Raw genomic sequence first — 47,309 nt, forward strand, 5'->3', positions numbered from 1 at the left:
GCGGTTCGAGCACCTTCGGCGCCCAGCGCTGCAGGGCCGGTTCGTCGGCCTCGGCCAGCAATTGCAGCCAGGTCTCGTGGGTGTGCAGCGGGGAGATCCGCAGGGCCGGGGCCACCAGGGCGTAGAGCTCGTCCGGGGACCCGTAGTCGTCCCACGCGGCAAGGTACGCACCGATGGCGGCGATGATCCGCGGGTCGTCGGCCGGGGCCCGGAAATCGATCCGCATCCGCTCGATGGGACGGGCCAGCGAGGCGAAGGGGTGTGCCCAGTGCGCATCGCCGAGGTTCAGGATCCGCGGTGCGGAGGTCTCGTCGGTGGGGGCGAAAACCCGGCGGCGGTCGAAGGAGCCGTGCTCCAGGCTCAGCGGGATCGGGCCGGCGATGAGCTGCGCGCAAGCTTCTTCGATGTCCTTGAGCGCTGCGAAGGCGTGGTCGGCGTCGCGGGCCGGGATGCCCAGCGGGTGTTCCGCGGGCAGCGAGGCATGCAGGGTGAGGGCGTTGTTGAACTCCTCGGGGATCCATGCGGGATCCAGGATCTGCAGGCCGGCGTCGAACAGGGCCTCCTCGCTGGGCACGAGCTCGCGCTGCAGCCCGCCGAGGGCGCCGAGCGCGCGGGCCCACAGCTCAGGGGTCGTGGCCAGCTCGTCGAGGGTTGCGCCGTAGTCGGGGGACAGCATCCAGCCGCGGTCCGGGTCGATCGCCAGCGGCATGACCAACCGGTCCGGGACCAGGGACGCGGCGGCGGCGGTCAACGGAGGCTCGAACAGCTGCCCGGGCGCCACGGCCTTGAAGAACAGCATCCCGGCGTCGGTGGGCACCCGCAGGTGCGTCGCGCGGATCGATGAAGATGCGTCTTGAAGTGCATCTATACGCTTGATGGAATATGCCTCGCAGGCCATGTCCACCCAAGAGAGCACCTCGGCGCGCCAACCGTCTTCCGTCCAAGTCTTAATCCACTGAGCCACGTGTTCCATGGTAGCCAGTGAATCGTCGGCTTTGCTGGGAGAGGGTCCCGGCGCACGTTGCGCGGGGCCTGCCTACCCCTTGGCGGAGCCGGCCATCAGCCCGCGCACGAAGTAGCGCTGCAGCGCGAAGAACACGGCCAGCGGCACGATCATGGCCACAAACGCCCCGGCGGTGAGCAGGTGCCAGTCCTGCCCGCGGCTTCCGGTGATCTCCGCCAGGAGCTTGGTGATCGGGGCGACCGCGCCGTCGGCGAAGATCAACGCGACCAAAAGGTCGTTCCACACCCAGAGGAACTGGAAGATCGAGAACGCGGCGATCGCCGGGGCCGTGAGCGGAAGCACGATCCGGAAGAAGATCTGCCCGTGGCTGGCCCCGTCGACCCGGGCCGCCTCGATGATCTCGTTGGGGATCTCGGCAATGAAGTTGTGCAGCAGGAAGATCGCCAGCGGCAGCGCGAAGATGGTGTGCGCGATCCACACCTGCGCGTAGCCGGCCTGCCCGAACGCGCCGATGACCGGGACCCCGAAGAGCTCCCCGGCGGCAAAGAGCCGCAGCAGCGGCACCAGCGCCATCTGGATGGGCACGATCTGCAGCGCGAAGACCAGCACGAAGAGCAGGTCCTTGCCCGGGAAGCGCATCCAGGCGAAGGCGTAGGCGGCCATGGTGGCCAGCACCAGCGGGATCACGGTGGCCGGCAGGGTGATCGCGATCGAGTTGATGAACGACCCGGCCATGGTCAGCTGCGAGTTTCCGGCCTGCAGCACGGCGGCGTAGTTGTCGGTGGTGAAACCCCAGTTCTGGAACAGGGTCCACCAGCCGGTGGTGCGCACCTGCTGCGCCGGGCGGAACGAGGAGACCAGCAGCCCGATGGTCGGGACGGTCCACAGCGCGGCAATGAGCAGGGCCGCAAGGGTGGCCCAGCGGTTGGTCAGCCGGGTCTTGGCCAGCGAGGCGGCCGGGCGGCCGCGCCGCACCCCGGGATCGGTTGCCGCGGGGGCCTCTTCGGTTCTGGCGAGCGTGGACATCAGCGCATCTCCCTTTGCATCTTGATCTGCCGGGCGTTGTAGATGACGATGGGCATCACCATGAGGAAGAGGATCACGGCGAACGCCGCGGAGCGCCCGGCCTCGAAGTTGCGGAACTGGGTGTACATCTCGTTGGCGATCACCGAGGTGTCGTTGGCGCCGGCGGTCATGGTGCGCACTATGTCGAAGACCTTCAGCGAGGCGATCGAGATGGTGGTCAGCACGACGACCAGCGAGGAGCGGATGCCCGGCAGCGTCACGTTGGCGAAGCGCTGCCAGCCGTTGGCCCCGTCAAGCTCGGCCGCCTCCAGCTGCTCGAGCGGCACCGCCTTGATCGCCGCGGAAAGGATCACCATCGCGAACCCGGTCTGCACCCAGATCAGCACGGCGATCAGCGCCACGGTGTTCCATGGGGATTCCTGCAGGAACTGCACCGGTTCCCCGCCGGCCCAGACGATCACCTGGTTCAGCAGGCCGATCTGCTCCGAGTCCGCGGGCCGCGCGGTGTAGACGAAGCGCCAGATGATCGAGGCGCCCACGAAGGAGATCGCCATCGGCATGAACACCAGGATCTTGAAGAACTTCTCCCCGCGGGACTTGTCGATGAACACCGCGTAGGCCAACCCGGCAATCGTGGACACCGCCGGGGCGATGAGCACCCACAAGATGGTGTTCAGCACCGTGCGGATGCCCGCGGGCTGGGTGAAGATCCAGATGAAGTTCTCCAGCCCCACGAATTCGGTGCCGCGGGAGTTCATGAAGGACTGCACGGTGGTCTGGATCGTGGGGATGACCAGTCCGGCCGCCAGCAGCAGCAGCGCGGGGGAGAGGAAGCCCACCAGCGCGAAGATGTACCCCGCCCCGTGCCGCGAGCGGTAGTCGAGCCAGAAGAGCAGCAAGCCCAGGAAGCCGGCGGCGACGATGGCCCAGGTGTAGGAATCCAGGATCGCGACCATCAGCAGCGGGAACAGGACGCAGGCGACGGCGCGGATGATCGTGAACCTGCGCCCGCGCCGCGGGGCCAGCTCGATGAGGAAGAGCAGCAGGAGCACCACGGCGCAGAACACCCCGATGATGATCGGGATCTGCGCCAGGGTGGGCAGCGTGCTGAGCCATTGCAGGAAGTTTGTCATGATGCGTCGGTGCCGGCCTTTCGAGGTGGCTGCCCGAGGTGCCCCGCGGTGGCGGGGTCACCTGCGCGCGATCCGGAGGCAATGCTGGAAGAGGCGTGCGGCCCGGGCATCGATGCCCGGGCCGGGAAACCGGGTGGGGTGGTGCGCCGGCGGGTCCGGGCAGTCGGGATGACCGCTCCGGACCCGACGGGCGCGGGTGCCGCGAGGCCCTAGGACGAGGGCCAGCCGGCCTCGATCGCCTTGAGCACCGTCTCGGAATCCGAGCCGTTGATCCAGTCGATCATGCCCTTCCAGAAGGTGCCGGCCCCGACGGAACCGGGCATCAGGTCGGAGGCGTCGAAGCGGAACGTCGTCGCCGGGTCCTGCAGGATCTTCACGGCCTCCTGCAGCAGCGGGTCGGACGCGTTGGCCGGGTCCAGGCCCTTGTTGGCCGAAAGCACCCCGCCGAGCTTCACGCGGGAGTTGGCCCACTCGGCGCTGGAGAGGTACTCCTGCACCTTCACCACCGACGGGTCGTCGCTGAAGGCTCCGACGATCTCGCCGCCGCCGGTGACCGAGTTGCCGGCCCCGTCCATCGACGGGGTCACGAAGCCCCACAGATCGGCGTCCGGGCCGACGGTGCCGCCGGCCTCGGTGACGAACCCGCTGAAGAACGACGCCTGGTGGTGCAGCGAGCAGTCGCCCTTGACCAGGACGTCGGCCACCGCACCGAACTCGGTGGCGTTGATGGAGGCCACGTCGCCGTAGCCGGCGTTGACGTACTTCGGGTTCTTCAGGATCTTTCCGACCTCATCGAGCGCGGACTTGATCTGCGGGTCGGTGAACTTCACCTCGTTGGCGACCCACTGGTCGTAGACGTCCTTCCCGGACTGGCGCAGCACCAGGTCCTCGACCCAGTCGGTGCCCGGCCAGCCGGTGGCGTCCCCGGAGCCGAAGCCGGCGCACCAGGGGGCCTTGCCCTTGTCTTTCTCGATCTGCGCGGTCAGGTCCAGCAGCCCCTGCCAGGTGGTGGGGACCTCGTAGCCCTTGTCCTTGAACTCGGAGGGCGAATACCAGATCCAGCCCTTGACGCTGGCCATCAGCGGGGCCCCGTACAGGGTGCCGTCCACGGTGCCGTACTTGGCCCAGTCCTCGGACCAGCCGGAGGCGACATTGGCCTTGACGCCCTCGGGCGCCGGCTTGAGGAACCCGCGGGTGGCCAGGTCCCCCAGCAGCCCCGGCTGCGGGAAGATCGCCAGGTCCGGGGCGTTGCCGCCCTGGGCACGCACGGCGATCTGGGTCTCGAATTCCTTGGAGGACTCGTACTTGATCTTGATGTTGTTTTCCTTGGACCAGTCGGCCCAGGACTGCTCCAGCAACTTGGCCTCGGCGTCGGCGATGGTGCCGTACAAGGTGACCTCCGACTTGCCCGTCGCCGCACCGGATTCGGTGCTGGCGGCGCTGGTTTCCGGGGCGCCCGGTCCCCCGCCGCAGGCGGTGAGCACCAAGGCTGCAACCCCCAGGCCCGCCAGCGAGGCATACGCCTTTCCCCGTCGTGATGTTTTCATCATTCCTCCTGCTCGGCCGGCTGGCCGCGGCCACCCGGTTCGTTATAGGAAGGGGAAGCGGTGAGCCGTCGGCCGCGAGCGCCGCAAGGGGGTGCCAGGCATCCAACGGGGGCGTGCCCCAGCGGGAACGAGGCCTCCCCGGTATGGACCACCGTGGTGTCCCCCATGAAGGCGAAGGGCCGCGGCCCACAGGGGACCGAAGCTCTTCTACTGCTCATCATGTAGAGCCGGCACCCGTTTTTCAAGGGTTTGGGGCAACATGACTGTTCGGGCAATGGCGAAGTGACTTGATCTTTTCGGGCCAGCGAAGCGCCGTGGGGCGGCCGGGCACCCCGCGCGGGCCGCGGGCGACACGGCCGGGACCCCCGGGGCGCTTCACGGGCGGGGGAACCGGTGGCTAGGCTGGAGTAAGCCGGGCCTGCCGGAACGGAAGCAATGCGGCGCATGCTCGCGCCGGAACCCTACGCGGCGCCGAAGCCGCAGCCAGAGAGATGGGAATCCAACACCATGCGTGAAGCCCTCGCCACCGGCGCCCCTTACCGTCGCCGTGACTTCAAGGCCGTGCTCTTTGACCTGGACGGGGTCCTGACCCCCACGGCCGAGGTTCATCGCGATGCCTGGGCGCAGCTTTTCAACGGCTTCTTCGCGGAGGCCGGCGTGACCCGCCCCTACACCGAGGACGACTACTTCGCGCTGGTCGACGGGCGCCCGCGTTACGAGGGGGTCGCCGCGGTGCTGGCGGATCGCGGGATCGAGCTTCCCTGGGGCCACGACACCGACGCGCCGGGCAGCACCAGCATCTGCGCGCTGGGGAACCGCAAGAACACGGTGTTCCGTGCAATCCTGCATTCGACGGGCATCGAGCCGTACCCCGGGTCGCTGGACTACCTGCGCCAGATCCAGGCCGCGGGGCTCGAGGTCGCCGTGGTTTCCTCCTCGCGCAACGCCGAGGAGGTGCTGGAGGCCGCGGGGCTGCGCGACGACTTTTCCGTGGTCATCGGGGGACTGCAGGCCGCCGCGCGCAACCTGGCCGGCAAGCCGGCCCCGGACACCTTCCTGGCCGCGGCCAGCGACCTGGGCTGGTCGCCCAACGAGTGCGTGGTCATCGAGGACGCGATCTCCGGGATCCAGGCGGCCGCGGCAGGCGGCTTCGGGATGGTGATCGGCGTGGGCAGGGACCAGCCGCACCGGGACCTGCGCGACGCCGGGGCCGACCTGGTGCTCGACGACCTGGACGAACTGGTCAACCAGCAGGCCCGCGACGACTGGGAGCTGGACGCCTGGTCCTACACCCGCGAGCATCCCCGTCCCATCGACCCGGGCGTGGAGCAGACTATCTTCTCGCTGGGCAACGGGTTTTTGGGTATGCGCGGGGATTCGCTGGGCATCGGGGAAAGCACCGAGGGGATGTTCATCAACGGGCTGCACGAGACCTGGAAGATCCGCCACGCCGAATCCGCGTTCGGGCTCGCCGAGGCCGGGCAGACCATGGTTGCGGCCCCCGATGCGCGCACCGTGCGGGTCTACATCAACGACGAGGCCCTGGAGATCGGGCGCACCGAGATCCTCAAGGACGAGCTGCGGCTGGACTTCAAGGACGGCACGCTGATCTCCGACACCCTCTGGCGCACCGCCCAGGGCCACCGGGTGATGGTGCGCACCCGGTCCATGGTCTCCTTCTCCGAGCGGCACCTGGCCCTGTTCCGCATCACCGTGCGGCTGCTCGACGCCCCCGCCCATGTCTTCGTGCAATCGGCGCTGATCGGCCAGTCCAATGCCCGGCCCGTCCCGACCCCGGCGGAGTCCGACGCCGGGGAGGTGCCCTTCGACCCGCGCAAGTCCGAGAGCAGCGGCGAGCCGTCGCTGCTCCCCGGCGGCACCCGGGACAAGGACGGGATCGCGGCGCTGAGCTACTACGTGCGCGGATCGAACATGTCGGTGGCCGCCGCGATCTCCCACGTGACCCGCATCGCCGGGGAGACCAGCGACTTCGTCGAGTCCTCCACCGTCACCCCCGAGCGCGTCGAGCACACGGTCTCCGCCTACCTGGAGAAGGACGAGGCGCTGCACATCGACAAGTTCGCCTCCTTCCACTCCTCGCGGCGGCACGACACCGCGGAGATGACCAGCCGCTGCGTGCGCGCGCTGAGCCACTTGGTCCCGCGCGGCGCGGACGAACTGTTCTGGGCCCAGCGCGAGTTCCTCACGGCGTTCTGGGAGAACTCCGACGTGGTGGTGCACGCGGCTGACCCGCTGCTGCAGCGCGCCGTCCGCTGGAACCTGTTCTCGCTGGCGCAGGCCTCGGCCCGCTCCGACGGGCTGGGGATCTCCGCCAAGGGGGTCTCGGGCACCGGCTACTCGGGGCACTACTTCTGGGACACCGAGATCTACGTGCTGCCGTTTTTGACCTATACCAACCCGCAATGGGCGCGCAATGCGCTGCGCGCGCGGGTCTCGATGATCCCCGCGGCCAGGCGCCGCGCGGCGACGCTGAACGAGCACGGCATCCTCTTTCCGTGGCGCACCATCAACGGCGAGGAGGCCAGCGCCTACTACCCGGCCGGCACCGCGCAGTACCACATCAATGCGGACGTGGTGTATTCGCTGGCCCGCTACGTGGGCGCCAGCGGGGACACCGGGCTGCTGCTGGGGGGCGGCGCGGAAATCGTGGTGGAGACCGCCCGGCTGTGGAACTCGCTGGGGTTCTGGCGCGAGACCAGCAAGGGGCGCAGCTTCCACATCCACGGGGTCACCGGCCCGGACGAGTACACCGCGGTGGTCAACGACAACACCTTCACCAACGTGATGGCGCGCTTCAACCTGAGCTACGCGGTCGAGCTGGTGGGCTACCTGGCGCGCGAATTCCCCGAGGACCACGCGCGCATCGTCGAGGAACTGGGCCTGGGGGACTCCGAGGTGCGGGACTGGCGCGATGCGGCCGCGGCGATGTTCATCCCGTTCTCCGAGACCGTGGGCATCCACCCGCAGGACGCCGGGTTCCTGAACCGCGAGGTCTGGGACATGCCGGGCACCGGCCCGGAGCACCGGCCGTTGCTGCTGCACTTCCACCCGCTGGTGATCTACCGTTTCCAGGTGCTCAAGCAGGCCGACACGGTGCTGGCGCTGTGGCTGCGTTCCTCGGACTTCTCCGCGGAGCAGAAACGCGCCGACTTCGACTACTACGATCCGCTGACCACGGGGGATTCCACGCTCTCGGCCACGGTGCAGGCGATCCTCGCCGCGGAGGTCGGCTACCGGGACCTGGCCTACGACTACTTCGAGCACGCACTGAACGTGGACCTGCTGAACCTGCACGGCAATGCGGCCGACGGGGTGCACGTGGCCTCCACCGGAGGGGTGTGGGCGGCGCTGGTCTATGGTTTTGCCGGGCTGCGCGACGACACCGGGGCCTGGCTCTTTGACCCGCGGCTGCCCGAGGACTGGGAGGGCCTGGAATTCAATTTGCGCCGCAACGACTCCTCGGTGCACTTCCACCTCACCGCTGACGCGTTGACCGCCTCGTTGCGGGCCGGGGACGACGAGGTGCACTTCTCGGTGCGCGGAGCCGCGCATGCGGTGTCCCCGCAGCATCCGGTGGTGTCCGTCCAGCTGCACGGTCAGGGCCCGGTGCTTCGGGGCGAGCCGTCCATCGAGGCGGTCTTTGCGCTGCAGCGCGACGACGGCTCCCCGCTGACCTCCAGCATCAAGAAGCTGACCCACGAGGAGGAGCTGGCCAACGAGCCGCCGATCACCATCATCGGGTAGCTTGCCGGCGCGGCCGCGGCACGAAAAACCGGGCGGGACCCCCGCGAGGGGGGTCCCGCCCGGTGCGGGTTGCCTCCCGCTAGCCGAGCTTGGAGTGCGTGGCCCCGCCGATGGCCTCGATCTCCGTCGGCTCGGTGCCGCGCACCTTGGCGATGGAACGCATCAGGTGGAAGACCACCAGCGTGGCTGCGGTGCCCAGGGCGATGCCGCCGAAGTCCATGGTGCCGATCGACAGGACGTTGTCCCCGAAGAGCGCGATGGCGATGATCAGCCCGGTGCCGGCGGTCATCAGGTTGATCGGGTTGGAGAAATCGACCTTGTTCTGCACCCAGAGCCGGGCGCCGACGATGGCGATCATCCCGTAGAGCACGATGCCCGCGCCGCCCGCAACCCCGGCCGGGATGGTGTTGATCAGCACGCCGAACTTCGGGAAGAACGCCAGCGCGATGGCCACGGTGCCCGCGATCCAGTAGGCGGCCGTCGAGTAGACGCGCGAGGAGGCCATGACCCCGATGTTCTCCGCGTAGGTGGTGGTGCCCGAGCCGCCGCCGAACCCGGCGATCATGGTGGCGGTGCCGTCGGCCATCAGCGCCCGGCCGTTCACGTCGTCCAGCTCGCGCCCGGTCATCAGCGCCACGGTCTTGACGTGTCCCACGTTCTCGGCGATCAGCACGAACACCACCGGCAGGAACAGCGTCAGGGTTTCGATGTGGAAGGTGGGTGCGGCGAAGTCGGGCAGCCCGAACCAGGCGGCCTGGCCGATGGCCGAGAAATCGACCTGGCCCTGCGCCCAGGCGGCGAGGTAGCCGACGATGATGCCCAGCAGGATCGACAGGCGCCCGAGCATCCCGCGGAAGAGCACCGTGGTGATGACGATGGCCAGCACCGTGGCGAAGGTGGTCAGCGGCACCTGCGTGATCTTGTCCGTGGTGGTGGTGGCCAGGTTCAGCCCGATCAGCGCGACGATGGTGCCCATGACCACCGGGGGCATCAGTGCGTGGATCCAGCCGGTTCCGGCCTTCTGCACGATGAGCCCCACGATGAACAGGCAGGCGCCGGCCATCACGATCCCGCCCAGGGCACCGCCCATCCCGTGCGTGGCCATGGCCCCGGTGACCGGCGCGATGAACGCGAAGGAGGACCCCAGGTAGGAGGGCACGCGACCCGCGGTGATGATCAGGAACAAAAGGGTGCCGACGCCGGTGAACAGCAGCGTGGTGGTGACCGGGAAGCCGGTGATGGTCGGCACCAGCACCGTGGCGCCGAACATCGCCATGACGTGCTGGACTCCCACGCCGACGGTCTGCGCCCAGGCGAGGCGCTCGTCGGGGGCCACCACCGTTCCGGGGGAGATGGACTTGCCGTCGCCGTGCAGGCGCCAGCCGATGCCGAATCGGTTGCTCATGGGGTGGGGCCTTCCGGGAAGGGGCGGGAGTCGGGCGTCGGGGGCGCGCGGTGCACAGCGCAAAACCCCCTCGTGCATTTTACCCGCCCGCCGCCCGGGGCCGGTGCCCCGGCACGTCCCGCCCCCGCGCGGCTACCGGGCAGCGACCGGTTCGCCGTGCCCGGCGGCGTCCGGGGCAAGGTGCCCGGACGCGCGCCGGGGTCCCGCTGCCGCCTCCGGGGCGTCGGCGGCGGTCTGCGCGAAGAACGCCAGCTCGTGGGCGCTGGAGGCCTCGAACGCACGCCACATCGCCGCCCGGGTGCGGGCATCGGCGCCCGCGTGCACAGCGGCCACCAGGTCGATGGCCGCCGCGGTGGCGGCGTCGAACTCCGGGGAGGAATAGGTGGCCAGCCAGTCGGCGTACGGGTGGCGGTCGTGGTTGGCCGCGGCCAACCGGGTGCCGGTGTCCTGGTAGATCCAGAAGCAGGGCAGCAACGCGGCGGTGAGCACCGCATAGTCGTCCCCGGCGGCCAGCAGGTGGTTCAGGTACGCGGTGGTGGTTGCCGAGGGCTCCGGGACCCGTTCGTCGAGCCGCCCGCGGTGCAGCTTCAGCTCCTCCTCGAGGCAGCCGCTGGCGGCCGCCGCCCAGAAGCGCTGCGAGGCGGTGTCCGGGGCCAGTTCCGCGGCCCGCGACATGGACCGCGCATAGGTGCGCAGGTACAGGGCGTCCTGGCCCAGGTAGTCCTCGAAGTGGGCCCGGGCCAGCGACCCGTCCTTCAGGGCGCGGATGAAGCCCAGCTCGTCGATGCCCGCGCGGATCGGGGCGATCCGTTCCCACCACTGCGCCAGCGGGTCCCCGGCCTGCGCCGGGCGCACCCCGTCCCAGAGCGCGGCGAAGTGGTTGACCGGGCCGTGCCCGGATCCGACGGACAGCTCGTCCGCGCGGGAGATGGCATCGGACAGCCAGTCCTTGGCACGGCGCAGCGCCGTGCCCCAGTTCCCGGTGCGCGCGTAATGCGTGGCCAGTGCGGCCGAGAGCGAGCAGCCGGTGCCGTGCGTGTTGCCGGTGGCGTGGCGCTCGGATTCGACCTCTAGCAGCACCCCGCCGGCGTCGATGAGCGCGTCGCGGCAGCGCTGGGTGGCCAGGTGCCCGCCCTTGGCCAGCACCAGCACGTCGTATTCCGCCGCGAGCATGCGTGCCTGGGACACCGCCGAGTCCCAGTCGGTGGCCTCGGGGCCGCGGGCCAGCACCGCGAGCTCGGGGATGTTGGGGGTGATCACGTCGGCATGGATGAAGAGCCGGCGCAGCGCCGCATCGGCGGCCGCATCCAGCAGCGAATCCCCGCTGGTGGCCACCATCACCGGGTCAAGCACGACGGCCGGCACGCGTCCGCCGGGGGCGCCGGGGGCGCCGGCGGCACCGCGGATTGTGGCCAGCCAGGTTCCCAGCTCGTCGATGACCTGGGCGTTGGCCAGCATCCCGATCTTGATCGCGTCGATGGAGATGTCCTCGGAGATCGCAAGCAGCTGCTCGGTGAGGAAGCCGGCCGGGGGCACGTGCACGGCGCGCACGCCGCGGGTGTTTTGGGCGGTCAGCGCGCTGACCGCCGCCATCCCGTAGCCGCCGGCGGCCGCGATGGACTTCAGGTCGGCCTGGATCCCGGCGCCCCCGGAGGGGTCGGAGCCGGCGATGGACAGGATGTTCTTGGTGGAATTCATGGTGTTCATGGCGTTTCCCCTTCCCAGAGGCTGATCAGGTCGGCGGTTGCGGCGCGCGGGTCATCCGCGGCGCAGATCGCCCGCACCACGGCCATCGAGGCGGCCCCGGCGGACCGAACGGCCGGGACGTCGGTGGCGTCGAGCCCGCCGATGGCGACCACGGGTGCATTGCTGCGGGCCACGGCGGCGGCCAGGCCCCCGTAGCCCAGCGGCTCCGGGTGGTCCTTCTTCGTCGGGGTCGCATGCACGGCGCCGACGCCCAGGTAGTCGATGGTGCCCGGGGCAAGCGCGTTGAGTTCGTTGGCCGCGTCGATCTCGCCGGCGGTGGAGGCGGATAGCCCGAGCACGGCGTGCGGCCCGATCAGCGTGCGGACCAGGTCCGCGGGGATGTCTGATTGGCCGATGTGCACACCCTGCACGTCGGCGCCGCGGGCCCGTGCGGCCAGGTACACGTCGATGCGGTCGTTGACCAGCAGGGTGGCCCGCCCGGAGGTGTGCTTGGCGCAGCTTTCCACGGTGTCGACGAATTCCCCGGCGGGCAGGTCCTTGCAGCGCAGCTGGATCGTGGTGATCCCGCCGGCCACCGCTGCGGCGGCGATGTCTTCGAGCGGGCGTCCGGCGGTGGAATTCGAGTCGAGGACCAGGTAGATTCCGGAGGCCATCAGGACAGCACCGCCGTGGCCGCGAGGTCGGCCGGGGCCAGCGCGTGCAGGGCGTCGAGGAAATGCACAGCGAAGCTTCCCGGCCCCGAGCTTGCCGCTGCGGCCCGTTCGGCGGCGGCGGAGTAGAACGCGTGGGCCGCGACGGTGGCCAACAGCGGGTCCCGGACCACGGGCAGGAAGGCCGCGCAGATCGCGCCCAGCGCGCACCCGCCGCCGGTCACCAGGGTGAGCATCTTGCTTCCGCCATGAACGTAGATGGTGCGCGCCCCGTCGGTCACCAGGTCCGCCTCCCCGGAGACGGCCACCACGGCGCCGCTGCGCAAGGCCAGGGAGCGGGCCGCGGCGGCGGCCGAATCGACCGTGTCGGTGGCCTCCACCCCGCGCCCGCCGGACCCGGCCTCGGCGAGCACCATGATCTCCGAGGCGTTGCCGCGGATCACCGTGGGGGAGACATCGCGCAGTCCCAGGGCGAAGTCGGTGCGCACGCGCAGCGACCCGACGGCCACCGGATCCAGCACCCAGCCGGTTTCCGCGGCGTTGGCGGCGGCCACCGCCTCGGCCATGGCGGCGCGCTGCTCGGAATGGGGGGTGCCCAGGTTCACCAGCACCGCGGAGGCCACCGACGCGAATCCGCCGGCCTCCCCGGGCACGTCGACCATCGCGGGGGAGGCCCCGGCGGCCAGCAGCACGTTGGCGGTGAAGTTGGTGACCACGGTGTTGGTCAACACCTGCACCAAGGGGGTGGAGGCGCGCAGCGCGCCCAGGGCATCGGCGAGCTCGCCGGGTGAAAAAACAATTGAAGGCGCCATGGATCCCATGAGCAACATCCCTCCGCTAGTACGAACTAGTTCAGGTTCTACGGGTCTTATCTCAGTCGGATCGCTGGCGCGCCGACACCCCGTGTCACTAGGCGCGAGCCTATCCCACCGCACGGGCGGGGCGTCAACTGCGCGTCGCGGCCTGTCGCGGCCCACGCGCACGCCGTATACGCTCTAGGCATGGGCATCACCGAGAATCCGCATCCATCCACCGCGCCGCGCGAGTCGCGCGCACTGAGCGAGCTCGAGCTGCCGCCGGTGGTGCCCGAGTCGCCTGAAAACATCGTGGAGATCGTCGCTTCGATGCACGACGTGGTCGCCACCCGGCTGGCCCACCCGCGGCGCTTCCGCGCCTCCCAGCTCAAGGCCCTGGAGCGGATGCTGGAGGCGCACGAGCAGGACTTCGTCGATGCGCTGGCCGATGACCTGGGCAAGAGCGGGGCCGAGGCGAGGATGACCGAGGTCGACATGGTGCGTGCCGAAATCGACCACGCGCAGCTGCACCTCTCCGAATGGATGGAGTCCAAGGCGGTCAAGATCCCGCTCGCGCTGCACCCGGCGGCAGCCAAGATCGAGCCGCAGCCGCTGGGCGTGGTGCTGGTCATCGGTGCCTGGAACTACCCGCTGCAATTGATCCTCGCCCCGCTGGTCGCCTCCATTGCCGCCGGCAACGTCACGGTGCTCAAGCCCTCGGAGCTGGCCCCGGCCACCAGCGCGCTGCTCGGGCGGCTCGTTCCGCAATTCATGGACCGGCGGGCGTGCGCCGTGGTCCAGGGCGGCGCGTCGACCTCCAAGGTCCTGCTGGAACAACACTTCGACCACATCTTCTACACCGGCGGGGAACGCGTGGGGAAGATCGTGGCCCGCGCGGCGGCCGAGCACCTGACCCCGGTGACCCTGGAGCTGGGCGGCAAGTCCCCGGCCGTGGTCATGGACGGGTCCTCGGCGGCGGTCGCCCGCCGGCTGGCGTTCGGGAAGTTCATGAATGCCGGGCAGACCTGCGTGGCGCCGGACTACGTGCTGGCGGTGGGGGACGCGGCGCGGAACCTGGAAAAGCAGCTGTCAAAGGCCATCACGGGGTTCTACGGGAAGAATCCGCTGGCCAGCCGCGACTACGGGCGGATCGTGAACACGGCGCACTTCCAGCGCCTGGTGGCCATGCTGGGCGACGGGGACGTGGTCGTCGGAGGCGGGTACGACGAGGACACGCTGCAGATCGAACCGACGGTGATCACCAACGTGCACCCGGACTCGGCCCTGCTGCGCGAGGAGATCTTCGGCCCGATCCTGCCGGTCATCGCGGTGGACAGCTTCGATGCCGCCGTTCGCTTCATCAACGCGCGTCCCACCCCGCTGGTCGCCTACCTGTTTTCCGAGAACCCGCGGCTGCAGTCGTCCTTCGGGGACCAGGTGCGCGCCGGGGCCATCGTGCACAACGCGCCGAGCCTGCACCTGGCCGTCCCCTCGCTTCCGTTCGGGGGCGTGGGAGCCTCCGGCATGGGTGCCTACCACGGGCGGCATGGGTTCGAGCGGCTCTCGCAGATGCGCGCGGTGATGGGCAAGACCACGGTGGTGGACACGCTCAAGGCCGTCTACCCGCCGTACACCTGGGCCAAGTCAAAGATCATCAAACGCCTGATGTAGACATGCCCGGGATCGCATACCTGTAGGTGGTCGGCTGTTTCGGGGCGGGTGCGGTGTGGCCGCGCCCGCCCCGCACCACCTGGCTCAGCCCAGGACGGTGTCCACGATGGTCCTGGCCTCGTCCTGCACCCGGGCCAGGTGCTCGGCGCCCAGGAACGACTCGGCGTAGATCTTGTACTTGTCCTCGGTGCCCGAGGGGCGCGCGGCGAACCAGGCGTTTTGGGTGGTGACCTTCAGCCCGCCGATCTTTGCCCCGTTGCCCGGCGCCTCGGTCAGCCGCGCGGTGATCTTTTCACCGGCCAGCGAATCGGCGGTGACGTCGCTGGCGGACAGGTTCGCCAGACGGGCCCTCTGGTCCCGGTCCGCGGCGGCGTCCAGGCGCGCATAGCTGGGGGCCCCGTGCTCGGCGGCCAGCGCCGCGTAGTGCTTGGACGGGGAGGAGCCGGTGACCGCGGTGATCTCGCTGGCCAGCAGCGCCAGCAGGATCCCGTCCTTGTCGGTGGTCCAGGTGCGCCCGTCGCGGCGCAGGAACGAGGCACCGGCCGATTCCTCGCCGCCGAAGGCACCGGTTCCGTTCAGCAGGCCCGGCACGAACCACTTGAAGCCCACCGGGACCTCCACCAGGGTGCGCCCAAGCTTCGCGGCCACCCTGTCGATCATCGAGGAGGACACCAGGGTCTTGCCGATCCCGGCGTCCGTGGACCAGCCGGTGCGGTGGGTGTAGAGGTATTCGATGGCCACGGCCAGGAAGTGGTTGGGGTTCATCAGCCCGGCATCCGGGGTGACGATGCCATGGCGGTCGGCGTCCGCGTCGTTGCCCGTGGAGATGTCATAGGCGTCGCGCGCGGCGACCAGCGAGGCCATCGCGTGGGCCGAGGAGCAATCCATGCGGATCTTCCCGTCGGTGTCCAGGGTCATGAACGCAAAGCGCGGGTCCACCCCGGGGTTCACCACGGTCAAATCCAGCCGGTGCCGCTCGGCGATCGCGCCCCAGTAGTCCACCGCGGCACCGCCCATCGGGTCCGCGCCGATGCGCAGCCCCGAGGCGCGGATCGCGTCGAGATCCAGCACCGAGGGCAGGTCGTCGACGTAGGAGGCGAGGAAGTCGAAGGCACCGATCTTGCCACCCAGGCGCGCGGCGCCCAGCGAGGTGCGCTTGACCCCGTCCAGCTTGGCCTCCAGCAGCTCGTTGGCGCGGTTCGCGATCCAGGACGTGGCATCGGTGTCGGCCGGTCCGCCGTGCGGCGGGTTGTACTTCAGCCCGCCGTCGGCCGGCGGGTTGTGCGAGGGGGTGATGATGATGCCGTCGGCGCGCGGCGCATCGGGGTTGGCGTTGTGCGCCAGGATGGCGTGGCTCAGGGCGGGGGTGGGGGTCCAGCCGGTGCGCGCGTCGGCGAGGATCGGCACGTCGTTGCCGGCCAGCACCTCCAGCACCGTGTCCTGTGCGGGATCCGAGAGCGCGTGGGTGTCCTTGCCGACAAACAGCGGGCCGGTGATGCCCGCGGCGCGCCGGTATTCGACGATTCCCTGGGTGATGGCGGCGATGTGGTCCTCGTTGAAGGAGCCGTTCATCGAGGTGCCGCGGTGTCCGGAGGTGCCGAAGGCCACGCGCTGTGCGGGGTCGGACGGATCCGGGTGGATGTCGAAGTACGCGTCGCGCACCGCTGAAAGGTCGATCAGGTCTTGGGGCAGTGCCGGGGTCCCGGCGCGAGGATGGGCCATGGCACCAGTTTCTCATTGATTGCCCGACGGCGCCCCGCCCACGTCGTTGGGCGTCGGGCATTCAGCGGCGCGGGAGCGCAATGACGTGTTCGGCCAGGGTCCGGGCCGGGCCGGTGAGCAGGGTGTCAGGCACCGAATGGTCTTCCCCGTCGATGCTCAGCGACCAGGTGAACGCATCGCGCACCGGTGACGGTGCCTTGGCCTGCTCCAGCGCCCGCAGCTCATCCAGGGCGTCGCGGGCGATGCTGATCCAGGAGGCTTCCTGTTCGTGCCCGGGGTCCTGCGCGTGGAGTTCCAGGATCCCGGTGCGGGGAATCCCGGCGACCCCGCCGGAGCGGGCCACGCGGATGACCAGCACATCGTCGCGGTTCTCAGCCATGGACGGCCTCCCGGACGACGGGTTCGACCCCGACGGCGTCCCAGGCTTCGGCCAGGGCCCGCTCGACGGAGGAGCCGGCTCCGTGGTCGCGGCGGGCCTGGAGCAGGGTCTGTTCGGCGAAGGTGCCGAAGTCCGCGTCCTGCGGCAATGAGCGGGTGGCAATCACGTTGAACCACAGGGACCCGGCGGTTTCCCAGGCGTTGCCGCCCAGCGCGGTGGCGAAGAGGTGGAACGCGTGGTTGGGGATGCCGGAGTTCAGGTGCACCCCGCCGTTGTCCTCGGCCGTGTCCACGTAGCCGGCCATGGTTGCCGGCTGCGGGTCCTTGCCCAGGATCGGGTCGTCGTAGGCGGTGCCCGGGGCGGCCATGGAACGCAGCGCCACGCCCTGGACGGCGTCGGTGAACAGGCCTGCGCCGATCAGCCAGCTGGCCGACGCCGCGTCGTCGCCGGCCACGAACTGCTCCACCAAGGCGCCGAAGACATCGGCGATCGACTCGTTCAGCGCGCCGGACTGGCCCCGGTAGTCCAGGTTGGTGGTGTATTGCAGCAGCCCGTGCCCCAGCTCGTGCGCGATCACCGACAGCGAGGAGGTGAAGGAGTTGAAGACCTCCCCGTCCCCGTCGCCCATGACCATTTGGGTGCCGTCCCAGAACGCGTTGTCGTAGTGCTGCCCGTAGTGCACGGTGCCGCGAAGCACCAGCCCGGCGCCGTCGAGGCTGGAGCGCTTGAACATGTCCGCGAGGAACTCGTAGACCTCGCCCAGCCCGTCGTAGGCGCGGTTCGCGTCCGGATCCTGCCCCGGGTCCTGGCCCTCGGTGCGCGCGGTGGTTCCGGGGGTGGTCTCGGCTCCCTGTGCGTCGGAAATGGCCCGCACCAGGCGTCCGGCGGGGCCCAGCAGGCGGGCGATGTCGGTGTGCGTGGTGGCCCGCTCGTGCAGCAGTGCCTGGTCAAGCAGCAGTGTCCGGCGTGCGCGGGTGGCGATGCGGCGGCGGGTTTCGCGGCCCGGGCCCGCAGGTTCGCCGTGTGCGTCCGGAAGCTCCCGGTCGACTTCGGCCGGCGGGAGCGCGATGAAGTCGCGCATCGCCGTCGGGGCTTCCCATGCCCCGTCGCAGGCGGCCATCGACACCAGCAGGTACGGTGGCACCGCATGGTGCCGGGGGTGGGGTTTTGCGGCTGGAGGTTGGGGTTCCTTGTCCATGGTGCCAACTCTCCCACCGGATCCTGAGCAGCCGTTGTGAGCGCGCTGTGGCCAGGTGCGAAGGCTTTGGCATGTTTCCCGTTCCCCGGTTCGCGGCGATCGCCTGCGGGCACCTGTCCTGGCGGCGCGCGCCGCATGCCCGTCCCCTTGCGGTGTTCGGGCCGGTCGTCGGCTACGTGATGCCGGGAATGCGGATGATCGCGACCTTCTTCGGCCACGTGATCAACGGACGCGTCCGCGGCTCGATGGTTGCGCCCGCGGGGCCTGACCCCGGCGGGCTTCGCGCGGGTCTCGAACAGGGGTTGGGCGTGGTCCGTGATCGTCGCTAAGCTGGGGAGCCAGAAGCCGCGCCTGGCTGCACGAACCTCCGTTCAGTGCGGGCGGGTAGCTGGAGGGGGAAGGAACCCATGGCCAAGGACGAAGACGGCGGGCACGAGCCCGCGGCGGAGCCGTCGTTTAACGATCCGAACGACCCGCGCTGGTCGCAGAACCCGCATGCGGCACCGCCGCGCAACCCGTACCTGGACATGCCGTTGGACGCGCCGCCGGTTGCCGGGGCCCCGAACGGCCGCGGGTACGGATTCGCCGGGCAGGACGCCGGCCAACGGGCGGGCGCCCAGCCCGGCCACCCGCAGCAGCACCCGCCACAGGGCTACCCCCAACCCGGATACCCGATGCCGGTCCAGCAGCCGGCGGGCGCGTTGGCGATCGTGTCGCTGGTGACCGGAATCATCGCGGTGCTCACCGGCGGGATGCTGATTCTTCCCCAGATTGCGGCGGTCATCTGCGGCCACCTGGCGTTGAAGCGGGAACCCCACATGCGCGGGATCGCCATTGCCGGGCTGGTGACCGGCTACCTGATGCTGGGGTTCATCCTGCTGGGGACGCTCTTCCTCATCACCGTGTTTTCCGCCTCGATGGGTTCCTGGTAGCGCAAACCCCTTCGAGGCCACGTGAAAACAGCGGCCGCACCCGGGCTTGGATGCCGGGTGCGGCCGCTGTTTTTTATGCGGGAAGTGCGCGCGAAGGTCCTAGCGGACCTCGCCCATCAGCTTCTTCAGTGCCGGTGCGGACAGCAGCAGGGCAATGCCCAGCACGATCGCGGTGCCGCCCAGGGCCAGGAAGTAGGTGATCTCGTTGCCCTCGGTGTAGAAGCCGGCCAGGATTCCGGCCAGCGTGGTGCCCAGGGACACCGAGAGGAAGAACAGCGCGATCATCTGCGTGCCGAAGGCGGCCGGGGCCAGCTTGGTCGTCACCGACTGGCCGATGGGGCTCAGCAGCAGCTCGGCCAGGGTGCACAGCAGCAGGATCCCGACCAGGGCCAGCAGCGGGGTCTTCTCCAGCGATTCCAGCGGGATGAAGACCAGGAACGCGATGCCGACGATCATCAGCGAGGCGGAGAACTTCGCCACGGTGCCCGGCTGGCGGGTGCCGAGCTTGGTCCACAGGGTGGCGAAGACGCCGGCGAGCACGATGATGAACACCGGGTTGATCGACTGGACCCAGGAAGCGGGCATTTCCCAGCCGAAGATGGTGCGGTCCAGGCGTTCCTCCGAGTACACGGCGATGAACGTGAACTGCTGCTGGAACAGTGCCCAGAACGCGGCCGAGGCGATGTACAGCGGGATGAAGGCCAGCACGTGCTTGCGCTCCACGGTGGTGACGCGCTTGGAGCGCAGCATCAGGGTGAAGTAGATGATGGAGGCCGCGATGACGGCCAGCGCGATGGCGTTGGCCAGCGTTGCCGGGGTGACGATCTTCAGTGCGAAGAGCGCCACGACCACGACGATGAAGGCCACCAGGTACAGCGCGTACTTCTTGCGTGCGCCGGCTGGCAGCGGGTTGGCCACCACGTGGACGGCCGCCGGAAGGTCCTTGCGGCCCATCATGTAGATCCCCACGCCAACGGCCATGCCGACGGCGGCGGCGGCGAAGCCGATGTGGAAGCCCCAGCGCTGGTGCAGGAAGCCGGTGAGCAGCGGGCCGAGCAGGCCGCCGATGTTCACGCCCATGTAGAAGATCGAGAACCCGGCATCGCGGCGGGTGTCTTCCCTGGAGTACAGGGAACCGACCAGGGCCGTGGCGTTGGCCTTGAGCCCGCCGGAGCCCACTGCAACCAGGACCAGGCCGATGGCCAGTCCCAGGGCGCCGGGCAGCGCGGCCAGGGCGATGTGGCCGGCCATGATGATGAACGCCGAGGACAGCAGGACCTTTTCGGAGCCGAGCAGGCGGTCCGCGAGCCAGGCGCCGAGGATGGTGCTCAGGTAGACGGCGCCGCCGTAGGCACCGACCAGCGAGAGCGCCAGGTCCTTGGACAGGCCGAGCCCGCCGTCGACGACGGAGAAGTACATGTAGTACGCCAGGATCGCTTGCATCCCGTAGAAGGAGAAGCGTTCCCACATCTCGATGCTGAACAGGTTCGAGAGCGTTTTGGGGTGGCCGAAGAATCCGGTCGAGGATCGGTCCTTCAGCGGGGTGGATATAGACATGCATTCAATTTTTCGCCCGTGACGTGCGCCATGCCTACTTTGTAGACCAATCTCACATTCTGGTCAGCTGGGCTGCCAGTGCCAGCAGCATGGCCTCGGAGCCCGCCCTGCCGATCATTTGCACGCCCATCGACAATCCTTCGGCGGTGGTGAACGTCGGAACGGTGATGGCCGGAAGCCCGGAGACATTCACCATCGAGGTGTAGGGCGTGTACTGGCATTGGCGCATGTAGTCGGTGTCGGCATCCTGCGAGGTGTAGAAACCGATTTCCGGGGGAGCGAACGCCATCGCCGGGGTGAGCACCACGTCGTAGCGGCCCCACTGGGTGCGGAAGTCCGCGGCGATTTCCGTCAGCCGGGCGGCGGCCTCCACGCTGGTCCGGTGCTCGCGCGCGGTGGCGCGTTCGCGGAAGGACCGGGCCAGGGTCCCCAGCTTCGCCTCGCTGCCCGGCGGGATCGGCGCTGCAGCCAGCCCGCTGGTCCACACCGTGGCAAAGGTTTCGGGGTAGGCGCCGTCGTAGAAGATTTCCGCCTCCTCGAGGTGGTGGCCGCGGGCGCGCAGGGACTTGATTCCCGCATCCAGCGCCCCATGGGCGTCGGATGAGAGCTTGATTGCATACGCCGAGGAGAAGGGGCTGGCGGTGCTGACCCCGACGCGCAGCCCGCGCAGCGCATCCACGGCTCCCTCGCCCAGCGACTCCAGGTAGGTGTCCCGTTGGGGGTCGACCATCGCGTCCATGAGCAGGGCCGCGTCCAGCGCGGTGCGCGCCAGCGGCCCGGAAACCGTGAGCCGCGGTGCCCCGAAGGTGTCGACTGTGCCGTCGAGGATGTCGCTGGGGATGGTTCCGAGTCCGGGCTTGAGTCCGATCAGCCCGCAGGCCGAGGCCGGGATGCGCACCGAGCCGCCGCCGTCGTTGCCGGGGCCGAAGGGCAGCATGCCGGCGGCCACGGCCGCGGCCTCCCCGCCGCTTGAACCCCCGGCGGAGCGGGTCGGGTCCAGCGGGTTGCGGGCGGGCGGTGCCACGTCGTTTTCCGAGTGGCAGCTCAGCCCGAACTCCGGCACCTGGGTCTTGCCCAGCGAGATTGCGCCGGCCCGCGACAACGTCGCCACCAGCGGGGAATCCTTCTGCGCAGGGGCCGGTTCAAATGCCGCGGTCCCGTAGCCGGTGGGCACCCCGGCCACATCGAGCAGGTCCTTGTAGGCCAGCGGCATGCCGTGGAGCATGCCCGGGGCGTGCCCAGCGGCAAGGGCCTCGTCCGCATGCGCTGCGGCGTCCATGGCCTGCTCGGCGGTGACGGTGACGAAGGATCCCAGGGTGGGGTTGAGCGCCTCGATGCGTTCCAGGAAGTGCGCGGCGGCCTCGCGGGCCCCCACTTCCCCGTGTCGCAGCGCATCGCGAAGTTCCAGCGCTGTCAGCTCGGATATCTCGGTCATCATGGACTCCTTTGCAAGCATGTGGCCACCGGTGGCGCCCGCCATTGGGCATTGCCTGTGGGAGGAAGCGGGCTTGGGCCTGACTTGAGACTAGTACGGGTTGGGTGTTGCGGTCCCGTTGCGCCCGTTTGCCCCGGTGAAACGTCCCGCTCGAGGGGCGCAACATCCGCTTCACCGAGGCGGTGGCCGAACACCCCCGGGCGCTAGGCTGGATGCCAACAGGGAATCGGGCGAGCCAAGGGAGAGCCATGAGTGATTTTGAAACGGTTTCAGTAGACCAGGTGCCTGCCGGCGCACTGATCCTGGATGTTCGCGAAGAGTACGAATGGTCCGAGGGGCACGCCGCCGGGGCCATCCACATTCCGCTGGGCGAGCTTCCGGTCCGCTACGAGGAACTCGACCCGGACGAAGACACCTACATCATTTGCCGCACCGGCGGACGCTCGGCGCAGGCCGCCGCGTGGCTGGTCTCGATGGGCTACACCGCGTTCAACATCGCGGGCGGGTCCGGGGCCTGGCTGGAAGCCGGGCTGGCACTCAAGAGCGAAAACGGCCAGGAGCCCAACGTCCGATGATCTATACCTATTTGGGTCCCGCGGGGACCTTCACCGAGGCCGCCCTGCTGCAGGTTCCCGACGCGAGGGATTCCAAGCGCATCCCGGCAGCGAACGTGAATGCCGCCCTGGAGATGGTCCGCACCGGGGAGGCCGACGCGGCCATGGTCCCGATCGAGAATTCGGTCGAGGGCGGGGTCACCACCACGCTCGATGCCATCGCCACCGGCGAGGCCCTGCAAATCATGCGCGAGGCCCTGGTGACCATCACCTTCGTGCTGGCCGTGCGCCAGAACATCGATTCCATCGAGCAGATCCGCACCGTGTCCACCCACGGGCACGCTTGGGCGCAATGCCGCAATTGGGCCGAATCAAACATTCCGCAAGCGGAATTCGTCCCGGCATCCTCGACCGCTGCCGGCGCCCTGGGGTTGCTGGACGACGAGACCACCCACGACGCGGCGATCTGCTCGCCGCTGGTCGCCGAGGAACGCGGGCTGAAGATCCTGCGCACCGGCATCGAGGACAACGCCGGCGCCGTCACCCGTTTTGTGCTGGTGACCCGCCCGGGCCCGATCCCGGCACCGACCGGCGTGGACAAGAGCACCGTCATCCTGCCGCTGGCAGAGGACCGACCGGGCGCCCTGATGGACATCCTGGAACAGTTCGTGGTGCGCGGGGTGAACCTCAGCCGCATCGAGTCGCGTCCCACCGGCGAGGGAATGGGAAAGTACTTCTTCTCCGTGGACGTCGACGGGCACCTGGCCCAGCAACGCGTGGCTGACGCACTGACCGGCCTGCACCGGGTCTGCCCCGACCTGCGCTTCCTGGGGTCCTACCCGGCGGCCCAGGGCCTGTCCTCCTCCGTGGATGCGCACAACTCCGACGACGCGTTCTCCAAGGCGCAGCAGTGGGTTTCCGGGCTCAAGTCCCGCCTGGCAAACTAGCGGCAGCAACAGGGCCGGGCACCGCCGCGAGACCGGATCTCCGGCGGTGTCAGGCCAGCCGGATCTTCAGCGACGCGGGCTTCACCGAAACGCTCAATCCGTTTACGAGCCCCGTGCCGTCGCCGTCGATCTGCGTGTTCATGGGTTCGTGGCACCTCAATGTCAAAGAGGCACTGGGGTAGAAGCCCATCACCGGGATGGCCCCGCGTGCCCTGAAGGCCGTCTTGAGGAAGATCCAGCCCCAGCCGGCGGCGCTGCGCGGGCTGAGCACCACCACGTCCAGCACGCCGTCGTCGATCTTGGCCTCCGGAACCAGATCCAGGCCCTGCAGCTTCCCGCAGTTGGCGAAGAGCACCGAGCGCACGCTACGCGTCTGCTCGTTTCCGCCGTCCAGCGCGATCGAGATCTTCTTGCGCTTGCCCGGCAGGTGCCGGAAACCGGCCTCCGAGTACGCCAGCCAGCCGACCTTGGCCTTGAGCTCCTCGTTGGTGTCGTCCATGACGTCGGCATCCGTGCCGATCCCGGCGATCACCAGGAACGCGTGTTCGCTGCTGCTCCCGTCAACGTGGTTCAGGGTGACCGAGCCGGTGTCGATGGTGCGCACCGGGCCGCGGACGGCCCCGAAGGCGGCGGTGCCGATGTCCTCGAGGGGCACCTCGACGTTGCGGGCCAGCAGGTTCCCGGTGCCCAGCGGAATCAGCCCGAGGGTTGCCTCGGTGCCGCGCAGGACCTCCGCCACGGCGCGGACCGTTCCGTCCCCGCCCGCGGCGATGACCACATCGCATCCGGCCTCCAGCGCCTGGCGTGCGGCCCCCTGGCCCGGATCCTCCACCGTGGACTCCAGCACCAAAGGCTCCACCAAGCCCGCCTCGGCACACACGTGCTGAACCGCGGAGATTGCTTCATCGGTGCCTGACTTGGAAGGATTCACCACCAGTGCGACCTTGAGCGCCGAGGTGGCGACGCCGACCACGGGCGCCAGGGAGGCCGGCCGGTTGCGGTCGACAAGCCGGCGCACGGAGAGCCAGCTAATCGTTGCGGCCGTGCCCGCGGCACCGGCGCTGATCAGGGCAAAGAGTCGATTGCGTTGCATAGTCTCCCCAGACTAACGGGCATTGCTAGGCTTAGGGCGTGATCGACGTAAAACTACTCAGTGAAAATCCAGATACCTTCCGCGCTTCGCAGCGCGCCCGCGGGGCGGATGAGTCCCTGATTGATGCGATTTTGGCCGCCGATTCGGCGCGCCGCGAGTCGATTGCATCCTTTGAGGCGCTGCGTGCCCAACAGAATGCCTTCAGCAAGAGGGTCGGAGCGGCCAAGGGCGAGGAAAAGCAGGCCCTGCTCACCGAGGTCAAGGAGCTCTCGCAGAACGTGAAGGCCGCCCAGGCGGCCTCCGACGAGGCAGCCGCGGCCTACAGCGCGCTGCAGCGCTCCATCCCCAACCTGATCCTGGATGGCGTGCCATCCGGCGGCGAGGACGACTTCACCGTCGTCAAGCACGTGGGCACCCCGCGCGATTTCGCCGCCGAGGGCTTCGAACCGCGCGACCACCTCGAGCTCGGCGAATTGCTCGGCGCGATCGACATGGAACGCGGCGCCAAGGTTTCGGGCTCGCGCTTCTACTTCCTCAAGGGCGTCGGCGCCCGGCTGGAAATCGCGCTCATGAACATGGCCCTGGACCTGGCCCTGCAAAAAGACTTCATCCCGATGATCACCCCGACCCTGGTCCGCCCCGAGACCATGCAGGGCACCGGCTTCGACGTCGAGCACGACGACGAGATCTACAAGCTCGAGCGCGACGACCTGTACCTGGTGGGCACCTCCGAGGTGGCCCTGGCCGGTTACCACGCCAACGAGATCCTTGACCTGTCGGCCGGACCGACCCGCTACGCCGGCTGGTCCTCCTGCTACCGCCGAGAGGCCGGTTCCGCGGGCAAGGACACCCGCGGCATCATCCGCGTGCACCAGTTCAACAAGCTCGAGATGTTCGTCTACTGCTCCCCGGAGGAATCCGAGGCCGAACACGCCAAGCTCCTGGCCCTGGAAGAGGAAATGCTCGCCAAGGTCGAGCTGCCTTACCGCGTCATCGACACCGCGGCCGGGGACCTGGGCATGAGCGCGGCACGCAAGTTCGACTGCGAGGCCTGGGTCCCGACCCAGGACGCGTACCGCGAGCTGACCTCCACCTCCAACTGCACCACCTTCCAGGCCCGCCGCCTGAACATCCGCGAACGCGAAACCGGCGCCGACGGCAAGCCGGGCAAGACCCGCTCGGTGGCAACGCTCAACGGCACCCTGGCGACCACGCGCTGGATTGTCGCGATCCTGGAGCACCACCAGAACGCCGACGGCACCGTGAACGTGCCGGTGGCGCTGCGCCCGTACCTGGGTGGCATGGAAGTGCTTCCCGTCCTGTAGGACACCGCGCCACGTGCGCCGGAAGAACCCGAAGGGGGATGCGGACGATGCCGCATCCCCCTTCGGCGTTTGGTGCGCATTCCCGCCCCGGCGGCACCGCGGGTTCGGGGGAGGTTCACCCATCGTTCAGGACACATTGTGGTTTGGCTCATGTCGGGAACCGGAATTTGATGCTTCACTGGATGAATGACAGTTATGACAAGAACCGGCATCGAAGACCGGTCAGAAGCAACCGAAACCTACATGATCTGCCTTGACGTCGACGGCACCCTGGTCAACCACGACGGGGAAATGAGCCAAGCGGTCAAGGACGCGGCGCGCGCCATCGTCGCGGCGGGCCACGAGGTCGTTATTTCCACCGGCCGTTCGCTCGGGGCGACCCTGCCGGTCATCCAGATGCTCGGCATCGAAAGCGGCTACGCGGTGTGCTGCAACGGCGGGGTGACCGCCCGCATCGACTTGTCCCTGGAGGACGGCTACGAGGTCGTCGAACGCAAGACCTTCGACCCGGCCCCCGCCCTGCGCGCGCTGGTCAAGGCGATGCCCACCGCCAAGTACGCACTGGAAGACGACCAGGGGCAATTCCTTTCCACCGAACGCTTCCAGGATGCCAGCTTCGGCGTTGTCGCCACCCCGGTGCCGCTCGATGCGATGCTCGCGGCCACCGCGGTGCGCCTGGTGGTCTTCTCCACCGACTCGACCGCCGAGGAATTCGGCGAGGCAGTCGGCGCCATGGGCCTGTCCGGTGTCACCTACTCCGTGGGCTGGACCGCCTGGCTGGACATCGCCGCCGAGGGCGTCACCAAGGCCAGCGGCCTTGAGGTGCTGCGCGAGAAGCACGGGTTCGACATCGGGGCAACCATTGCCGTGGGCGATGGCCGCAACGACATCGAGATGCTCGCCTGGGCAGGCCGCGGCGTGGCCATGGGCCAGGCCCCGGACGAGGTCAAGGCCGTGGCCGACGAGATTGCCGCGGGTGTGGACGACGACGGGCTGGCAACGGTGCTGCAGGAGATCCTGGGCGAGGCCGTCCGCGCCTGAGCACGCCCGGCCAACAGCCGCACCGACGGATCGTCGCCCGCGCCGGGGAATCCTCCCCGCCTGCGAGCGGCGATCCGCCGCGTTAACGGCCCCGCAGTTCCCCGGCTCCGGCGGAACACCTCCCAAGTGCCCTGTCCATGGCGGCAGTGCAGGAGACGCACCGGCCTCGGGAAGGAAAAGCCCGGGTGCCGACCGGAAATCGCCAGGGCCCCTTGGTGCAGGCGGAATTCTTTGGGGAAAGAAGCCGCCGATATTTTATCCAATCGGTGTTTTTGCCGAGCGGGTTCCGGGCCTTGCGTTCGGCGGCCCGTCGCACGTCTCGTGCGCCCGGGATGCCCGCCCGTCGCGCGGCACACAACGGCGCCGACCGCCCCGGGCGATTCGACTGGCTATGCTTAAACCCATGAAACGCGCCGGAACCCTTGCCCTGTCCCTGCTCGGTGCCGCGGCGCTGCTGGCCGGGTGCACCTCCCCGGACGTCATCTGCAACACCGGGGAGCCGAGCATCGAGGACGCCATGGACCATCTGGTGGCCTCCACGCTGGCCGGGGACCAGGTCGAGGTCTGCCGGGTGACCACCACGGGCGGGACCGACACCGTGGGGGAGCAATTCGATCGACTGGCGGCGCAGCTGAAGGACCTGGGGGTCGCGGCCGATTTCACGGTGAAGCCCGTGCCGGATTCGACCATGGGGCAGTGGTCCGAACTGACCCTGAGCACGCCCAGCCACCCGGAAGGGGAACGCTTCGACGTGTTCGAGCGCGGCGGGAAGTACACGATCGGGTGGCTCGAGTTCGAGCAGGACCCGCTGCCGTCCCCGTCCGCGACGAAGTAGCGTTGCCTTCCGGCTCTGCCGATCTCAGATGGCGAAGAGGCCGATGACCACGCCCATCACCAGGAATGTCACCAGCTCGTGGAGGCAGTTCAACGCGGTCAGCCCCACGGGCCGGCCCTCGAAGGCGTCGTGGGTGATGAAGCGCGCGGCGGTGAACCCGCCCCAGAGGATTAGTGCTGTCAGCAGCGCGTTGGTGAGGTAGGACCCGCCATAGAAGTCAAAGGACAGGTACGTCGCCCCGGCCAGGACCCAGGCGCTGATGAAGCTGACGACGAGGGTCACCAGGATCGGGACGACGGCGCTCTTGCCGCTGCCGGGAGTCACCTTGGCCACCCGCATCCAATAGTTGCCGAAAACCTTCGGGGTGTACCAGATGCTGCCGACCACCATGGTCGAAATCGTGGCCACAATTACGGCGATCCAATTAATTTCCGGAACCATCGTTTGCTCCTCGTGCCATCGTGCGGGGCCGTGTCACCGGTCCCGGCGTGCGGGTCATCAGTATCGCCGATACTACGGCCAGAACCACTGGTTGACTAGGGAACCGGGGATTCCCGGCGGGCTAGGTCCCGGCCGGGGCGTCGGGGGTTTCGCTCCAGTGCAGCAACCGGGCGGCCGCGGGCCGCGCCGCCCACTCCTCGACCCATGCCGAGCGGACCACTGCCTTGGAAACGGCCTGGGCGCTGATGCCCAGCTCGGCGGCGACATGCTTTTGCTGGCCGCGCACCCCCGGGGTGAGCAGGTCGAGCACGGCCCACTCGGCGGCGCTGCGGGTGCTGACAATCTGCCCGAGCAGGCGCAGCACCGCCTCGGCCTCGCCGGCGATGGCCGCCTCGGGGCCGACGACACTCAGTGGTATCCGTTCCCCGGTGTGCTCGGAACGCTCCACGGCCGTGTGCGCATAACCCAGCGCGGTGCCCTGGAGGTATTGCGCCTCGCGGGGCACCGGTTCGTACAGGCTGCCCACGCCGAGGCCGACCACCCAGTGGTGGCTGCGCAGCGCCCTCAGCACCGCGTCAACCGCGTCCTCGGCACGCTCGGGGACCCCGACCAGCACGGCGGGGCCGGAGCGCTGGAACGGCGCAAGCGTCGGGACGTGCGAGAGGGTGCGCAGCATTTCATCGCCGAGGTCGCCGTCGGCGCGTCGATCGCGTTGTTTCAGGGTTACGACATACACATTCACAATTATGCAGCGAAACCCGGCGTTCGTCTGGATGAACGCGGGTTTCCATGCGGCCGCGAGGTGGCCGCCGGCGGTTGCGGTGCTACGGGGCGGTTGTGGGGACTTCCGCTGCGGGAGCCTGCGTGCGGAGCTCGATGATGCAGAAGCGCAGGAAAAGCTGGGTGACCGGTCCAATGGCCACGGCGTACAGGACGGTTCCGAATCCGACGATGCCGCCCAGCAGCCAGCCAATGGCCAGCACGATGACCTCGACGCCGGTGCGCGCCACGCGCAGGCTGATTCCGGTGCGCGCATGCAGTCCCGTCATCAATCCGTCGCGCGGGCCCGGGCCAAGTTGGCTGCCGATGTACAGCCCGCCCCCGAGTCCGTTCACCAGCAGTGCGCCGATGAACATGGCCAGTTGTGCGGGCAGGCCATGGGCCTCGGGAATGAACGCCAACCCGATGTCGGCAGCGATGCCAAGCCAGATGACGTTGGCGATGGTGCCCAGGCCGGGCATCTGCCGCAACGGGATCCAGAGCAGCAGCACGATGAACCCGAAGATGATCACCACGGTGCCCAGGCTGAGCCCGGTGTGCAGGGTGACGCCGTAGTGGAGCACGTCCCACGGGGCCAGCCCGAGACCCGAACGGACGAATCCGGCCATCGCCACGCCAAACAACGTGAGACCCACAAAGAGCTGGATGAGGCGCAGCGGAAGCCGTCCGGCCCTCAACTGCGCGAGCGGGGTCAACTGGGCAAGTTCACGTTGGGCTGGCTTGGTCATGCATCCAGCATGTCGCACAACCTGCGAGTGGGAAAATTTCCCGTCATGATGTGGCCTGCGGCACCGAATCGAGGGTCTTGGGCGGCCTTTCGGGGCCGCGTTTTCCTAGAAGAGGGTGGTTTGGTTTTGCGGCCAGTAGGAGTTGCGGCGTGGGATCTGCTCGGGGTCCAAGTGCCTGGGCAAAAGGACGTGGGGGAGCCCGTTGTGGATCAGCAGTTGCAGCAGGCCGTTGTCGGCCATGTGGTGGTGGCAGGTGCATCCGGGGGTCAGCCCGGCGACGCTGGTGCCTCCGCCGGCCGCCCAGCCATCGATGTGGCACATCTCCAGGTGTTCGGGCGGGACGCTGCAGCCGGGGTAGAAGCAGCCGCCGTCGCGGGCCAGCACGGCGCGCCGGATGGTGTCGTTGGCCAGCCGCATTTCCCGCCCGACGTCGAGGACCTCGCTTTGCCCGCCCAGCACGATCGGGATGGCGCCGTCGGTGGCCAGTCGCCGGCGGATCTCGCCAATGGGGATTTCCAGTCCGTTGGCGCTCCAGCCGTTGCCCTTGGCAAGGCCCAGGAGGGTTTCGAGGCGGCAGTGGATGACCAGCTGGGCGGTGGGCAGCCCGGTGGTGCCCCGGGGCAAGGCGCCCTGCGGTGCCCGCATGAGGTTGAGCAGCAGCTGGAGGTGTCGCTGGGCCGTGGTGAGTCCGTCCGGTCCGAGTCCCGGAGGGGAGCCGGGGTCCGGGTCCGGGAATGTTTCGGCGTTTCCGGGGCGGGTGAACCAATCCGGGCCGCCCGGGGGAGCCATGGCGGTGCCCGGTTCGGGCCCGGGTGCCTGGCCGGTGCCATCCGTGGTGGTTCCGGGGTTTCCCGCGCCGTTTCCGGTGGCTGCGGCGGTGGTGTCGGGGTTCCCGGTGCCGTTCCCGGCGGTGGGGGACATGCCGGTGGCCGAGGCGGTGAGCCCCTGGCGGTTGCCGGCCAGGGTCCGGGGATTGTCGGCGGCGGCGAAGTGGGAGAGGAAGACCTCGGCGTCGGCGTTGCGCATGCAGGCGGACATGTAGGTGTAGTGCCGGGTGCGTTTGGTGACGGTGATGCCGGTCCGTTCGCGGATTTCCGCCGGCGACGGGGGCTGCCCGGCGTCGGGGGAGTCGTCGAGTTCATCGCCGATGCCCGCCAGCAGCCGGCTGGTGTCCTTCGGGATGCCGGCGGCCACGGAACCGGCGACCTTCTCCTCGATCCGGGCGGCGAGGTCCCCGGGGGAGAGCTGGCGGGCGATGGCGTGGGAAAGCGTGTCGAGTCGGCGGGCCGCGGAGGCGACCGGTCCCAGGCGTGAGGCCCCGGTCTCCAGCGTCTCGGCGAGCCTGGGGTAGCGCGGTCCGGTGGGGTTGCCGTGGACATCGGTGCCCGGCAGCAGGCAGTTGGCGGCGTGCAGGCGGTGCAGGGCCAGTGTGCGGGGGATGCGCAGGTCGTGTTCCAGGAATCCGGCGGTGTCCTGGAACGGCATGATGCCGGTCGGGGCGGTGGCCGGGTCCGCGGGCAGTTCCCGGTTCCCGGCGATGAACGCGGACGGGTCGGCGGCGATGGCGCGTACTTCGTCCAGGGACTCGGGCCCCAGGTCCTGGACCAGGGTGCGTTGGGCGGCGCGGGCGGCGCGAAGCTGGGTGATTTCGCCTCGCTGGTGGGCGCGTTCGACGGTGTGGGCGAGCAGCGCTGCCTGGGCGGGGGAGGTGGTCTCGGCGGCCAGTTCGGCGGCGAGGGCCGCGGCCCGCAACTCCAGGGCTGCCAGCAGGCGCAGCTTGTCGACCGGCGACACTGGGTGTCCCGGCTCGCCACCGGTGGTGGTGAGGGCGTCGATAAGCTGGCGTGTTTCCATGGCACCAGTGTGCGCCGCGGGGACGGCGGGGCGCGGAAGGGTGCCGGGGACCTGTGGAGGCAGGTCCGGACAGCATGTGCGGGAAAGCAAAAAGGTTGGATCCGAACATCGCGCCGGTGGCGCAACTTTCGGACCCAACCTTTGGGCGATTGCCCCGGAGCGGTTAGGCCTGGGCCTTGAAGCGCTCGATCGAACGCTCGAGCTCGGCCTCGGCCGCTGCGCGGCCCTCCCAGCCCTCGGCCTTGACCCACTTGCCCGGCTCCAGGTCCTTGTAGCGCAGGAAGAAGTGCTCGATTTCCTTGATGAGCCAGCCGTCGAGGTCCTCGAATTCCTGGATGTGGTCGAAGCGCTTGTCGGCCGGGACGCACACGAGCTTGGCGTCTCCGCCGCCGTCGTCGGTCATGTTGAACACGGCGATCGGGCGGGACTCCACCACGACGCCCGGGAACAGGTCCACGCCCGGGATGAAGACCAGTGCGTCCAGCGGGTCGCCGTCTTCGCCCAGGGTGTCATCGAAGAAACCGTAGTGCGTCGGGTACTGCATGGAGGTGAAGAGAACACGATCCAGGCGCAGGCGGTGGGTCTCGTGGTCGATCTCGTACTTCACGCGCGATCCGGCTGGGATCTCGATGGTGACGTCATGGCTCATGAAAGGTCTCCTCGCTTTCGTGACCAGTGGCACGTCCGGAAGCGGGCGCATCCGATTGCCGTCTAGTCTTAGGTAACTGCGCTTAAGGGTATATGGCGCACGGGGACTACGACGATTTCTAAGGATGCCGGATGAAACAAGCGCTCCAATTCCTGCGCCTGGGTATTGCGGTGTTGGTTGCCGGCCTGGTAATGGGCCTGGTGGCATTCTTTGTCGTCCCGGTGGCGTTCCCCGGCGCCGCTGCGGAGCCGGCTCCGGAACCACAGAAACCCGCTCTGCTGGCCGCCGCCGACCCCACGGCACTGCCGCACCTTGACCCCGCGGCCCCGGCCCCGAACCCGGCGGCCCTGAAAACCGTCTTGGATGCCGCGCTGTCCTCCGGCGGGGACGGCACCACTGTCACCGCGAGCGTCATCGACGTGGCCGGCGGCGAGGAACTGTATTCGCGCTCCGGAGGGCAGCCGGGCATCCCGGCCTCGAGCCTGAAGGTGCTCACGGCCATCGCGGCCACCCAGGACATCGGCGAGGACCACCGCTTCACCACCACGGCGATGCTCAAGGACCCGAACACCGTGGTGCTGGTCGGCGGGGGAGACGTGCTGCTGGGGGCCGGGGGCGACTCGGAGTCCATTATCGGCCGGGCCGGGCTGGGAACGCTGGCACAACGCACGGCCACCGCGCTGCGCAAGGCCCGTGCCGCTGGCCAGGCGGGAGAGACGGTGCGCGTCGAGCTGGACGAGTCGCTCTTTGCCGGTGCGGCGCTGAACCCCGACTGGGACGCCTCGTTGGTGACCACGCACAACATCTCCCCGATCTCGCCGATCGCCATGTACGGGGCCCGCGCCACCCGGGATGCGAACGCGCCACGGGTGGCCGATCCGGGCATGCATGCCGCAACGGTGTTTGCCAAGGAGCTTCGGGCGGCCGTGGCCGCGGCCGGGGGCGGGATGCAGGTTGCCGCCGAGGTGGTGCGGGCCGAGCCCGGAACCCCGGGCACCGAGCTGGCGTCGGTGGCCTCGGCGACCGTCGGGGAGCAGGTGCGGTTCATGCTGGAGGTCTCGGACAACTACGTCGCCGAGGTGCTGGGGCGGCTGGTGGCCGTAGCCCAGGAGCAGCCCGGGGACTATTCCCACGGGGCGGCCGCCGTGGCGCAAACCATCGCCGGGCTGGGCATCGACACCACCGGCATGCACCTGGTGGACACCTCCGGGCTGGCCGGGGCTACCCGGGTCACCCCGCTGACCCTGGCCCGCGCCCTGGAATACGCCGCCACCTCCGAGCACGCCGCACTGCGCAACCTCAGCTACCGGCTGCCGGTCGCCGGTGCCACCGGCACCCTGGCCTCGCGGCTGGGTTCCGGCGGCACCCGCGGGGTGGTGCGCGCCAAGACCGGATCGCTCATGGAGGTCTCCAGCCTCAGCGGGCTCACCGTGACCCGGGATGGGCGGGTGCTGGCCTTTTCCTTCTTCGTGCACACCAACGACCGGACCATCGCGCCGCACAAGGGCCTGCTCGATGCGGCCGCGGCGGCGCTGACCGGCTGCGGCTGCCGCTGAGCCCTCCAACCCGGCCCGCCGCCGGGCCAGGGATTTTTTGCCTAGCGCGCAATCCCGCCGCACGGGCCAAAAGCGTGATGGGATGGAAAGCATGGACACCACCGATTTCCGGCTGATCAATTGGGACCTCGCCGCCACCACCGCGGCCAAGCTGGTTGGCGCCGGCCCGGTCCTCACCCCCGCACAGATTGCCGAGGTCGTCGCGGACCTGCGCGCCAAGGCCGACGAATCGGTCGGGCACGTGCACCGGATCACCGGCCTGGCGGCCGCCGCAGACCTGCGCGATTCGCAGGTGCTCATCGTCGATCGGCCCGGCTGGGCCAAGGCGAACACCCAAAGCTTCGAGGCGATGCTGGCCCCGGCCATGGAGCACCTGGCCAAGACGCGCGGGGAGAAGATTTCCGAGGCCACCCAGGTGCTCTCCGCCACCGCGACCGGCGTGGAGATGGGCGCGATCCTGGCCTTCATGTCCTCCAAGGTCCTGGGCCAGTACGACCCCTTCGCGGGGCTGCTGCGCGATGACCTGCCGGCCGGCGGGCGGCTGATGCTGGTGGCGCCGAACATCGTGGCGATCGAACGGGAACTGAAGGTCGATGTCGACGACTTCCGGCTCTGGGTCACCCTGCACGAGCAGACCCACCGGGTGCAATTCGCCGCGGCCCCGTGGCTGCGGGCGCACCTGCAGTCCAAGATCGCAGAGCTGTTGGCCTCGCTGCTGGCCGAACCCGAGGCGCTGGGCGAGCGGCTGCGCGCCGCCGCCTCCGAGGTCATCCGCGGGAAGAAGGCGCTGGAAAAGACGGCCGACACGAAAGAAGCGGCCGACGACTTCGCCTCCGGGGGCGGGTTGCTGGCCGGCCTGCGCACCGGGGAGCAAAAGGCGATCCTCTCGCACATCACCGCGGTGATGTCGCTGCTCGAGGGCCACGCCAACGTGGTGATGGACGCGGTGGATTCCTCCATCGTGCCCAGCGTGCGCACCATCCGCCAGCGCTTCGGCTCCCGCGGCAAGGACCGTTCGGCGCTGGAGAAATGGCTGCGCAAGCTGCTGGGGCTGGATGCGAAGATGCGCCAGTACGCCGACGGGCAGCGCTTCGTCACCCGGGCCGTGAAGCTCATGGGCATGGAGGGCTTCAACAAGGTCTGGGAGGGTCCGGGAAACCTTCCCACCGAGCACGAGGTGCATCACCCGGAGCAGTGGGTGGCGCGCATGGAAGGCCCCGGCACCGCTGCCGGAACCGAAACACCCCACAACAACTAGGAACAACCCCTCCGAAGGAGAGGCAGGTCGATGGGCGGGAAGCTGCCGCGCGTGCTGGCCGAGGCCCGCAACGCGATCCGTGCCATGGTGCCCCGGGGTGCAAGCGTGCTGGTGGCCTGCAGTGGCGGGGCGGACTCGCTGGCGCTGGCCGCAGCGGCCGCGTTCCTGCACCGCAAGGGCGAGATCCGCGCCGGTGCCCTCATCGTGGACCATGGCATGCAGGAAGGCAGCGACCGGGTGGCGCTGCGGGCCGCGGACCAGTGCCGCGCCCTGGGTCTGGACCCGGTGCTGGTGTTCGAGGTCCGGGTGACAGGCGGCAGCGAGCAAGCGGCCCGTTCCGCCCGTTATGCGGCCTTCGAGCAAGGCCTGAGGCAGGCCGGGGCCGACCATGTGCTGCTTGGCCATACCCTCGACGACCAGGCAGAACAGGTGCTGCTCGGGTTGGGGAGGGGATCCGGGACGCTCTCGCTGGCCGGGATGCCGGCGGCCCGCGGCCCCTACCTGCGCCCGCTGCTGTCCCTGTCCCGGGCGGACATCGAGGAGATCTGCCGGCACGAGGGCCTCGCCTACTGGGAAGACCCGACCAACACCGATCCGCGCTACCTGCGCAACCGGGTGCGGCACGAGCTGATGCCGGTGCTGCGGGAGGTGCTGGGCGACTCCATTCCCGCCGCGTTGGCGCGGACCGCGTCGCTGGCGCGCGCCGACGCGCAGTACCTCGACGGGCTGGCGCAAACCGCGCTGGACGATGCCGCGCTGCCGGTTGCCGAGGACAGACCCGCTGCGGTGCTCACGTTGGACCTCGAGCGCCTGCGCGCGTTGCCCGGTCCCCTGCGCTCGCGCGCACTGCGCCTGGCCGTGGCACGCCTGGGCGCACCGGTGCCCGACTTCGAACGCCTGGCCGCGCTTGATGCCCTGGTGTGCGGCTCGGTCTCGGCCGGCCCCGTCCAGCTCGAGGGCCCGGTGTACGCCACCCGCGTCGCCGGGACCCGGCTGCCGGCCGGCGCCCGGGCGCACCTGCGGCTGGATGCCACGGCCCTGCCTCACCCCGGATCGTGAGAATTGCCTCACATTCGCGGGTTCCCCTGCCGCCAAGACGCGGCAAGACCCAGGTGCCGCACTCCCCACCGCGCTCCAGACTGTGGCACTCTAGACCGTGGGTAGAAACGCCCTCCCCTCGACCGGTCTATTGCCGACCCCAGAACCAGGAGCCCTCGTGGATTCGAAAGATGTCAGCGCCGATTTGGCGCATGTCCTCTACACCAAGGAAGAAATCCAGGCCAAGATCAATGAGCTTGCCGCCCGGATCGACGCCGACTACGAAGGCCGGGACATCCTGGTTGTCGGCGTGCTCAAGGGTGCCGTGATGGTCATGGCCGACCTGGTCCGTGCCCTGCACTCCCACGTGACCATGGACTGGATGGCGGTTTCCTCCTACGGTTCGGGCACCCAGTCCTCCGGCGTCGTGCGGATCCTCAAGGACCTCGACACCGACCTGCTGGGCAAGCACGTGCTGATCGTCGAGGACATCATCGACTCCGGCCTGACCCTGTCCTGGCTGCTGGCCAACCTGCAGTCCCGCGGCCCCGCCTCGGTGGAAATCTGCACCCTGCTGCGCAAGCCGGAGGCCGCAAAGGTGGAGATCGACGTGAAGTACGTCGGCATGGAGATCCCCAACGAATTCGTCGTCGGCTACGGCCTGGACTTCGACGAGCGCTACCGCAACCTGGACTTCATCGGGACCCTGGCCCCGCACGTCTACCAGTAGCGGGCAGCACCCCAGCCTTCCGCCGCAGCGCGCACCAAAATGCGGTGCGCSATGGCCGYTYCCGGGKMCCCGGGGGCGGCCATSGGTGTTCTTACGCCCAAAGGGGAACTTATCGCCTGGCCCATCCGTGGGTACCGAAGAGGGCGTTTACTTATTAACGTGTAGCAAGATACCGGCGTCGCCCAAGACGCCCGGGCCGGCATGGGCCCGAAAGCAGGAGGGATGGGGAGGGACCCCCAATCAATGAACGCGAAAAAGATCTTTAACAGCTGGATCGTCTGGGTGCTGCTGGGTGCCGCGGTGCTGCTGATTTTCCTGCCGACGCTCTTGGGCGGCAACTCCGGGCGCATCGACACCTCCCTGGGCATGCAGTTGCTCAAGGACGACAAGGTCTCCGAGGCGAAGATCTTCGACGGCGAGCAGCGCGTGGACCTCACGCTGAAGCAGCCGCTGAACGTCGACGGCGCGGACAAGGGAAAGAACGTCTCGTTCTTCTACTCCATCCCGCGCGGAACCCAGGTCGTTGACGCGGTCAACGACGCCAACCTGACCGGCTACACCGACCAGCCCGTGCAGAACAACTGGTTCACCTCGATGCTGGGCTTCATGATCCCGATGATCCTGATCGTCGGCCTGTTCTGGTTCATCCTGTCCCGTTCCCAGGGCGGCGGATCCAAGGTCATGCAGTTCGGCAAGTCCAAGGCGAAGCTGATCACCAAGGACATGCCCCAGGTGACCTTCGTCGACGTGGCCGGTGCCGAGGAAGCCGTGGAGGAACTCCACGAAATCAAGGAATTCCTGCGTGAACCGGGCAAGTTCCAGGCCGTCGGCGCCAAGATCCCCAAGGGCGTGCTGCTCTACGGCCCTCCGGGCACCGGCAAGACCCTGCTGGCCAAGGCCGTCGCCGGCGAGGCGGGCGTCCCGTTCTACTCGATCTCCGGCTCGGACTTCGTGGAGATGTTCGTCGGCGTCGGCGCGTCGCGTGTCCGCGACCTGTTCGAGCAGGCCAAGAACAACTCCCCGGCCATCATCTTCGTTGACGAAATCGATGCGGTGGGCCGCCACCGCGGCGCCGGCATCGGCGGCGGCAACGACGAGCGCGAGCAGACCCTCAACCAGCTTTTGGTCGAGATGGACGGCTTCGACGCCACCACCAACGTCATCCTGATCGCCGCGACCAACCGCGCCGACGTCCTTGACCCGGCGCTGCTGCGCCCGGGCCGCTTCGACCGCCAGATCCCGGTGGAGGCACCGGACATGATCGGCCGCGAGCAGATCCTCAAGGTCCACGCGCAGGGCAAGCCGATGGCCACCAACGTGGACCTGAAGGCCGTGGCGAAAAAGACGCCGGGTTACACCGGCGCCGACCTGGCCAACGTGCTCAACGAGGCCGCGCTGCTCACCGCCCGCTCCAACGCCCAGCTGATCGACGACCGCGCCCTGGACGAGGCCATCGACCGCGTCATGGCCGGGCCGCAGAAGCGCAGCCGGTTGATGAAGGAACACGAGCGCAAGATCACCGCATACCACGAGGGCGGACACGCCCTGGTCGCCGCGGCCATGCGCCAGACCGCGCCGGTCACCAAGGTCACCATCCTGCCCCGCGGCCGCGCCCTGGGCTACACCATGGTGGTGCCCGACGACGACAAGTACTCGGTGACCCGCAACGAACTGCTCGACCAGATGGCCTACGCCATGGGCGGGCGCGTGGCCGAGGAAATCGTCTTCCACGACCCGTCCACCGGCGCCTCCAACGACATCGAGAAGGCCACCGCCACGGCCCGCAAGATGGTCACCGACTACGGCATGAGTGAGCGCGTGGGCGCCGTGAAGCTGGGCTCTTCCTCCGGGGATGCCATGTACGGGCAGCCCTCCAGCCGCGACTACTCCGACGCCATGGCCAACGTGGTCGACGAGGAGGTCCGCGCGCTGATCGACACCGCGCACGACGAGGCCTACGCCGCGCTGACGGAGAACCGCCACGTGCTCGACCGCCTGGCGCTGGCCCTGCTGGAGCACGAAACGCTGAACCAGAAGGAGATCGAGGAAATCTTCCACGACCTCACCAAGCGCCCCGAGCGCGAGGTCTGGCTGAGCAAGGACTCCCGCCCGGTGCACGCTGCCGGACCGGTGCTGTCGGCGAGGGAAATCGCCTCCGAGGCGGCCGAAAACGACGCTGCGGAAGCAGCCGACGGCACCTCGGGCGCTTCGGCCGGCGCGTAACCCAACGCACACACCAGCTAGGATCGGAAGCGTGAACGAGATCGATCAATTTGAAGACGACAGCGCCCAGGGCGCCGGCGGCGTGGACATGCTCCGCATCGAAAAGGCCGTGCGGGAGATCCTCTACGCCATCGGCGAGGACCCGGACCGCGACGGCCTGCTGGAAACGCCCAAGCGCGTGGCCAAGGCCTACGGCGAGTTCTTCGCCGGCCTGCACCAGGACCCGGCCGACCACCTGGCCACCACCTTCGACATCGAGCATGACGAATTGGTGCTGGTGAAGGACATCCCCTTCTATTCGACCTGCGAACACCACCTGGTGCCGTTCCACGGCGCCGCCCACGTCGGCTACATCCCCGGCCCGGAGGGCAAGGTCACGGGGCTGAGCAAGCTGGCCCGCCTGGTGGAGGTCTTCGCCAAGCGCCCGCAGGTCCAGGAGCGGTTGACCACCCAGATCGTCGAGGCGCTCATGGAGCACCTGAACCCGCGCGGGGCGATGGTCGTCATCGAGTGCGAACACATGTGCATGTCCATGCGGGGCGTCCGCAAGCCGGGCGCCAAGACCGTCACCAGCGCGGTGCGTGGCCAGCTTCGCGAGCCCGCCACCCGCGCCGAGGCCATGAGCCTCATTCTCGGAAAGTAGGAAACCCCATGTCGCTTGGAGCGATCCCCGGAACCGGACCGGCCACCAGCCCGCTGCCGGTCATCAAGAAATCAACGGCCCGCACCATGGCCGACCTGCCCGTTGGCCGCACCCTGGTCATGGGCATCCTGAACATCACCGAGGATTCCTTTTCCGACGGAGGCAAGTACGCCACCGCGGACGAGGCCATCGGCCACGGACTGCGCATGTACTACGGCGGGGCCGACATCATCGACGTCGGCGGGGAGTCCACCCGCCCCGGCGCCGAGCCGGTGGACCCGGCCGTGGAACAGGCCCGGATCCTTCCGGTCATCACGGCGCTGGCCAAGGCCGGGGCGATCATCTCGGTCGACACCATGCACACCTCCACCGCCCGGGCGGCCCTGACGGCCGGCGCGCACATCGTCAACGACGTCTCCGGGCTCACCCACGAGGCAGACATGCCCGCGCTGATCGCCGAAACCGGTGCCCCCTACGTGCTGATGCACCGTCGCGGGGACGCCGCCTCGATGACCACCGAGGCGAACTACACCGACGTCGTGTCCGAGGTCATCGATGAACTGCTCGCGCTGCGCGAGACGTTCCTTGCCGCCGGGGTCGCCGCCGAGCAGCTGATCCTGGATCCGGGGCTCGGCTTCGCCAAGGACCACGAACACAACTGGGAGCTGCTGCGCGCCCTGGACCGCTTCACCGCCCTGGGCCACCGCGTCCTGGTGGGCACCAGCCGCAAGCGCTTCATCGGTGCGCTGCTGACCGTCGATTCCAAGCCCGCGGTGCCCACGGCCCGCGATGCCGCCACCGCGGCAACCAGCGCCCTGGCGGCGGCCAACGGAGCCTGGGGGGTGCGCGTGCACGACGTGCCCGGCAACCTGGATGCCGTCAAGGTCGCGACCGCCTGGTCCGCGGCCCGCGTCCCGGCACTCTAGGAAACGGGCGGGGCAGCAGCATGCGCACGGACACCATCACCCTGTCGGGCATCACCGCGATCGGGCACCACGGCGTTTTCGAGCACGAGAAGCGCGACGGGCAGCCCTTCACCCTCGACGTCGTCCTGCACACCGACATCCGCAAGGCCGCGGCCAGCGACAACGTCGCGGACACCGCGCACTACGGGGAACTCGGCGAACTGGTGGTGGCCCAGATCCAAGACGGGCCCTGGGACCTGATCGAGACGCTGGCGGAGAAGACCGCCGCGGCGATCCTGGCGTCCTTCGGCACCGTCACCGGGGTGGAGGTCATCGTGCACAAGCCCAAGGCCCCGATCACCGTGACCTTTTCCGACGTCACGATCCACATTTACCGCGAACGGGAGTGAACCAGATGGTTTCCTGCATCCTTGCCCTGGGTTCCAACCTGGGCGAACGTGCCGGAACGCTGCAGGCCGCCGTCGCCTCCCTGGCCGCCACCGCGGGCATCGAGCTGGTGCGCGTCTCTGACACCGCGGTGACCAGGCCCGTGGGCGGGCCCGAGGGGCAACCCGACTTCCTGAACCTGGTGCTGCGCATCGAAACCACGCTGGCCCCGCGCCAGCTGCTGGCCGCCTGCCAGCAGATCGAGTCGGACCACCACCGCACCCGCGAGGTCCGCTGGGGTCCGCGCACCCTGGACATCGACGTGATCACCTACGGGGAAGAAACCAGCTCGGACCCGGTGCTGACCTTGCCGCACCCGCGGGCCGCGGAACGCGGCTTCGTGCTGCTGCCGTGGTCCTGGATGGAACCGGACGCGCAGCTGTCCGGGATCCCGGTCACCACGCTTGCCGCCGCCGCGGCCGACACCCCCGGCATCGTCCGCGTCGAAGCGGGGGCCTAGGGCCATGAATTCCTTGCGGCCGTTGTGGGTCTTCACCGTGCTGGTCATCGGGGTGGTTGCCGGCTATGCCCTGCAGATCATTGCCACGACCCGCGGCTATCCGGTGCCGGTGCTGCACTGGACCTCCCTGGTGACCATGGGGGCCGCCTGCCTGCTCACCCTGGTCATGGGCATCCGCATCAAGCTGTTCACCAGCGGTCGGACCAAGAAACGCGTGAACCCGATTGCCGCGGCCCGGACCCTGGTGCTGGCGCAGGCCAGCGTGTATGCCGGTTCCACGATTGCCGGATGGCACGCCGGGATCCTGCTGGGCCTGCTCACGGCGGGCGGAATGGGGTCCGCGGCGGTGAAATCATCCTTGGTGATGATCGGTGGCGCGCTGGTGATGGTTATCGTGGGATGGGTTGTGGAACAGTTCTGCAAGCTGCCCCCGGAAGATCCATCGGACCCGGCGGCCAAGACCAAGGGCAAGGACGAGGAAGGCTATGCGGCAGGAACCAATTGACCCGGCCGGGATCCAATGGACACGCGTGTCCCCCAGCTACGCCAAGGTCCGCATGGTGGGTTGGGCCATTGGCGCGTTGATCACGCTGCTGGTGCTCAGCGTCCCGCTGGTCCTGGTGCTGACCGGGGTGTGGGACGGCTTCCCGCTGTGGCTGGCGATCGCCGCCCCCGCGGTGGTGGTGGCCGTCGAGGTCATCCGCCTGGTGCTGATCCCCCGCCAGGTCGCCGCGATCGGCTACGCCGAGCGCGAGGACGACCTGCTGGTGCGCCACGGTCTGATGTTCCAGAAGGTGCTGGTGGTCCCCTACGGCCGGATGCAGTTCGTCGATGTGGCCGTGGGCCCGATCGACCGGATGCTGGGGCTGTGCAAGGTCAAGCTGCACACCGCGGCGGCCGATGCCACCGCGGAGATCCCCGGCTTGCCGGTGGCCGAGGGCACGCGCCTGCGCGAGCAGCTTGCGGCCCGCGGGGAATCGCGATTGGCCGGGCTGTGACTCCCGGGCGGGCCGTGCCGGTCCCCGGTCCAGGGGAAACCGAGGGGCAGGGCACCCCGGCGGCGCCGTGGCACCGCGTGCACCCGGTCTCCCCGCTGGTGCGCGGCTGGATCGCGGTGGTGGCCATCGCCTTCGTCTACGGCCAGAACACCTTGTCCTCCTTCTTCGGCGAGGAGGAATCGAACCCCGGGCCCGATTTCATTTCCGGGACCCCGCTGATGGTTTCGCTGCTGGTCGGCGCCGGCATCCTGCTGCTGATCCTGCTGGGCTTCTTCGGCACCTGGTGGTTCACCAAGTACCAGATCACCGATCGCCACGTCAACGTGAACACCGGCATGGTCTTCCGCCAGCAGCGCCAGGCCCGCATCGACCGGGTCCAGTCGATCGACATCGCCCAGCCGTTGGTGGCCCGGATCTTCGGGCTTGCCGAGCTGCGCTTCGACGTTGCGGACTCGGGCTCCGCCGCGATGAACCTGGCCTTCGTGAAACTCTCCGAGGCGCACCAGCTGCGCAACGAGATCCTGGCCCGCGCCGCCGGGCTGAAGACGCCCGGGCCGCCGGCACCGGCGCTTCCCGCGCAGCCGGATGCGGCCCCGGTCGCGGGGCAGTCACCGGATCCGACAGCACCGCAGGAAGCGGCCCCCGGGGCCCCGGCACCGGGATACGCCTCGGTTTCCGCCTCGCTGGCCGCCAGCGAGCGCGTGGTCGCCGTGGTGCCCACGGGCCGGCTCATCGGGTCCATCCTGTTGCGCCCCTCGACCATCTTGATGGTGCTGCTGATCATCGGGCTGGGCATCGCCATGTCCGCCATCGAGGGGTTCGCCCCCTTCTACCTGCTGCCGGCCCTCCTGGGCATGGCCGGCGCGCTGTGGAACAACCTGAACACCGGATACAACTTCAAGGCCGCCACCAGCGCGGACGGGCTGCGCCTGAGCTACGGGCTGCTGGACACCCGACACCAGACGGTGCCGCCGGGCCGGGTCCAGGCCATCAAGGTCACCGCCCCCTTCTTCTGGCGGCCGCTGGGCTGGTACCGGGTCGCGGTGAACGTCGCGGGCATCGGCGGCGGGGCAGCCAACGACGCCGAGCAACGCAGCGTGCTGCTGCCGGTGGGCAGCTACGAGGACGTCCTGGCGGTGCTCTCGGTGGTGCTTCCGGCCCCGGGCGTTGCCGCTCCGCGCGATTTCTTTGCCGCCGCCATCAACGGCTCCGGCACCGAGGGCGGGTTCGTCGTGTCCCCGCCGCGGGTCCGCCCGCTCTCGCCGCTGGCATACAAGCGGCAGGGCTACGCGCTGACCGACACCGCACTGGTGGCGCGCAACGGGGCGCTTCACCGCACCATCGCCATCGTGCCGCACGCCCGCACCCAGGGCCTGAGGCTGAGCCAGGGTCCGTTGGCCAGGCGCTTCGGGGTGGTTGACCTGTCCCTGGCCACGATCGCCGGGCCCGTGGTGCCGCTGGTGCACCAGCTCGATGTCGCCTCGGGCCGGGAACTGTTCCTGGAACAGGCCGACCGCGCCGCGGCGGCACGCAGGCAAACCGATTCAAACCACTGGCTGGGGGACGCATGAGAAGCACGGGTAAGCCGGGACGGCTGGGGGTCGGGGTCATTGGCGCGGGCAAGGTCGGCGCCGTGCTGGGCGCAGCGCTGCGTGCAGCCGAGCACCAGATCGTTGGCGTCCATGCGGTTTCCGACGCCTCGCTCGAGCGCGCGGAAATGCTGCTGCCCGGCGTGCCGGTGCTGCAAATCCCCGAGATCCTGCGCCGTGCCGAACTGGTCATCCTGGCGGTTCCCGACGATGCGCTGGCGGATTTGGTCTCCGGACTGGCCGTGGCCGGACACTGGCAGGCCGGACAGCTGGTGCTGCACACCGCCGGGCGCTATGGCACCGAGGTCTTGGCCCCGGCCACGGCGGCCGGCGCCATCGGGCTGGCCGTGCACCCGGCCATGACCTTCACCGGGATGAGCATGGACCTGGAGCGGCTGGCCGACTGCGTCTTCGGGGTCAGCGCCTCGAACATGGTCCTGCCCATCGCCCAGGCGCTCGTGGTGGAAATGGGCGGGGAACCGGTGGTGATCGCCGAGGATGACCGGGTGAAATACCATGCCGCCCTGTCCCACGCCTCGAACCACCTGGTGACCGTGGCCGGGCAATCGGCCGGGATCCTGGCCGGCATCGGCGTCGAACAACCCGAGCGGATGCTCTCGGCGCTCATGCGCGCCTCGCTGGAAAATGCGCTGGCCTCCGGGGAAGGCGCCTTGACCGGGCCGGTGGCCCGCGGGGACGTGCACACCATTGCCGCGCACCGCGCCGCGCTCTCGGACCCCTCGATCGCCGAGGACACCCGGGAGGGATACCTGGCGATGAGCCGGGCAACCGCGCTGCGCGCCCACGCCCGCGGCCTGATCAGCAGCCAAACCCTCGAAGGGATCCTGGCCGCGCTGGGAAAGTAGGACCGACGGCCACCGGCCACGACGTCCCAAAGCTAAGCTGGGATGGTGAGCACACCAGCAAATTCCGCCAGCCGCGCCCCCCGCATTGTCCGTACCGCCGCCGAGCTCTCGGCGGCCATTGCCCAGGCGCTCGAAGCGCCGGCCTCGGGAAACCGCCCGGCGACCCTGGGGCTGGTGCCCACCATGGGGGCCCTGCATTCGGGGCACGAATCGCTGGTGTCCACCGCCCGGGAGCAAAACGACGTGCTGGTGGTCAGCATCTTCGTCAACGAGCTGCAGTTCAATGACCGGGCCGACTTCGACCGCTACCCGCGCACCCTGGAGGCCGACGTCGAGATCCTGGCCCGGGCCGGTGCCGACATCGTCTTTGCCCCCGAGGTGTCGACGGTCTATCCCGACGGCCGTCCGCTGGTCAAGCTCGATTCCGGGGCCCTGGGCGAGAAGTTCGAGGGCGCTTCGCGTCCCGGCCACTTCGACGGGATGCTTGCGGTGGTCGCCAAGCTGCTGCACTTCTGTATGCCGCCAGCCTCGTTGGGGGTCCCCGTTGCCTACCGTGCCTACTTCGGACAGAAGGATGCCCAGCAGCTGGTGCTGATCAACCGCATGGTGGCGGACCTGAACTTCCCGGTCGAGATCCGCTCGGTGCCGATCATCCGCAGCGCCGAGGGCCTGGCGCTTTCCAGCAGGAACCAGTTCCTCAGCAAGGAGCAGGCGGAGGCGGCCCTGGTGATCCACCGGGCGCTGAATCTGGTCAAGCGGCGGGCCGACCGCCATGAACCGCTGTACCTGGAGGACGCCGCGGGGCTCTTCGAGATGGAACCGCTGGTGGAGCTGGACTACTTCGAACTTGTCGACCCGCGCACCTTGCAGGAGTTGGCCTTCAACTGCCAGGACACCCCGTTCACCGGGGAAGGCTTGCTGCTGGTTGCGGCGAAGGTCGGCGAAGTCCGGTTGATCGACAACATGCCGCTGGGCTACTGAGCACCAAGAACCGTGCTGGCTAGGAGGTCTCCCAGCGTTGGGACGCCTGTCGCAATACCGAGCGGAAGCGGGCAAGGTCCGCAACGATTTCCGCGGCGCTTTGGCCTGCGGCGGAGAGTCCTGCCGATTGGCCGGCATAGACCGGAGCCAAGGACAGGTCGGCCTTCGCCCGGGCCTCGTTGATCGAGTTGGTCAGGGCATCGCTTGCGTCGACCGTGGCACTGAGCGCCTCGAGGTCTTCGGCCCAGTTGTCGCTGAATTCGTTGCGCAGGGCCCGGCCGCCGTATTCCACCGGCCAATCGATTCTCTGGGCGATGTCGAAGGCCCGCGTGTAGATGGTGTCATCGATTCCGGCGGCCCCGATTGCATCCTTGATGTTCCGGTGGCTCATCGATTCCGTGGCCGCGGCAAAGCGTGTGCCGATCCAGGCCGCCGAAGCCCCTGCACCCAGGACGGCCGCGACTCCGGCGGCCGTGGCCAGACCGCCCGCTGCGACCACCGGCTTGGTGGTCTTTTCCAAGGCCAGTTGCAGCAGGGGGAGTGTGGAGACTTCGTTCCGGCCGTGGCCCCCGCCCTCGTTCCCGCGGCAGATCACTACGTCGATGTCGTCCTCAAGTGCACGTGACAGTTCGGCCGCATTGCCTACCTGCATCCCGGTCAAGGCTCCGGATTCATGGACCAACGCGGCAGCAGGGCCCGGTTCGCCGAAGCTGATGCAGACGAAGGACGGGCCGTGTTCCAGGACATGCTCCAGGGGATCGAGGTTCTTGTCCAAGACCCAGGCCATCAGACCGGCACCCCAGGGGTGTCCGGACGAAGCCGCAATCCCTGCCTCGATATCGATCCACTTCTTGGTGGCGTTTCCGCCGATGCCCAGCATGCCAAAACCGCCCGCTGCCGACACGGCTGCGGCCAATGCGCCGCCGGCAGCACCGGCCATGGAGGCATTGAAGATGGGTTCTGCATAACCAAGTACCTGCTGCAGTTTGTTGGCGGGGTGGATGCTGACCGCTGTGTTCTTTGGAAGTTCAGGCATGTTTTTCAGTCTAGGACTGATGCGGCACAGTCGATGTGATGCAGCGCTCAAAGGTCGAAATTGGAGGAATAGGGGCATTCCCGGGCGAAAACCCGGAATGATCCCCGGGTTTCCGCGGTTCTTGGTGTCCGGCCGGTGCAGGAGGCGCCCGTTTGGACATTCGGGCGGGTTGCGCGTAGAGTTGTTTCTCGCACCGAGCCCCGCAGCGTAGCCCGAAAGGGAGAGCAGCGGAAGGCGGATGCAAAGAATTCCAAATGAATTTCGGAAGTCGATTTGACTCCGGGTTTGAATGGGACTAAGCTTGAAAAGTTGCTCCAGAGCGAAGCGCCGGCAGGAAACGTCAGTCCGGGTCGTGGAAGTTGGAAGCGTCTGTTGTTTGAGAACTCAATAGTGTGCCAAGTTTGTTGATACCAATTTATTTATTTTATTGGTGAATGGTTTCAGGGT

At 68.8% G+C, this 47,309-nt stretch carries 43 protein-coding genes and 1 riboswitch (1 of these 44 only partly in view); of the genes, 23 read left to right on the forward strand and 20 right to left on the reverse strand.

Annotated features, from left to right (window positions below; genetic code table 11):
• The 4 genes from BLJ79_RS18435 to BLJ79_RS18450 all read right to left on the reverse strand — a co-directional run.
• Positions 1 to 964, reverse strand: the 5' portion of a protein-coding gene (locus BLJ79_RS18435) for a hypothetical protein (protein ID WP_139194963.1). Its footprint begins 29 nt before the window's first position; 964 of the gene's 993 nt are visible here — the first part of the coding sequence; it begins with the start codon at positions 962 to 964; its stop codon lies beyond the left edge, outside the window.
• Positions 965 to 1,036: 72 nt separating this feature from the next.
• A complete protein-coding gene (locus tag BLJ79_RS18440) occupies positions 1,037 to 1,990 on the reverse strand; it encodes a carbohydrate ABC transporter permease (RefSeq protein WP_071216243.1) in 954 nt (317 codons plus the stop codon).
• The gene (locus BLJ79_RS18445; RefSeq protein WP_071216244.1) at positions 1,990 to 3,123 is read right to left on the reverse strand and encodes a carbohydrate ABC transporter permease; all 1,134 of its coding nucleotides are present in this window, start codon (positions 3,121 to 3,123) and stop codon (positions 1,990 to 1,992) included. Before BLJ79_RS18445 ends, BLJ79_RS18440 begins: the two co-directional genes overlap by 1 nt.
• A gap of 209 nt (positions 3,124 to 3,332) precedes the next feature.
• On the reverse strand, positions 3,333 to 4,670 hold the full coding sequence (locus tag BLJ79_RS18450) for an ABC transporter substrate-binding protein (RefSeq protein ID WP_139194964.1): 1,338 nt from the start codon (positions 4,668 to 4,670) through the stop codon (positions 3,333 to 3,335).
• A gap of 507 nt (positions 4,671 to 5,177) precedes the next feature.
• Here BLJ79_RS18450 and BLJ79_RS18455 point away from each other — a divergent pair.
• Entirely contained in the window at positions 5,178 to 8,435 is a 3,258-nt protein-coding gene (locus BLJ79_RS18455) for an HAD-IA family hydrolase (protein WP_071216284.1), read from the forward strand.
• 79 nt (positions 8,436 to 8,514) lie between these two features.
• On the opposite strand, the gene BLJ79_RS18460 is transcribed toward BLJ79_RS18455, so the two are convergent.
• The 4 genes from BLJ79_RS18460 to thiM form a co-directional block, all read right to left on the reverse strand.
• Positions 8,515 to 9,840 carry a uracil-xanthine permease family protein gene (locus BLJ79_RS18460; protein WP_071216246.1) on the reverse strand — a complete coding sequence of 442 codons (1,326 nt, stop codon included), beginning with the start codon at positions 9,838 to 9,840 and terminating at the stop codon, positions 8,515 to 8,517.
• 132 nt (positions 9,841 to 9,972) lie between these two features.
• Positions 9,973 to 11,547 carry a bifunctional hydroxymethylpyrimidine kinase/phosphomethylpyrimidine kinase gene (thiD, locus tag BLJ79_RS18465; RefSeq protein ID WP_071216247.1) on the reverse strand — a complete coding sequence of 525 codons (1,575 nt, stop codon included), beginning with the start codon at positions 11,545 to 11,547 and terminating at the stop codon, positions 9,973 to 9,975.
• The gene (thiE, locus tag BLJ79_RS18470; RefSeq protein WP_071216248.1) at positions 11,544 to 12,200 is read right to left on the reverse strand and encodes a thiamine phosphate synthase; all 657 of its coding nucleotides are present in this window, start codon (positions 12,198 to 12,200) and stop codon (positions 11,544 to 11,546) included. The genes thiD and thiE overlap by 4 nt, the downstream gene beginning before the upstream one ends.
• Complete coding sequence (gene thiM, locus BLJ79_RS18475; RefSeq protein ID WP_071216285.1) at positions 12,200 to 13,018, reverse strand: hydroxyethylthiazole kinase; 819 nt, start codon at positions 13,016 to 13,018, stop codon at positions 12,200 to 12,202. Before thiM ends, thiE begins: the two co-directional genes overlap by 1 nt.
• Positions 13,010 to 13,111, reverse strand: a riboswitch (TPP riboswitch). (Overlaps the previous gene by 9 nt.)
• A gap of 87 nt (positions 13,112 to 13,198) precedes the next feature.
• Here thiM and BLJ79_RS18480 point away from each other — a divergent pair.
• Positions 13,199 to 14,662 (forward strand): aldehyde dehydrogenase family protein, encoded by a 1,464-nt coding sequence (locus BLJ79_RS18480; protein WP_071216249.1) that lies wholly within the window; start codon positions 13,199 to 13,201, stop codon positions 14,660 to 14,662.
• A gap of 84 nt (positions 14,663 to 14,746) precedes the next feature.
• On the opposite strand, the gene pgm is transcribed toward BLJ79_RS18480, so the two are convergent.
• The 3 genes from pgm to BLJ79_RS18495 form a co-directional block, all read right to left on the reverse strand.
• The gene (pgm, locus tag BLJ79_RS18485) at positions 14,747 to 16,384 is read right to left on the reverse strand and encodes a phosphoglucomutase (alpha-D-glucose-1,6-bisphosphate-dependent) (RefSeq protein ID WP_071216250.1); all 1,638 of its coding nucleotides are present in this window, start codon (positions 16,382 to 16,384) and stop codon (positions 14,747 to 14,749) included.
• A 61-nt stretch (positions 16,385 to 16,445) separates the two neighbouring features.
• Positions 16,446 to 16,763: a protealysin inhibitor emfourin gene (locus tag BLJ79_RS18490; RefSeq protein ID WP_071216251.1), complete on the reverse strand. Its 318-nt coding sequence runs from the start codon at positions 16,761 to 16,763 to the stop codon at positions 16,446 to 16,448.
• On the reverse strand, positions 16,756 to 17,961 hold the full coding sequence (locus BLJ79_RS18495) for a M4 family metallopeptidase (protein ID WP_071216252.1): 1,206 nt from the start codon (positions 17,959 to 17,961) through the stop codon (positions 16,756 to 16,758). The genes BLJ79_RS18490 and BLJ79_RS18495 overlap by 8 nt, the downstream gene beginning before the upstream one ends.
• A gap of 71 nt (positions 17,962 to 18,032) precedes the next feature.
• Between BLJ79_RS18495 and BLJ79_RS18500 the strand changes: the two genes are divergently transcribed.
• Both BLJ79_RS18500 and BLJ79_RS18505 read left to right on the forward strand, forming a co-directional pair.
• Positions 18,033 to 18,290 carry a hypothetical protein gene (locus BLJ79_RS18500; protein WP_071216253.1) on the forward strand — a complete coding sequence of 86 codons (258 nt, stop codon included), beginning with the start codon at positions 18,033 to 18,035 and terminating at the stop codon, positions 18,288 to 18,290.
• 78 nt (positions 18,291 to 18,368) lie between these two features.
• Positions 18,369 to 18,893 (forward strand): DUF4190 domain-containing protein, encoded by a 525-nt coding sequence (locus BLJ79_RS18505; protein ID WP_071216254.1) that lies wholly within the window; start codon positions 18,369 to 18,371, stop codon positions 18,891 to 18,893.
• A gap of 99 nt (positions 18,894 to 18,992) precedes the next feature.
• On the opposite strand, the gene BLJ79_RS18510 is transcribed toward BLJ79_RS18505, so the two are convergent.
• Together BLJ79_RS18510 and BLJ79_RS18515 are read right to left on the reverse strand one after the other, a co-directional pair.
• Complete coding sequence (locus BLJ79_RS18510; RefSeq protein WP_083411463.1) at positions 18,993 to 20,450, reverse strand: peptide MFS transporter; 1,458 nt, start codon at positions 20,448 to 20,450, stop codon at positions 18,993 to 18,995.
• A gap of 52 nt (positions 20,451 to 20,502) precedes the next feature.
• Positions 20,503 to 21,885 carry an amidase gene (locus BLJ79_RS18515; protein WP_071216287.1) on the reverse strand — a complete coding sequence of 461 codons (1,383 nt, stop codon included), beginning with the start codon at positions 21,883 to 21,885 and terminating at the stop codon, positions 20,503 to 20,505.
• Positions 21,886 to 22,133: 248 nt separating this feature from the next.
• On the opposite strand from BLJ79_RS18515, the gene BLJ79_RS18520 reads away from it, so the two are divergent.
• Positions 22,134 to 22,460, forward strand: a complete 327-nt coding sequence (locus tag BLJ79_RS18520) for a rhodanese-like domain-containing protein (RefSeq protein WP_071216255.1) — start codon at positions 22,134 to 22,136, stop codon at positions 22,458 to 22,460.
• A complete protein-coding gene (pheA, locus tag BLJ79_RS18525; RefSeq protein WP_071216256.1) occupies positions 22,457 to 23,386 on the forward strand; it encodes a prephenate dehydratase in 930 nt (309 codons plus the stop codon). Before BLJ79_RS18520 ends, pheA begins: the two co-directional genes overlap by 4 nt.
• Positions 23,387 to 23,435: 49 nt before the next feature.
• Here the strand turns inward: pheA and BLJ79_RS18530 are convergent, their stop codons facing one another.
• The gene (locus BLJ79_RS18530; RefSeq protein WP_071216257.1) at positions 23,436 to 24,479 is read right to left on the reverse strand and encodes a diacylglycerol/lipid kinase family protein; all 1,044 of its coding nucleotides are present in this window, start codon (positions 24,477 to 24,479) and stop codon (positions 23,436 to 23,438) included.
• A gap of 38 nt (positions 24,480 to 24,517) precedes the next feature.
• Here BLJ79_RS18530 and serS point away from each other — a divergent pair, with 38 nt between their 5' ends.
• The 3 genes from serS (at position 24,518) to BLJ79_RS18545 (ending at position 27,680) form a co-directional block, all read left to right on the forward strand.
• The gene (serS, locus tag BLJ79_RS18535; protein ID WP_071216258.1) at positions 24,518 to 25,804 is read left to right on the forward strand and encodes a serine--tRNA ligase; all 1,287 of its coding nucleotides are present in this window, start codon (positions 24,518 to 24,520) and stop codon (positions 25,802 to 25,804) included.
• 186 nt (positions 25,805 to 25,990) lie between these two features.
• Positions 25,991 to 26,845 (forward strand): HAD family hydrolase, encoded by an 855-nt coding sequence (locus BLJ79_RS18540; RefSeq protein WP_071216259.1) that lies wholly within the window; start codon positions 25,991 to 25,993, stop codon positions 26,843 to 26,845.
• 403 nt (positions 26,846 to 27,248) lie between these two features.
• Complete coding sequence (locus BLJ79_RS18545) at positions 27,249 to 27,680, forward strand: hypothetical protein (RefSeq protein WP_071216260.1); 432 nt, start codon at positions 27,249 to 27,251, stop codon at positions 27,678 to 27,680.
• Between the two features lie 24 nt (positions 27,681 to 27,704).
• Here BLJ79_RS18545 and BLJ79_RS18550 read toward each other — a convergent pair whose 3' ends face one another.
• From BLJ79_RS18550 to BLJ79_RS18570, 5 genes are all read right to left on the reverse strand, one after another.
• Positions 27,705 to 28,121 carry a DUF1761 domain-containing protein gene (locus tag BLJ79_RS18550; RefSeq protein ID WP_071216261.1) on the reverse strand — a complete coding sequence of 139 codons (417 nt, stop codon included), beginning with the start codon at positions 28,119 to 28,121 and terminating at the stop codon, positions 27,705 to 27,707.
• A 121-nt stretch (positions 28,122 to 28,242) separates the two neighbouring features.
• Entirely contained in the window at positions 28,243 to 28,857 is a 615-nt protein-coding gene (locus BLJ79_RS18555) for a hypothetical protein (RefSeq protein WP_071216262.1), read from the reverse strand.
• An 88-nt stretch (positions 28,858 to 28,945) separates the two neighbouring features.
• Positions 28,946 to 29,629, reverse strand: coding sequence for a membrane protein YczE (gene yczE / locus BLJ79_RS18560; RefSeq protein WP_071216263.1), 684 nt, complete (start codon positions 29,627 to 29,629; stop codon positions 28,946 to 28,948).
• Positions 29,630 to 29,734: 105 nt separating this feature from the next.
• A complete protein-coding gene (locus BLJ79_RS18565) occupies positions 29,735 to 31,483 on the reverse strand; it encodes an HNH endonuclease signature motif containing protein (protein ID WP_071216264.1) in 1,749 nt (582 codons plus the stop codon).
• A gap of 163 nt (positions 31,484 to 31,646) precedes the next feature.
• Positions 31,647 to 32,132 (reverse strand): inorganic diphosphatase, encoded by a 486-nt coding sequence (locus BLJ79_RS18570; RefSeq protein WP_071216265.1) that lies wholly within the window; start codon positions 32,130 to 32,132, stop codon positions 31,647 to 31,649.
• Between the two features lie 131 nt (positions 32,133 to 32,263).
• On the opposite strand from BLJ79_RS18570, the gene dacB reads away from it, so the two are divergent.
• From dacB to panC, 14 genes are all read left to right on the forward strand, one after another.
• Positions 32,264 to 33,688 (forward strand): D-alanyl-D-alanine carboxypeptidase/D-alanyl-D-alanine endopeptidase, encoded by a 1,425-nt coding sequence (gene dacB, locus BLJ79_RS18575; RefSeq protein WP_071216266.1) that lies wholly within the window; start codon positions 32,264 to 32,266, stop codon positions 33,686 to 33,688.
• Positions 33,689 to 33,779: 91 nt separating this feature from the next.
• Positions 33,780 to 34,946 carry an Rv3626c family coenzyme F420 biosynthesis-associated protein gene (locus tag BLJ79_RS18580; protein WP_083411464.1) on the forward strand — a complete coding sequence of 389 codons (1,167 nt, stop codon included), beginning with the start codon at positions 33,780 to 33,782 and terminating at the stop codon, positions 34,944 to 34,946.
• A gap of 30 nt (positions 34,947 to 34,976) precedes the next feature.
• A complete protein-coding gene (gene tilS, locus BLJ79_RS18585) occupies positions 34,977 to 36,005 on the forward strand; it encodes a tRNA lysidine(34) synthetase TilS (RefSeq protein WP_071216268.1) in 1,029 nt (342 codons plus the stop codon).
• 157 nt (positions 36,006 to 36,162) lie between these two features.
• Positions 36,163 to 36,714: a hypoxanthine phosphoribosyltransferase gene (gene hpt, locus BLJ79_RS18590; RefSeq protein ID WP_071216269.1), complete on the forward strand. Its 552-nt coding sequence runs from the start codon at positions 36,163 to 36,165 to the stop codon at positions 36,712 to 36,714.
• 243 nt (positions 36,715 to 36,957) lie between these two features.
• On the forward strand, positions 36,958 to 38,937 hold the full coding sequence (gene ftsH, locus BLJ79_RS18595) for an ATP-dependent zinc metalloprotease FtsH (RefSeq protein ID WP_071216270.1): 1,980 nt from the start codon (positions 36,958 to 36,960) through the stop codon (positions 38,935 to 38,937).
• Between the two features lie 88 nt (positions 38,938 to 39,025).
• Complete coding sequence (gene folE / locus BLJ79_RS18600; RefSeq protein WP_139194966.1) at positions 39,026 to 39,580, forward strand: GTP cyclohydrolase I FolE; 555 nt, start codon at positions 39,026 to 39,028, stop codon at positions 39,578 to 39,580.
• 8 nt (positions 39,581 to 39,588) lie between these two features.
• Entirely contained in the window at positions 39,589 to 40,506 is a 918-nt protein-coding gene (gene folP / locus BLJ79_RS18605) for a dihydropteroate synthase (protein ID WP_071216272.1), read from the forward strand.
• A gap of 20 nt (positions 40,507 to 40,526) precedes the next feature.
• Entirely contained in the window at positions 40,527 to 40,895 is a 369-nt protein-coding gene (folB, locus tag BLJ79_RS18610; protein ID WP_071216273.1) for a dihydroneopterin aldolase, read from the forward strand.
• A 5-nt stretch (positions 40,896 to 40,900) separates the two neighbouring features.
• A complete protein-coding gene (gene folK / locus BLJ79_RS18615) occupies positions 40,901 to 41,392 on the forward strand; it encodes a 2-amino-4-hydroxy-6-hydroxymethyldihydropteridine diphosphokinase (RefSeq protein WP_071216274.1) in 492 nt (163 codons plus the stop codon).
• 4 nt (positions 41,393 to 41,396) lie between these two features.
• Positions 41,397 to 41,897, forward strand: a complete 501-nt coding sequence (locus tag BLJ79_RS18620; RefSeq protein ID WP_071216275.1) for a DUF3180 domain-containing protein — start codon at positions 41,397 to 41,399, stop codon at positions 41,895 to 41,897.
• Complete coding sequence (locus tag BLJ79_RS18625; RefSeq protein WP_071216276.1) at positions 41,878 to 42,390, forward strand: PH domain-containing protein; 513 nt, start codon at positions 41,878 to 41,880, stop codon at positions 42,388 to 42,390. The genes BLJ79_RS18620 and BLJ79_RS18625 overlap by 20 nt, the downstream gene beginning before the upstream one ends.
• A complete protein-coding gene (locus BLJ79_RS18630) occupies positions 42,387 to 43,961 on the forward strand; it encodes a PH domain-containing protein (protein WP_139194965.1) in 1,575 nt (524 codons plus the stop codon). The genes BLJ79_RS18625 and BLJ79_RS18630 overlap by 4 nt, the downstream gene beginning before the upstream one ends.
• On the forward strand, positions 43,958 to 44,845 hold the full coding sequence (locus BLJ79_RS18635) for a Rossmann-like and DUF2520 domain-containing protein (RefSeq protein ID WP_071216277.1): 888 nt from the start codon (positions 43,958 to 43,960) through the stop codon (positions 44,843 to 44,845). The genes BLJ79_RS18630 and BLJ79_RS18635 overlap by 4 nt, the downstream gene beginning before the upstream one ends.
• A 42-nt stretch (positions 44,846 to 44,887) precedes the next feature.
• Positions 44,888 to 45,826 (forward strand): pantoate--beta-alanine ligase, encoded by a 939-nt coding sequence (gene panC / locus BLJ79_RS18640; RefSeq protein WP_071216278.1) that lies wholly within the window; start codon positions 44,888 to 44,890, stop codon positions 45,824 to 45,826.
• Positions 45,827 to 45,845: 19 nt separating this feature from the next.
• Here panC and BLJ79_RS18645 read toward each other — a convergent pair whose 3' ends face one another.
• A complete protein-coding gene (locus tag BLJ79_RS18645) occupies positions 45,846 to 46,862 on the reverse strand; it encodes an NAD(P)H-dependent flavin oxidoreductase (protein ID WP_071216279.1) in 1,017 nt (338 codons plus the stop codon).
• Positions 46,863 to 47,309: the final 447 nt, after the last annotated feature.

Source organism: Arthrobacter sp. UCD-GKA (assembly GCF_001863355.1).
Taxonomy (GTDB): domain Bacteria; phylum Actinomycetota; class Actinomycetes; order Actinomycetales; family Micrococcaceae; genus Paeniglutamicibacter.

Excerpts from the sequence above, each read along its gene's own strand:
- panC (WP_071216278.1), top strand. The coding sequence starts at position 44,888 with ATGGTGAGCACACCAGCAAATTCCGCCAGCCGCGCCCCCCGCATTGTC.
- BLJ79_RS18550 (WP_071216261.1), bottom strand. The coding sequence starts at position 28,121 with ATGGTTCCGGAAATTAATTGGATCGCCGTAATTGTGGCCACGATTTCG.
- BLJ79_RS18620 (WP_071216275.1), top strand. The coding sequence starts at position 41,397 with ATGAATTCCTTGCGGCCGTTGTGGGTCTTCACCGTGCTGGTCATCGGG.
- folE (WP_139194966.1), top strand. The coding sequence starts at position 39,026 with ATGCTCCGCATCGAAAAGGCCGTGCGGGAGATCCTCTACGCCATCGGC.
- BLJ79_RS18455 (WP_071216284.1), top strand. The coding sequence starts at position 5,178 with ATGCGTGAAGCCCTCGCCACCGGCGCCCCTTACCGTCGCCGTGACTTC.
- BLJ79_RS18625 (WP_071216276.1), top strand. The coding sequence starts at position 41,878 with ATGCGGCAGGAACCAATTGACCCGGCCGGGATCCAATGGACACGCGTG.
- BLJ79_RS18520 (WP_071216255.1), top strand. The coding sequence starts at position 22,134 with ATGAGTGATTTTGAAACGGTTTCAGTAGACCAGGTGCCTGCCGGCGCA.
- thiM (WP_071216285.1), bottom strand. The coding sequence starts at position 13,018 with ATGGGATCCATGGCGCCTTCAATTGTTTTTTCACCCGGCGAGCTCGCC.
- thiD (WP_071216247.1), bottom strand. The coding sequence starts at position 11,547 with ATGAACACCATGAATTCCACCAAGAACATCCTGTCCATCGCCGGCTCC.
- BLJ79_RS18460 (WP_071216246.1), bottom strand. The coding sequence starts at position 9,840 with ATGAGCAACCGATTCGGCATCGGCTGGCGCCTGCACGGCGACGGCAAG.
- BLJ79_RS18445 (WP_071216244.1), bottom strand. The coding sequence starts at position 3,123 with ATGACAAACTTCCTGCAATGGCTCAGCACGCTGCCCACCCTGGCGCAG.
- folB (WP_071216273.1), top strand. The coding sequence starts at position 40,527 with ATGCGCACGGACACCATCACCCTGTCGGGCATCACCGCGATCGGGCAC.
- BLJ79_RS18490 (WP_071216251.1), bottom strand. The coding sequence starts at position 16,763 with ATGGCTGAGAACCGCGACGATGTGCTGGTCATCCGCGTGGCCCGCTCC.
- BLJ79_RS18510 (WP_083411463.1), bottom strand. The coding sequence starts at position 20,450 with ATGTCTATATCCACCCCGCTGAAGGACCGATCCTCGACCGGATTCTTC.
- BLJ79_RS18635 (WP_071216277.1), top strand. The coding sequence starts at position 43,958 with ATGAGAAGCACGGGTAAGCCGGGACGGCTGGGGGTCGGGGTCATTGGC.
- ftsH (WP_071216270.1), top strand. The coding sequence starts at position 36,958 with ATGAACGCGAAAAAGATCTTTAACAGCTGGATCGTCTGGGTGCTGCTG.
- BLJ79_RS18515 (WP_071216287.1), bottom strand. The coding sequence starts at position 21,885 with ATGACCGAGATATCCGAGCTGACAGCGCTGGAACTTCGCGATGCGCTG.
- dacB (WP_071216266.1), top strand. The coding sequence starts at position 32,264 with ATGAAACAAGCGCTCCAATTCCTGCGCCTGGGTATTGCGGTGTTGGTT.
- BLJ79_RS18505 (WP_071216254.1), top strand. The coding sequence starts at position 18,369 with ATGGCCAAGGACGAAGACGGCGGGCACGAGCCCGCGGCGGAGCCGTCG.
- BLJ79_RS18580 (WP_083411464.1), top strand. The coding sequence starts at position 33,780 with ATGGACACCACCGATTTCCGGCTGATCAATTGGGACCTCGCCGCCACC.
- BLJ79_RS18495 (WP_071216252.1), bottom strand. The coding sequence starts at position 17,961 with ATGGACAAGGAACCCCAACCTCCAGCCGCAAAACCCCACCCCCGGCAC.
- pgm (WP_071216250.1), bottom strand. The coding sequence starts at position 16,384 with ATGGCCCATCCTCGCGCCGGGACCCCGGCACTGCCCCAAGACCTGATC.
- BLJ79_RS18570 (WP_071216265.1), bottom strand. The coding sequence starts at position 32,132 with ATGAGCCATGACGTCACCATCGAGATCCCAGCCGGATCGCGCGTGAAG.
- pheA (WP_071216256.1), top strand. The coding sequence starts at position 22,457 with ATGATCTATACCTATTTGGGTCCCGCGGGGACCTTCACCGAGGCCGCC.
- BLJ79_RS18565 (WP_071216264.1), bottom strand. The coding sequence starts at position 31,483 with ATGGAAACACGCCAGCTTATCGACGCCCTCACCACCACCGGTGGCGAG.
- BLJ79_RS18500 (WP_071216253.1), top strand. The coding sequence starts at position 18,033 with ATGTTTCCCGTTCCCCGGTTCGCGGCGATCGCCTGCGGGCACCTGTCC.
- BLJ79_RS18480 (WP_071216249.1), top strand. The coding sequence starts at position 13,199 with ATGGGCATCACCGAGAATCCGCATCCATCCACCGCGCCGCGCGAGTCG.
- BLJ79_RS18540 (WP_071216259.1), top strand. The coding sequence starts at position 25,991 with ATGACAGTTATGACAAGAACCGGCATCGAAGACCGGTCAGAAGCAACC.
- yczE (WP_071216263.1), bottom strand. The coding sequence starts at position 29,629 with ATGACCAAGCCAGCCCAACGTGAACTTGCCCAGTTGACCCCGCTCGCG.
- folK (WP_071216274.1), top strand. The coding sequence starts at position 40,901 with ATGGTTTCCTGCATCCTTGCCCTGGGTTCCAACCTGGGCGAACGTGCC.
- thiE (WP_071216248.1), bottom strand. The coding sequence starts at position 12,200 with ATGGCCTCCGGAATCTACCTGGTCCTCGACTCGAATTCCACCGCCGGA.
- BLJ79_RS18645 (WP_071216279.1), bottom strand. The coding sequence starts at position 46,862 with ATGCCTGAACTTCCAAAGAACACAGCGGTCAGCATCCACCCCGCCAAC.
- BLJ79_RS18440 (WP_071216243.1), bottom strand. The coding sequence starts at position 1,990 with ATGTCCACGCTCGCCAGAACCGAAGAGGCCCCCGCGGCAACCGATCCC.
- tilS (WP_071216268.1), top strand. The coding sequence starts at position 34,977 with ATGGGCGGGAAGCTGCCGCGCGTGCTGGCCGAGGCCCGCAACGCGATC.
- folP (WP_071216272.1), top strand. The coding sequence starts at position 39,589 with ATGTCGCTTGGAGCGATCCCCGGAACCGGACCGGCCACCAGCCCGCTG.
- BLJ79_RS18450 (WP_139194964.1), bottom strand. The coding sequence starts at position 4,670 with ATGAAAACATCACGACGGGGAAAGGCGTATGCCTCGCTGGCGGGCCTG.
- BLJ79_RS18530 (WP_071216257.1), bottom strand. The coding sequence starts at position 24,479 with ATGCAACGCAATCGACTCTTTGCCCTGATCAGCGCCGGTGCCGCGGGC.
- BLJ79_RS18545 (WP_071216260.1), top strand. The coding sequence starts at position 27,249 with ATGAAACGCGCCGGAACCCTTGCCCTGTCCCTGCTCGGTGCCGCGGCG.